Below are 40,524 nucleotides of genomic sequence, written 5' to 3'. Positions count from 1 at the left end.
ATTATTCATTATTCATTATTCATTATTCATTATTCATTATTCATTATTCATTATTGAACTCCTGTCTCCTGTCTCCTGACTCCTTGCTAAATTTATGAAGATACCTTCAGGGGTTCTATAAAATCCGGTAGTATAGGTATAATTCACGCCCCGTAGGGGTTTGGTGACCAAACCCAAACTCTACCAATGAGTTTTTGTCTCTTGAATGAACCTCCCAACTCCAAACCAAGCAGATTTGATATTACTTGTAAAAAATATAGAAATATATAAAAACTCTAAAAGTCTTATCCCTGTTGCCTAATATAAATATAATAAAGCCACCTCCAAAAACTGGAAGTGACTCAAACACAATACACACTTTTTACACAAACAAATTGGAGAGGGAACAATCTCGAGATTGTTCCCTACCTCAAAAAACTTAGTAATCGAAATCGCCACCACCCATACCAGCGCCAGCAGCAGCACCTTCCTTGGGTTCAGGTTTGTCAACAACAATACACTCAGTTGTTAAAACCATACCAGCAATAGAAGCAGCGTTTTGTAGAGCGGAACGAGTTACCTTAGCAGGGTCAACAATACCAGCTTCAAACATATCAACAAACTCATTGCTTGCTGCATTAAAACCAGTATTGAAATCCTTCTCTTTCACGCGCTCAGAAATTACAGCACCATTCTGACCAGCATTTTCGGCAATTCGCATTAATGGAGCTAATAAAGCACGACTAACAATCAAAGCACCAGTCAACTCTTCAGCTTGTAGGTTCTCATTTGCCCAAGTTTCTAGATCAGGAGCTAAATGAGCTAGAGTTGTACCACCACCAGGAACAATACCTTCCTCTACAGCAGCTTTAGTTGCGTTAATAGCATCTTCCAAGCGTAACTTGCGGTCTTTCATTTCAGTCTCAGTAGCAGCACCAACTTTAACAACTGCTACACCACCAGCTAACTTAGCCAAACGCTCTTGTAACTTTTCTTTGTCGTAGGAAGAGTCAGTTTCTTCCATTTGACGGCGAATTTGTTCGCAACGTGCTTTAACTTCTTTTTCGTTACCTTCAGCAACAATAGTAGTATTGTCTTTAGTGATAGTGATACGACGTGCTTTACCAAGCATATCTAGCTTGGTGCTTTCTAATTTCAAACCAGCATCTTCAGTAATAACTTGACCACCAGTTAATACCGCGATATCTTCTAACATAGCTTTACGGCGATCGCCAAAACCAGGAGCTTTCACAGCAGCAACATTCAATACACCCCGTAGACGATTAACTACTAAAGTTGCTAAAGCTTCTTTTTCAATGTCTTCAGCTAAAATTAATAAGGGTTTACCAGAACGAGCTACTTGTTCTAACACTGGTACTAAATCTTGTACTAGAGCAATTTTCTTATCAGTAATTAGAATTTGAGGTTCGTCTAGAACAGCTTCCATCCGCTCCATATCTGTTGCGAAGTAAGGAGAGATGTAGCCTTTGTCAAAACGCATACCTTCAGTGATTTCCAACTCAGTCTGCATTGACTTCCCTTCTTCCAGAGAAATCACACCTTCTTTACCCACTTTATCCATTGCTTGGGCAATCATTTGACCTACTTCTTCGTCATTACCAGCAGAAATAGCACCAACTTGAGCGATCGCCTTAGAATCTTCAATTTGACGAGCGTGAGCTGCAATTTTTTCTACTAGGAAACTTGCAGCTTTATCAACACCACGTTTAATAGCTATGGGGTTAGCACCAGCAGCAACGTTGCGTAGACCTTCTTTGACAATTGCATGAGCTAAAACAGTTGCAGTGGTTGTACCGTCACCTGCTGCGTCATTAGTTTTAGAAGCTGCTTGACGAATCAGGGAAACACCAGTATTTTCTACATGGTCTTCTAGTTCAATTTCTTTAGCAATAGTAACACCATCATTAACAATTTGAGGTGCGCCGAATTTTTTCTCTAAAACAACGTTGCGACCTTTGGGACCAAGAGTTACTGCTACAGACTCAGCGAGGATATCCATGCCTTTTTCTAAGGCGCGACGAGCATTTTCGTTGTAAATAATACGTTTAGCCATAGTTGTAATTTCTATTGATTAGTAATTGTGGATGTTTATTTTTTTGTGTTGAGAATTTAGTTGTTTTAGCACTTTAGCAAACATCAAATATGAAGAAAAAGTTTGCTAGTGCTATAGAACAACTTCTTTAAACCTCGCCCTTAAGGGTGAGATATTAGTTAACAATTGCGAGAATGTCTTTTTCTGCGAGTAGGACATATTCATCGCCACCAAGTTTTATATCAGTTCCAGCATATTTAGAGTAGAGAACTTTATCTCCTACTTTGACTTCCATTTCTGCGCGAGAACCATCATCGTTACGTTTACCAGGACCAGCTGAAACAACTTCTCCTACTTGAGGTTTTTCTTTTGCACTGTCAGGTAGAAGAATGCCACCTGCTGTTTTTTCTTCAGATTCGCTAACTTTGACAAATACACGTTCGCCCAAGGGTTTAACAGTAGAAACACTCAGTGTTACAGCTGCCATTACATTACCTCCAGATAAATTTTATTGTTGTTGAGAGCCGATACTATTTTGCTAACATTTGTTAACAATGCACAGTAGAACATTATCTACTGAGGGGGTATCTCCCAATGTCTACAAGAAAATCTTGTAAACGCTTTGTACGGACTAAGTATGCTTAGTCCCTTCTGTCGCCTTGGTTGTCGGCGGTCGCAGAAGTTAACACATTCCTTGACCAGTCGCTTCAGTAACTTATCAGGAATTCAGCCCCAAGCGTGGTCTGGCGCAAGCACTCCTACAAGTTAAAGTGAGAATTTAACTTCATTTGATTTTTTAGCACTCTCACCATCTGAGTGCTAATGTAGCTGAATAAGAGTTGCGATCGCAACTAACTAAACTGTACGGGTTCCCGAACTGAGGATTTGGGTCTTTACCAAAAGTCAAAATATAAAGGTCAAAAGTTCATAGTAGTACATTTTTTAGTTAGGACAATAAACTCGGGTTCAAAGGCCACAGAGAGACGTCCTAATATTAATGGGTAACCCTATACTATAGCGTTTCTCAAGTTACTGAGGTAAAGTTGTTTTTCTTCTTTTCTATTTTTCTACTCCCTGTTTCTCGAATTACTACTCCCTACTCCCTAAAACAAAAATCAATCTCAGAAGACAATAAACTAAAATTATGGGAGTAAAACTTTTAATATTTGGGAAATGTAAGTCATTTGCCATTCTCAGTCAGACATTTAACCCACCAGGGACTATATGTAGTAGAACCAGATTCAAGGTGTATCAATTGATGACAGATAATATATTTAACAACACTGAAAAAGCTAATGGGACTGACGTTCAGGTAGCCGAATCCCAAGGATATTTTCAACAGAGGAATATTGACCCAGATATTTGTCAAGAGTCCCTAGGCAGTTGTGTCCAATCTCTCGGACTGAGTAACATTCAGAGACATATTTTTATTTGTGCTGACCAAACTAAACCAAAATGTTGCTCAAAAGAGCTTGGTTTAGAAGCATGGAATTATCTCAAAAAACGTCTGAAAGAATTAAAACTTGATGAGCCTAGCCCTAGTATGCCAGATTGTATATTTCGCACTAAAGCTAACTGTTTACGAGTTTGTTGTCAAGGTCCAATTCTTGTTATTTATCCTGAAGGAGTATGGTACCACTCTGCAACTCCTCCTGTAATTGAAAGAATTATTCAAGAACACATCATCGGTTCTCAAGTTGTAGAAGAATACGTTTTTCTGACTCATCCTTTGCCAGAATCAAAGATTATTTCATAAGACATAACCCTTAAGGGTGGGGTTGAAAATTTAATCGATTCATAGGCCCATACTAGGCAATCATGGACAAATTACTTGCTGCTCGACTCAAAAGCTCAAAGTTCACAATCGGTAACTAACTGTTATCAATTCACCATAGATCCTAACTTAATTAACTTAATAAGTAAGTAAAATTAACCATAGTTTCTTATACTATTAGAAGGGAATACTCTTGAATTCTCATATATTATTATCAAAAGTAGTGGTAATTATTTTCCATCACTACAAAACTATTATCTAGCTATATCTACCTAAATTATAGGACTATTGATTCAGTATAAAATCTATAATCTATAACTATAATAGATAGGGGATCAACTCCCTTTGAGGATTAGATACAGTCCAAGCCTTCTGGGTAAGGATATATATCATTAATTTAAAGGAAAGTGTCAAAGCTGCCCTACTTCCTCAGTCTCGTAATGAAAGACGTGGGTTCACCCGTCTGTAAAGTTAATGTTTACAAGAATCAAATAAAGTGAGTTCTTCAATTATGAAGGAAATGAATACTACAGACCAAGGACGTTTAATGTTGGTTGATGATGACCCTAATTTAATATTGCTGGTCAAGGATTATTTAGAATTTCGTGGATACCAGGTAATAACAGCAGAAAATGGCCGAGAAGCTCTAGAACTGCTAGAAGAACAAGTTCCTGACCTGATTATATGTGATGTGATGATGCCAGAAATGGATGGATACACCCTGGTGCAACATATCAGAGAAAATTCAGCTACAGAATGGGTTCCAGTTCTATTTTTATCTGCCAAGGGTCAAAGTCAAGATCGAGTTAAGGGTCTAAATACTGGAGCTGATGTCTACATTGTCAAGCCATTTGAACCAGAAGAACTTGTAGCTCAAGTAGAATCTTCTCTTAAACAAGCTTCTCGCCTCATTAAACATCAAAATTCCGGTGTCAGCAGTGGGCCAACAATTAAGGTGCGCCGAAACGTAGAGTTAACTCCTACAGAGTTAAAAGTAGTCCAATTGGTAGCCAAGGGAATGGCTAATCGTGACATTGCACAAATTATGGAAGTTAGTCAAAGAACGATTGAGAGTCATGTGAGCAATATGCTTGGTAAAACGGGTCTGCATAATCGGACAGAGTTAGCTCGTTGGGCTATTGAAAGTAAGAAAGCTTAGATATAACTCTCCAATAATTGATCAGGGTGTAAGTTTTTATCTGTGTAATTTTTTTACTGAAGGGCTGTAATTTTATACTGCCCAAAATTTTCTATATTCATAATTTTGCATACATAGCTTTTATTAAGTCAATTATTTTTGATTTGGCTAAATTTTAGATATTAGATTAATCAAATATTAACTTATGGCCTTGATTAAAAATTAAGGTCTTGTATGGAAATGTAGCAGGATATCAATAAATTTAACAGGCATGAAAAAAATATATTTTGATAAAAAAAAGCCTGAAATATAGAAGACTGAACTGCTAAGTTCATTAAAATTATGGGTAGAGAAAAATATTATCGGTTTATAATATTAAGGGTAATTTTTGGCAGTTTAAATATGAAATATGCAAGGAATAATGTAAGTTTTTAGAGACTAAACAGACTTGCATTAATGATAAAAAGATTCCTAGAATAATGGATTTAGCCTGAATTATCTAAAATAAATATTAAATTAAGTTTCTATGAAAAATTCCATGAACCGTCTCTCTATATTTGTTGACGGGAACAATATGTTCTATGCTCAACAAAAAAATGGTTGGTTTTTTGACCCGAGAAGAGTATTAGAATATTTCAACAGACCAGAAGTAAAATTAATAAATGCTTTTTGGTATACAGGTTTAAAAGACCCACAAGATCAAAGAGGATTCCGAGATGCTTTAATTAGTTTGGGTTATACAGTACGCACTAAAATTTTGAAAGAATATTATGATGATGTTTCAGGTCGCTATTCTCAAAAAGCTAACTTAGATATTGAAATTGTTGTAGATATGTTTAATACGGTAGACCAATATGATGAAGTAGTTTTGTTTAGTGGAGATGGTGATTTTGAAAGAGCTATTGAGTTATTGCGCTCTAAAAATACTCATATTACAGTTGTATCAACAGAAGGAATGATTGCTAGGGAATTGCGAAATGTTACAGACCAATATGTAGACTTAAATAATATTCGTGACCAAATAGAAAAAGCAGAATATTAGAAAAAGGGAGTAGGGAGTAGGGAGTAGAGAGTAGGATAAAAACTGAATTTTCTTTATTGTTATTGTTCAATCTATCAATACTAATAGGGAGTAGGGAGTAGGGAGTAGGGAGTAGGATAAAAACTGAATTTTATTTATCGTTATTGTTCAATCTATCAATACTAATAAGGAGTAGGGAGTAGGATAAAAACTGAATTTTATTTATCGTTATTGTTTAATTGACGACGGGGTAAATATTTTTTCCTTTCCCTATCCTAATTGCCATCTTCCCTACTCCCTACTCCCATTAACCATCAATAATAGACATCTCCAAAAATGAAAAACAAAATCAATTCTTATATATAAATTATTAATTACTCCCCCCTGTTCCCAGTTAAGTGTTCCCTGTTCCCTCTTTTCTGGAGATGTCTAATATTCATATTTTTACTTCTTCCCTACTCCCTTAATTAAAGTTTTTGAGAAATTGTATTCCCTACTCCCTACTCCCTACTCCCTGAATTTAAGATATAAGAAAAGCTATAGGCTAATTCCTCTAAACTACAAGGAAAAAAACAATGACCACCAGTCAAGACCGAATTATTATTTTTGATACTACCCTCCGGGATGGAGAACAATCTCCTGGTGCAGCTCTCAATATAGATGAAAAATTGACCATCGCTCGACAACTATCTCGTTTGGGAGTAGATGTGATTGAAGCTGGTTTCCCCTATGCTAGTCCTGGAGATTTTGAGGCAGTACAAAAAATTGCTGAGATAGTGGGTGTAGAAGGAGGCCCAACTATCTGCGGTTTGGCAAGAACAACCCGTGCAGATATTGAGGCAGCAGGTAAAGCGCTCAAACCAGCAGCTAAAGCGCGTATTCATACTTTTATCGCTACCTCTGACATTCACTTAGCTTACAAACTTAAGAAAACTAGAGCAGAAGTATTAGAGATTGCTCCAGAAATGGTGGCTTATGCTAAAACTTTTGTGGATGATGTAGAATTTTCTCCGGAAGATGCAGGTCGCTCCGACCCAGAATTTCTGTATCAAGTATTGGAGTTGGCGATCGCTGCTGGAGCTACTACTGTTAATATTCCTGATACTGTAGGTTATACGACTCCTGCTGAATTTGGGGCACTCATCCGAGGTATTAAGGAAAATGTGCCGAACATTGACCAAGCGATTATTTCGGTTCACGGTCACAATGACTTGGGTTTGGCAGTTGCTAATTTCCTGGAAGCAGTGAAAAATGGCGCTCGTCAGTTAGAATGTACTATCAATGGTATTGGGGAACGTGCTGGTAATGCTGCTTTGGAAGAGTTGGTGATGGCGTTGCACGTTCGGCGACAATATTTCAACCCATTTTTGGGTCGCGCACCAGAGTCAGAAGCACCACTAACTAATATTAATACGCAGCACATTTACAAAACATCTCGTCTGGTTTCTAATTTGACAGGAATGTTTGTACAACCAAATAAAGCTATTGTTGGTGCTAATGCTTTTGCTCACGAGTCAGGTATTCACCAAGATGGGGTACTCAAAAATAAACTGACTTATGAAATTATGGATGCTCAGTCTATCGGGTTGACAGATAATCAGATAGTCTTGGGTAAACTTTCCGGTCGTCATGCTTTCCAAACTCGCTTGCAAGAGCTTGGGTTTGAACTTTCAGAGGAAGAAATTAATAAGGCGTTTCTTAAGTTCAAAGATTTGGCAGACAAAAAGAAAGAAATCACAGATTGGGATTTAGAATCTATTATTAATAGTGAGGTTCGACAACCACCCGAACTTTTCCGTTTGGAATTGGTGCAAGTCTCCTGTGGCGATCGCTCTCGTCCTACAGCTACAGTTAGTATCCGTACTCCCAATGGGGAAGAATTAACTGATGCTGCTATTGGTACTGGTCCTGTGGATGCTGTGTACAAGGCAATTAACCGAGTAGTGAATGTACCGAACGATTTAATTGAGTTTTCCGTGCAGTCGGTAACTGCTGGTATTGATGCTATTGGCGAAGTGACTATTCGCTTGCGATATGAAGGGCGTGTTTATTCTGGTCATGCTGCTAATACTGATATTATTGTGGCATCTGCTGAGGCTTATGTAAATGCTTTAAATCGGTTGTATGGAGTTTTGCAAAGTGGTGTAGAGAAAATACATCCGCAAAAGAGTCAACCTGAAGAAGTAGTAGCTGGTAGTTAATAGATAGTTTCTGTAGGGTGCTTTAGCAGAAAGTTATAATTAGGCTAGTAGTAGGGCTTTAGCCCGATATATTTCCTGGGCTTTAGCCCTACTACAAACTAATACTTTTTTTATTAACAATGAATACCATTGAAATTATTAGACATCTCCAGAAAAGAGGGAACAGGGAACAGGGAACAGGGAACAGGGAACAGGGAAGAATAATTGATGATTTATGGATAAGAATTGATTTTACTTTTTATTTCTGGAGATGTCTATTCACGAATCAAGTCCTAATAAATCTACAACTTATCGAGCAATTTGTGGAGAGAAACAAGCATTAGAAATTTCTCCTGTTCAGGTATTGGATGAGTTAGAACAACAATTAACAAATCTACAAACAAATACGTTAATTTTTATTCAGAGATTTGTGCCAGACATATTTTTTTCTCAGCCACAACATGAGAGACTTCAACAGTTAATGAATAGGTTTCACGAAAGTCAGGATAATCAACAATTATTATCTAGGGAAGAACAACAAGAATTAGAGGAATTACCAGAGGCAGAATTAGCAGCAGCAACGGCACGAGCAAGGAAAATATTGGCAAATTTGAAAAATCAGGAAATCTAATTTGAAATGCCTGCTAGAGATTCTATTCATAATCTAGTTAAACAAGCCATTATTAAAGATGGTTGGGAAATTACAGATGACCCCTATGTAATTTCTTATGGTGAAAGATTTTTGTTTATAGACTTAGCTGCTACGGGTCACGAGTTTAATAATGGAAACTTGATTGCTGCTAAACAAGGAAATTTCCAGCTTGCTGTTGAAATAAAGGAGTTTAGAGGTAATTCTCCAATAGTCGATTTAGAACAAGCTATTGGGCAGTACATTCTTTATCAATTGTTACTCAAAGAAGTTGACCCAGTTAGGGAAATTTATCTAGCTATTAGTAGCTTTACTTATAATAATATATTCAGTGAATCCATTGGTGAATTAGTAATTAATAATTTGCCTATGAAATTGTTGGTTGTAGATTTAGAAAAAGTCGAGGTTTTAGAATGGATACCCCAAAGACCTATAGAGAAATCGTCAAACAAGTAATTGGGAAATATGCTAAATTACGTCCTTCTCATGGAAATATTAGATTAGATACTGTTTTTGATGAACAGAGCGATCGCTATGCTCTGATGCAAGTGGGATGGAACAGAGGTAAGCGAGTTAGAGGAAATATTATTTATATTACTCTAGGAGAGGGAAAAGTCTATGTTGAATATGATGGTATAGAACAAGGCATTACTCAAGATTTAATTGACCAAGGCATTCCTCAGAATAATATAATCTTAGGACATTTATGGGAAATGAATGCTGAAAATTTCGGGGAAGTTGGGTCAAATTATTAGTAGCAGCAACGGAACGAGCTAAGGAGATATTGGCAAATTTGAAAAATCAGCAATTATAATTTTAATACTACAATAGTATAGTTATTCTGAAAAAAAATTATCACACAATTAATCAAGACTTCTGGGTCTAAAAAAAATAGCATATTTTCTACAAATTCTCTCTCTGCTGAAAAATTAGAACGACGAGCAATTCAAAGAAAAAAACGTGGAGAAAGCTGCTTTAAAATCTTTGAAAAAATCCGACCACACCTGATAAAAAATTATTACAATTGGTTCATTGCTATTGAACCCGAAAGTGGTTATTATTTGCTTGACAATGACTTGAAAAATTTGATGAAAAGAGTAACGGTATATTGCCCGACAAGTCAGTTAGTAACTTATCGGATTAATGAAACTGGAGCTTGTGGGAAAATCTAAATGATTTCTGGGATATTTGGAGAGGAAGGAGAACTAATATTTGAGATTGAACAATTGCTAAAAACGGTGAAATTATTCCTGTTGATGCTATTTTAGACACAGGATTGACTACAGGTTATTTAGCAATTCCCACTCAAGATATAGAAGCTTTAGGATGGGATAAAATTCGTTCAAATATAATGTTAAGTACAGCCAAAGGTATGGCATATTTTGATATTTATGAGGGTCGGATGATAATCAACGAACAAGAATTTACAATTCCAGTTCATGCAGGGGATAATTTACCAGAAATATTGATAGGTGTTCTTTGGTTAGATGCAGTACGAATAGTTATAGATAAAGGGGCGGGAATTTTAACTCTGGAAATTAAATAGTTAGGTGATTTGAGAGATTGCCACGGGGGGTTTAATGTTGAGCAGACAAAAATAATTGTTTTTGCTACCCCCCTCGCAATGACGTAATCAACCCAATTGTCATTGCGAGGCGGTAATCAAACAGTTAACCTTCTGGAAAAAGTATAACCTTAGCCGAAGCAATCTGATAATTTGAGAGATTGCCACGGGGGGTTTAATGTTGAGCAAACAAAAATAATTACAGCACTTTTGAGGATGGTGAGGTACATTAGTAACACAGGCTTCCAGCCTGTAACAAGCAGGATGCTTGTGTTACTAAAAAATTTGTACCTCACGCGCCTCCGAAATTGCTGTAATTTTCCCACCCCCCTCGCAATGACGTAATCAACCCAATTGTCATTGCGAGGCGGTAATCAAACAGTTAACCTTCTGGAAAAAGTATAACCTTAGCCGAAGCAATCTGATAATTTGAGAGATTGCCACGGGGGGTTTAATGTTGAGCAAACAAAAATAATTACAGCACTTTTGAGGATGGTGAGGTACATTAGTAACACAGGCTTCCAGCCTGTAACAAGCAGGATGCTTGTGTTACTAAAAAATTTGTACCTCACGCGCCTCCGAAATTGCTGTAATTTTCCCACCCCCCTCGCAATGACGTAATCAACCCAATTGTCATTGCGAGGCGGTAATCAAACAGTTAACCTTCTGGAAAAAGTATAACCTTAGCCGAAGCAATCTGATAATTTGAGAGATTGCCACGGGGAGTTTAATGTTGAGGAGACAAAAATAATTGCTTTTCCCTACCCTTGCAATGACAGTAGTGCTTAAACCAATAATCAATCTCATAAATAACTGATAACTGATAACTGAAATTGCATATCTTCCCTGAAACTGGAAATATAATAGATGAAAATTTCTAGTTGTGAGGTAAGGGTTAAGTTTATGGTTTCTCCTAAGAGATGGCTGTCTATTCTCAGTGTTAATAGTCTGATGTTATTTAATGTCAGTTTTCCTATATTAATGTTGCCCAATATTGTCAATGGGGCAGAAGTTATTGCTCAGACAGACCCTAATGCTGAGGCTGAAAGATTATTTAATCAGGGATTTGAACTATATAAGCAAGGTACAGCAGAATCTCTAAAGGGAGCGATCACTAAATTGGAAGAGGCACTATTTCTATATAGGAAAACGCGCAACCTGAGTGGGGAAGCAGTTACACTTCTTGTTGCTGGTCGTGTATACTCAGACTTAGGAGAAAAAGAACTTGCACTCAATTACTACCAGCAAGCTTTACCTATATATCGGGAAGTAGACGATCGCTTTGGGGAAGCAGCTACTCTCAATAATATTGGCGCTGTCTACAATGATTTAGGAAAAAAACAACTTGCACTCAATTACTACCAGCAAGCTTTACCTATACTTCGGCAAGTAGACGATCGCCGTGGGGAAGCAAACACTCTCAATAATATTGGCCTTGTCTATAATGACTTAGGAGAAAAACAAACAGCTCTCAATTACTACCAGCAAGCTTTACCTATAAGACGGCAAGTAGGCGATCGCTTTGGGGAAGCAATCACTCTCAATAATATCGGCGGTGTATACTCAGACTTAGGAGAAAAACAACTTGCACTCGATTACTACCAGGAAGCTTTACATCTATCTCAGCAAGTAGAAGATCAGGGTGGGGAAGCAGTCACTCTCAATAATATTGGCCTTGTCTACAGTGACTTAGGAGAAAAACAAACAGCACTCAATTACTACCAGGAAGCTTTACCTATACTTCGGCAAGTAGGCGATCGCTTTGGGGAAGCAATCACTCTCAATAATATCGGCGGTGTATACTCAGACTTAGGAGAAAAACAACTTGCACTCGATTACTACCAGGAAGCTTTACATCTATCTCAGCAAGTAGAAGATCAGGGTGGGGAGGCAAACACTCTCCATAATATTGGCGCTGTCTACAGAAATTTAGGAGAAAAACAACTTGCACTCAATTACTACCAGCAAGCTTTACCTATACTTCGGCAAGTAGGCGATCGCTTTGGGGAAGCAAGAACTCTCAATAATATTGGCAATGTCTACAATGATTTAGGAGAAGAACAACTTGCACTCAATTACTACCAGGAAGCTTTACATCTATCTCAGCAAGTAGAAGATAAGGGTGGGGAAACAACCACTCTCTATCACATCGCTCAAGTCCAACGAGACCAAGGCAACCTCACCGAAAGCCTCACTTTCATAGAAAAATCCATAAAAATAATCGAAGACCTCCGCACCAAAATAGTTGCTCAAGACCTGCGAACATCATACTTTGCCACAGTTCAAGATGAGTATCAATTTTACATCGACCTCCTAATGCAACTCCACAAACAAAACCCCAACGAAGATTATGAAAGCAGAGCATTAAACGCCAGCGAACGCAGTCGCGCCAGAAGTCTACTAGATATCCTAGCAGAATCAGGAGCTGACATCAAAACTGGAGTCAACCCCCAACTCCTCGCACAAGAAAAACAACTACTGCAACAACTCAACACATTAGACCAAGCACGACAACTCAACACCCCTGGATATAACCCCGACAAACTCAAACAACAAATTGAAACCCTAAGCAACCAACTCCAGCAACTAGAAGTAAAAATCAAACAAAACAGCCCCCGTTACGCCAACCTTAAATATCCAGAACCCCTCACCGCTTCGGAAATTCAACAACAAGTCATCGACAAAGACACCATACTTTTACAATATTCCCTCGGAAAAGACCGCAGTTATTTATGGTTAGTAACTTCCACAGAAATTAGCAGTTATGAACTACCCAAAAAATCAGAAATAGAAGAATTAGCCAGACAATTTAGAGAAGAAATAATCTCGATTTCCCCAGTGCCAGAAACCGGAAATAAATTAAGTGAAATATTATTATCGCCTGTAGCCAATAAATTAGGAAATAAACGATTAATTATTGTCGGGGATGGGATATTACAAGCAATTCCATTTGCAGCATTACCTTTGACCTCTCCCCCGACCCCTCTCCTACTCCGAGAGGGGGGAAATATAGTAGAAGGAGAAAAATCCTCCACCCTTGCAGGGGGGAATGAGGGGGGTCAAAATTATCAACCCCTAATTGTCAACCATGAAATTGTCACCTTACCTTCAGCTTCAAGTATTTCTATTCTTAGAGAACAAGTCAAAGATAGACCCCCTGCTCCGAAAAAAGTAGCTGTTATTGCCGACCCAGTATTTGCAGATAACGACCCCAGATTTCAAATAGCTTCTCAACCAAAAAAAGAAACAGAAACTAACAATTTAATCGCAATGGCATTAACTCGTTCTCTAGAAGATTTTCTCGGTTCATCATTCAATCGTCTAGAAGGAAGTCGTCAGGAAGCTGAAGCAATATTAGCATTAGTTCCTGACAATTTAGAAAGACTATCATTAGACTTTGATTCTAACCTAAAAACGGCAATAGATACCAACTTATCCCAATATCAAATCATACATTTTGCCACCCACGGGTTATTAAATGAAAGTCAGCCAGAATTATCAGGATTAGTGCTTTCTTTGTATGATGAAACTGGTAAGGAAACACCTGGTTTTTTACAATTAAATGATATATTTAACTTAGAAATGCCAGCAGAATTAGTAGTATTAAGTGCTTGTGAAACAGGAATTGGGGAAGAAATTAGAGGGGAAGGATTAGTGAGTTTAACCAGAGGGTTTATGTATGCAGGAGCTAAAAGAGTAGTAGTAAGTTTATGGAAAGTGGCAGATAATTCGACTGCTCAATTAATGGAAAATTATTATCAGAAAATATTAGAAACAGGTAAAAATCCAGTAGAGGCAATGAGAGAAACTCAGTTAGAAATGTTAAGTTCAGAGAATTGGAAAGCACCCTATTATTGGGCACCATTTGTTGTGCAGGGAGAGTGGAAATGAAGTCAGAAGTTTGAAGTCAGAAGTCAGAAGTTAGAATAAGCAAAGTAGATATTTGTAGGGTGCGTTTTGCTGCGCAACATGAAAAGGTGCTATTATTAGGAATACATTATCTCTAACAGAGTAGATTGCGCCGTAACGCACCTACTACTACTAAAATGGTGCGTTACGACGGATTGTTAAATCGTTTTTATATCTATGATTTTTTACCGTCTAACACACCCTACTGGCTAAAATGGTGCGTTACGACGGATTGTTAAATCGTTTTTATATCTATGATTTTTTACCGTCTAACACACCCTACTGGCGCTAGACTGAAACATATTTAATGGTGCGTTACGACGGATTGTTAAATACTTTTCACAGTCTAAATTTTAGCCGTCTAACGCACCCTACAATAATGAACTTGGATGTTGGGTTTCACTATCGTTCTACCCAACCTACATTTCTACATTTCACTTTGATGTTAGAATATTTATAGTAATTATTAAATAATTTAGCTAATACCAATGAAAGCAATAGAAATAAACGGAAAAATTGACGATAAGGGAAATCTAATTTTAGAAGATCCTCTAGAAATAAATACTCCTACAAATGTCCGAGTTATTATTCTTCTGCCAGAAGATTCTGAAGCTCAAGAAATAGAAACTAATCAAACTGACGAAGCTAATTTTGAAAAAGCTATGGCTATTTATAAAAAAGGAAGTGAAAAATATAAAAATGCCTTACGAGAGTTAGCATAATGAAAGAACCTATTTGGATAGACGAAATTATTACTAAAGCTATTCATGCAGACCAAATTATTCAACATGGAGGAAGTCAAGGAATTAGAGATGAAAATTTACTTTCTGCTAGTTTAGCTAGACCCCAGCATTTGTTTACTTATGGTCAACCAAATTTATTTGAACTTGCAGCAGCTTACGGTTATAGTTTAGCTAAAAATCATCCTTTTATTGATGGGAATAAAAGAACAGCTTTTATGGTTATGTATACTTTTTTAGGGCTAAATAATTATTTGCTAGAAGTACCAGAAGCAGAAGTTGTAAAAATGATGGAACAGCTAGCAAGTGGAGAAGAAAATCAAGAATCTCTAGGGAGGTGGTTAGCAGAAAATTCTGTAGAGATTTAAGCATTGAAATAATATTTAGCAATAACTGTAGGTTGGGTTGAGGGACGAAACCCAACAATAGACATCTCCGATAATCAAAAATCAAATCAATTATCGTACAGAAATAATCAATTTTTTCCCCCTACTCCCTACTCCCTACTCTCTCTTTTCCGGAGAGGTCTAATCATAAAGAAACCCAACCACAATAAAGCTTTGTTGGGTTTCACTTCGTTCTACCCAACCTACGTTTTTAGCTGAAATATAGCTTTAAGTGTTTGGAGACCAAACCCCTACGACAAAATGTTACCAACCTATTTAAGATTGCTATAGTAGTCCTATTTTATTTGTGTATAAAAACTTTACCACTTTTAGGGAACAGGGAACAGGAAACAGGGAACAGGCGGCAGTTTCAGTTTTTTTATCTACTTTTTGATTACCCGCAACCTATTTAGGATTGCTATATAATATTCATAAAGTCTAATAAAGAAGAAATTATTCAAAATGTCTCCTATCTCCCGCCGTAACTTTTTTCAATTTGCCAGTTCAATACTTGCTACCCTTGGCATAAGTCAATTGAAATTTATATCCCAAGCTGAAAATTATGGCAAAGTATTAGCTCAAAGTACACCACGCAAACTTGCTTTATTGGTAGGAATTAATCAATACAAAAAAGCCCCTTTAAGAGGTTGTGTAAATGATACAGAAATGCAACGTCATCTATTAATTCATCGTTTTGGTTTTAATCCGAAAGATATTTATATTCTGACCGATAAACAAGCAACTCGCCAAGGAATTTTAGAAGCATTTGAAGAACATTTAATTAAACAAGCAAAACCAGGAGATGTGGCAGTTTTTCATTATTCTGGGCATGGTTCCCGTGTTAGAGATTATAATCCTATTGTCAAGACTTCTTTGATAGATGGTAGTGGTTTAAGTGGTACATTAGTTCCGATAGATAGTTCTTTTCCTAATCCCGATGTTGGTGGTGTAGTTGATGATATTATGGGGCATACTTTGTTTCTACTTACATCAGCTTTAAAGACAGAAAATTTCACCGGAATTCTTGATAGTTGTTTTTCTGGAATGACAACTAGAGATTTTACTGTTCGTTCTCGTCAAGGTGGAAATAAAATAGAAATTACTCCTCAAGAAAAGGCTTATCAAGAAAAATGGTTATCTCGGCTGGATATGTCTAAAGATGAGTTTGTCAAAGGTTATCAAAGTGGTGTAGCAAAAGGAGTATTTTTTGCTTCTGCCAAACCTTTTCAAACTGCAAAAGATGTAAAAATTCTTGATTTTTATGCTGGAATTTTTAGCTATTTATTTACACAATATTTATGGCAAGAAACAGGTACGCCAAAACAGGCGATCGCTTATACTAATAAACAAATTCCATCTCGGTTAGAACAAAATCCATTTTATGAAGTTAAGACAGGTACTAAATTAGATAGTCAAGGTATATATTTGACCGAAAATTCCTATCCCGTTGCTAATGCAGTAGTTACAGAAGTAAAAGGTAATCAAGCTCAAATTTGGTTAGGAGGATTAGAAGCAAAAAAGATAAGTAAATTAACCAATGGTACTGTATTTAATGTTATTTTTCCCCAAGCAAAATCTAGAACTAAATTAATTTTTCAATCCCGCGATGGTTTAGAGGGAAATGCAAAAGTTAAAGGTGGTGTTAAGCCTGGCTTTTTATTAGAAATTTAAAAAAAGTTGATAAAATCAGTACAAAATTTAACGCAGGCGAACCCAGAAACTAGGTTTTTTTGTAGGTGTTTATTTTTCAAACTAAAGATTATAATTACGCTCGTAGTTGGGCTTTAGCCCTAGTACCATTTCTTTGTAACAATGCGCTTAATAATTCTGAATATGACCTTAATTTCACTGAGGATTGTAATTTTTTATTAAGTGCAACAAAGCCGAGAAAAGGTATAATATCAAGTCTCATTAATTAGCCGTAATAAAAACGTTCTTTTGTCTCGCGCGAGAATATTTTTGAAATTTTCCCCTACTCCCTACTCCCTACTCCCTAATCCCTAAATTTTTATTGTGGTTATTCAAAGAGACATGATATAAGATAAGTATTTCATGGGCTTGGGCTAAAGCCCAACTACAAACAAAAATTCTACTATAACTGATAAGTGACCTAGCGACCTGAATATAAACGCATTAGAGCAATATCTGTAATTGCAGCCACAAAAAACCAGGTCACAAATAAGGTGTTTATTATTCAAACTAAAGATTATAATTACGCTCGTAGTTGGGCTTTAGCCCTAGTACCATTTCTTTGTAACAATGCGCTTAATAATTCTGAATATGACCTTAATTTCACTGAGGATTGTAATTTTTTATTAAGTGCAACAAAGCCGAGAAAAAGTATAAGATAAGTATTTCATGGGCTTGGGCTAAAGCCCAACTACAAACAAAAATTCTACTATAACTGATAAGTGACCTAGCGACCTGAATATAAACGCATTAGAGCAATACCTGTAATTGCAGCCACAAAAAACCAGGTCACAAATAAACCGATCGCCTCACCAATAAATAGACCGATCGCCCCATAAACTAAGCCACCGACTAACCAACCTAGAGGCAAACCAATTGCCCAAGCAATAATATTTGTAATTATCCACAACTCCTCCCGATAGATTTGCTTCCTCAGTACAAACCATTGACCTAATCCTAAAATCGCCCCCACAATAGCACCATTAATAAATCCGTGAAATAACCTCAAAAATATTTGCTCCGTTCGTGGAGCTATCCAACCTAACGCCCCTAAACTACTCGCCCCTATAAATAACCAACTCACAATACTCACCACTACCCACCATTTGCTACGAAAAATCCGATTTTTCAGTATCAACCATTGTGCTAATCCAATAACACCTCCACCGATAGCTCCTGAGAAAGCACCAACATAAGGTCTCACACCTATTTCCACAAATATTAAGCTGAGGAAAAAGCCGACAATAGTGAAAAATACCCACTCCAAGCAAAAACCCCATGAAATTTTTTGGGGTTTGGTGCGGGAGGGATGATAATACAACTTGGTAAGTGACATCAAATAAATTTTCTAGCAACTTTAATATTAAGAGGACTTACGCACACCGAACCCAGAAATCCGGTTTTTCGTAGATGTCTGTTGTTAAAATATCAGATTTCTTTGCATAATATAGAACCCGGTTATATAATATATGTGGCTTTGTTGCATGAAAGTATATAGCTGCTGCACTTGCTCCGCATATGTACTTCATCAGGTGCGGAAACTGCTGTAACTATTGGACAATAGATGAATAAAACATCAATATAAGACAGAAAAAGGCTGAAACTTTTACCTGTCAAGCTTTTGAGAGTCTATCGGTAAACCCTAACTATTGGACAATAGATGAATAGAACATCAATAATCGCGAAAGAGAGCGATATAGCTGCCGCACTTACTCCGCGTTTCATGTGCGAACCAAAGCGGAATGGATGTTCTATCCCTACTTTTATGCAACAAAGCCAATATATGTTGATAATTCTATAATTACTTCAAGCCTTCAATCTCCCCATCTCTTCATTTCGGGCGAGATACAGAAGTAGGAAACATTTTCTTAAACTCAACACGCCGCTCTTGGGGTGAGTCTGGAGTCATATAACTCCATAAAGTTTCCCAATAGAAAAAAGATACTCCAGCAAAGTGGCGATCGCGCACTGCTTTTACCTGTTGTTGAATTTTTTCAATTTTCATTGGTGTTTTCATAGTCCCTGTGAGAATGCCAATACTGAAAGGAATTTTCTTTTTAGCATTTTTGACAGTGGGTTGCTCCAACTCTTCTACAAATGAAGATAAATCATTTCGATACACCTGCAAAATAAATTCATCTACTAAACCTCTCTCGATCCAAGTTTCCCAGTCTTGTAGATATAATTTGTAGGCAAAATCATAGGGATTAGAAGATACAGACACAATACAGTTGGGTTTGACAGCTTTAATAGATTTGTAAAGTCTTTCGATGAAGGCAGTAATTTGATTTGCCCGCCATTGCATCCATTCTGGGTCTGTAAAATCTTTTGGAGGCATTTTGCCCTGATGTTGTTCTCGATAGATGTGAACTGTAATCGGATCGTAGCCAAATTGTACTGGCATTCCAAAGCGATCATCTATTTGAATTCCATCAACATCGTATTTTTTGACAACTTCTAATATTAGGTCGAGAATAAAGTTTTGCACCTGGGGATGAATGGGGTTAAGCCAAACATTGTAGATGGAGAGCGACTGCTGCAATTGAGTTAATAAAGACTCTTCATCTGATTCTGGGAGTAAATCTTTTAATTCTAGTTCAAAGAAACCCTCAGAAAGATTTCTATTTTTGTCAAGACTCGTTGTCACCCAGTGAGGATGACGTTTGACTAACAGAGAGTTTATTGGGGCCATGAAACCATATTCAAACCAAGGGATAACTCGTAGACCTTGGCGATGAGATTGTTGAAATATTTCTCTGAGTACATCTTGACCAAGGCGAAATGCAGCAAGAGTTGGGTCTTGAGGTTGACCTGTGATTTTTTTGGCGATATCACTGGGGTAAAAGGTGTTACCTCGGTTCCAGGTTACTGGATAAACAGTGTTGAAATTGAGTTGAGAAAGTTGACGGAGGGCACGATTAATTCCCCACGGAGTGAATAATACGCTACTACTAACATTAGTTATCCAGACTCCCCGCACTTCTTTTTTTTCAGGTGTAGCTTTGGCGGTGACTGGAGTTGGCGAGATTACTATTGCGTATAACGAAATAGAAAGGAGAGCGATCGCTACTCCCGCTACTAGCCATATTTTTAATCGTTTCAATTTATGATTAATTTTATTAGTCATTATTTTGATAAATTTAGGACTTATATCCTGTCCGGATAATTAGCGATAAAAAAAATTTTGTTTGTAGTAGGGCTAAAGCCCTACTACAAGCTTTAATTATAACTATTCAACCGGACATGATATTACCCAGAAACCGGGTTTATAGACAAAGTGAGAACGAAAAACAATAGTCAGGGTCATAAACCCGGTTTCTTGTTTGGGTGAGTGTCCTGAGATTTTCCAACTTTCCGCCTAAACCACACAACCAAAACCACAATCATTGCAGGGAGGTTCCATGGAACGTCTCTACTAGGTGAGGAAATTTATAAATGCTCAAACTCAGTTAGCAATTACTTCTAACTTCTGACTTCAGCATTAGCGATCGCTCTTGCCAAAGCATCCATAGCTTCCGTAACTTCAGCAGCAGTAACTATGAGTGGAGGCACAAACCGCAAGACTTTTGGACCCGCAGGCACAATTAACAAACCCTCATTCATGGCAGCTTTGACTAGATCGATAGAGGTCAACTCTATATCTGCATTTAATTCTATACCATTAATCAAACCCCAACCGCGTACTTCGGTAAATAAATTAGGATATTTAGCTGCAATAGCATTTAATCCTACCCGTAACTGTTCCCCCCTCTGCTCTACATTTGCCAATAAATTTTCCTGTTCCAAAGTTTGACAAACCGCTAACGCCACTGCGCAAGCAAAAGGGTTTCCGCCAAATGTGCTAGCATGATTACCAGGTTCAAATACATCACAGTGAGATTTACATAACATTGCGCCGATGGGGATACCCCCTCCTAACCCCTTCGCAGAAGTGAAAATATCTGGTTCAATGCCGAGATTTTCATATCCCCACAGTTTACCACTGCGACCCATTCCTACTTGTACTTCATCTAATATTAAAAGAATACCTTTCTCATTACAAATTTCTCTAATTCTTTGAAAATAAGCTACATCACCAGGACGCACACCCCCTTCTCCCTGGAGTGCTTCTAACATAATAGCTGCAACTTGTCGTTTGTCTTTGTCTAATTCAGCGATCGCCTTTTCTATGGCAGCAATATCATTGTAGGGTACATAATAAAATCCTGGCATTAACGGACTAAAACCTTTGTGATATTTCGGTTGCCCAGTTGCGGTAATAGTTGCCAGAGTTCTGCCATGGAAACTAGCATGGGCGGTCAAAATTGTGGGATTTTCGATATTTAACTTCTCGTGGGCATATTTTCGGGCAAGTTTGATTGCTCCTTCGTTAGCTTCTGCTCCAGAATTACAGAAAAATGCTTTGTCAGCGCAAGAATGTTGTATCAACCACTGTGCCAATTCTCCCTGAACTGGAATATAGTATAGATTAGATACATGATGTAATCTTTGAATTTGCTCTGACACTGTTGCCATCATCACGGGGTGAGCGTGACCGAGAGTGCAAGTAGCAATTCCAGCAACAAAATCTAAATATTCTTTTCCTTCAGTATCCCAAACGCGACAACCTTCACCCCGTTCGAGGGCAATGGGAAAACGCCCGTAAGTATTCATTACATAAGCGTTGAAGTTGTCAGCACTAAATGTTGTATATGCACCAGGTGTTTCTAAAGACTGTTTAACTATTGTTTCTGGAGTCATAAGTTATATCCTCAAAATTAACGTCAATCTTAACTAAATATTACGAGAGAATATAGATTTTTTCCGCTTTTTTTAATTTATCATATTTTTCGCAAACGCAAAAGTAGTTTCATATTTTATCAATTATTATTCCGATCATTGGGGATTATTTAGATTATTTTAAAGTTTCTCTTTGTTATTAATAAATGAATTTAATAGTGGTGATGGCGATCGCTATTTTGTCGGTCTGGAAGAATTTATATTATTTTAGAAACAATCATCTCTGTTCCATATTAAAATTTCCAACTTTCCCAACAATTATGAGTAGATTAACCATTGAAAAAAATGTAAACATTCAGTTCTTAGCTAATGGCTGAATGCTTACAATTATTTTGGTAAATTCTATTTTTTTAACTGGCTATTGGCTTTTAGCATTCAGCTAGCCTCCTGCGGAGGAACTGCGTTAACAGCTTTTTGAGCGATAGTTTAAATCCCCTGCTTCTATAAGCAGGATAGTTTAGGAGGGGTAACATTCCCCTTCTAAACGTTTAGTGCTGACTGCTGAGTGCTGATTGCTGATTGCTTTTTTAAAGAGAAGTAATTCAGGACTTACGCAGGGGTACTATATATAGAGTGCAAAAACTATAGCGCTATAGTTTTTAACACTACATACATGGTTTCTGCGTAAGTCCTATAATTATTAATTATTAATTATTAATTATCCATTATTAACTTATCTCTTAATTTTTAATCCAGTCATAAGTTCTAGGTCTGTTCTAAACAACAGAGCATCTCGACTACGAATATCAACGATAGTTACATTTTGATTATTTCCCTTATCCCAATAAAGAATTGCTACTTGAACTCTAGCTTGTTTATCTATTGCACTAATTATTCCACCGATAGGAGAAAGAAGACCTTTAGCTACACTTTTTTCTACTTGGCTTTTAGCATACTGTCCTGTAGAAATTTCTGTAATGTCATTTTTCTTTAAAGTAAAGTTGGCATCTTGAAATTCTTCCTTCCTAAACTCTACATCTAGAGTTCCAGCATCTGTATCTATAGTAACTTCGCATGGCTTTAATTCTCCATTATTCTGATTTAAACAGTAAGCACCGTGAGTTCTTACCAAAGCAAGATTAACAGGAAAAACTAATGAAAAAGCAGATATAAAACTAATTAATTTATTTTTCATAATTCCAGCAAAATCATTAACAACTTCAGAAACATTTCGAGAATATTCAGAATGATTTTATCAAAATAATAAAGTAAGAATTTAACTTCTGAATTCTAAATTCTAAATTCTAAATTCTAAATTCTAAATTATGAATTAATTATTGAGGATTTTCCGTAGTCCGAATCTTTAAACCAGTCAAACTTTCCAAATCTTGTATTAAAGGTTCACTATCTTTTGTCTTAATATCAATCAAAGCGATATTTGTTTTGTTCTGAGTATCCACATATTCAATTGCCAATTGAGTCCGTTTTTCCTTACCAAATAAACCAACTAATGCTCCCAATGGACCCAAAAGTAAACTTGCTCCAATAGTTTCTTTAGTTCTTTTTTGAGCGTGTTCGCCACTTGAAATTTCAATAATTCTATTACCTCTCAACCTTAGATTATCATTTTGATATTTGTCAGACCTAAAATTCATTTCCAAGCTATTTTGTGTTGTTGATACCATAATTATACATCCTTGCATTTTACCACTAACTATATGTAGACATTTAGCGCCATATTCTCCTCCTAAAGCTAAGTTGTTAGTGAAAAGAACTGAAGCAACAGATATAAATAAAGCAAATTTTTTCATAAAACCAAAGTTCTCAAGAATCTAAACTTAATGACCAGGAGATTAAATCAATTTCTGGCCTATTATCAAAATAATTGGGTTTAAAACCCTACCTTTTAAGACGAAATGTTTTTGGAGGATTGCTCAAAATACCCGTTATATCATGTCCGGTTGAATAGTGATAATTAAAGCTTTTAGTAGGGCTTGAGCAATATCTATAGTTCGGGCTAAAGCCCTACTAGAAACAAAAACTTTTTTATCAATTATTATCCGGACATCATATTACAAAAACAACTTCTGACTTCGTTAAGTTAAATTTGTACTTAATTATATAGTAATCCTCAGGGTGATTGTGCGGAAAATATTTGGGAATTAGGAAACAGCAATTACTAAGAATTATAAACTAGGGATAATAATTTCAGATTGGTATTCTATGATTCCACTTACCGAAAAATTTTGGTAATTAGCCTCCCCTTGGATAGGGGATAATAAATAAAAATTTTCATGATTAGTCAATCCTATCCGTTTTCAAGGAGGGGTAATTAATAATTATTAATTATTAATTATTAATTATTGAACTATTCCCCCAGGGAGGATAGTTACCACATTCCTAGTCACCCCTCTAAAAAATCAAAGTTATTTATTTTGATTTAAGTCTACTTATTAGTATAAATAAAGTTAAATATTTTCTGAGATGATTTAATATTTAATTAAAATTTAATCAATAAAATTTGCCTACATCAATTAAAATGATTGAAGAAAACAGTATTTTTTTGATAAAGCAATATGAACAACTTACAGCCGTGGACTTCGCTCTTAGGCAGAATATTCCTCTCTGCCGTTTTTATCAAATCTGCTATTGGTAAAATTTTTGGTGGAGCAGGTACTCAACAATATATGGAATCTTCAGGAGTTCCTGGTTGGTTATTAATTCCAACGATTATTGTTCTTTTAATAGGTGGATTATCTGTTTTAGTAGGTTATAAAGCTCGTTATGGAGCACTTGCATTAGTAGGATTTTTAATTCCAGCTACTCTGATTTTCCATAATGTTTTTATAGACCCGACTCAAGAAATTGCGTTTATGAAAAATCTTGGATTAATAGGAGGACTTTTAATGGTAACTTCCTTTGGTCCGGGTAGAATTAGTTTTGATGATCAAAGTATTTATAGGGAATAGGGAGTAGGAAGTAGGGGATTCATTAATGAATAATGAATAATGAATAATGGATAATGAATAATGGATAATGGATAATGGATAATGGATAATCGATCATAAAAACTATCTCTAATTATCAATTATCCATTAATAAGAGGCAGTGGGGGAGTAGTAAAAAAAAAGAATAAAAAACACAAAAATCTACTGAGTTCATAAGGAAAATTAATTACCGAAAAATTAAGGTTTAAAGCTTCTCTTTTCAGGAATAAAAAAGTTACTATGAACCAATCCTCTTGTTAAAAATAAGAGGAAATTATTAATTATTAATTGTTAATTATTAATTATTGAAACATCCTATTAACCTCCTTTTACCTGTTCCCTCTCTGAACTAGGAAATTACTAAAAGCACAACTACTTAAAAAATATGAAAACACAATGGGAAAATTTTCTGCTAAACCTCGGTGAATGGCACGGTTCATTTACTAAAATTTCTGAGAATGGAGAAATACTTAAAGACACACCTAGTATTCTCATTTTAGAAAGTCTTGATGACCAGAATAAACAAGTACGTTTAACACTACGTCGCTTTAACTCTTTTGCCAAAACTCCTGAGTCAAAAGTTGATGAAATAGTAAGTGAATATCAAACTCTAGGCAGAAATCTTTTATTTTTTGAAAATGGTGCTTTTTCTAAAGGAAACTTTCAAATAGCGCCTTTTTCAATTAATGGTGCTGAATTTGGTTTTGTTAATAAAAATCGTCGTCTACGTTTAGTCGAATTATTTAACAAGGATGGCGATTTTGATAAATTAACTTTAATTCGAGAAAAAAGAGCTGGAACAGATGCTTCAGAAAATCCTCCTTTGACAGTAGATGCTTTATTAGGAAAATGGCAGGGAGAAGCTATTACTATGTATCCCGATCTGCGGGAACCAGATACTTATCCAACTCAAATGGAATTAAACATTGATAGTACAGGTAGATTAGTTCAGGAAATTACTTTTGGTGATACTAATCCGAAAAATCTTACTTCTACCGCTAGAATTGAAGGTTCAATTTTACACTTCGACCAAGGTTTACAACCTGTAAAAATAGTTTTACTTCCTGATGGTGCATCTGCTACTTTGCCTGTCAAAATTGAGTTGAGAAAACCTGTATTTTTTGAACTTGGTTGGTTAATTGAACCTCAACTTCGTCAACGAATTATTCGTAGTTATAATGACAAAGGAGAATGGGTAAGTTCGACCTTAGTGACTGAGGAGAAAATTAAATAAATTTAGGGAGTAGGGAATAGTAATTCGGGAAACGGAGAATAGAAAAGAAGAAAAAAACTCTACCTCAATAACTTGAGAAACCCTATAATTCAAAATATTACTTGGAGTAAGGAAACTATTCTTTATCTATAGGAATACCAAAAATGTCATTATCTATCAGAATTATTTTGATAATTACTACAACACTTTATCAAGCGATCGCCTGTTATCTGGAAAATTAAAAACTAACTCTAGGAAAGCTATTTGATGTCGGCAGTTATCATCTACATTTGTACACTATAAGAGAAGGTAATCCTACAATTATTTTAGACCACAGCTTTTTTTGCTTCAAGTTGATAAAGAAGGTTACTATTCCTATCAGTAGCCTTTTTCTAAACTTGCATAACTTCTTTTTCCTAAGAAATATACTACTTCAGACAACAAAGATAAAGTCTAGTGTAAGTCTGACCCAAAAATTTGAAGGCATTTAATCATGTTCAAATAATTTACAATCCATTCGGTGGTTTATGAAGTACAGTAGCACTAGCTTGTTAAACAGTTTTTAAAGTATGGAATTAAATTTTCATTCTTGTTGAGCCAATTTACTAGAGTCAGTGTACCACACTTACATGGAATAGAATGTATTTTCTCTAGAAATATCTCGTATTGGTATTTAACGAGTTTAAAAATTATTTTTCATAATTTAACTATGATAAAAAAAATTATTATCACAGTTAACTTAACCTACTATAAAAACTACATTTGATACATTTAATTTATCAGGTTAAGACATCTATGAAAGTTATAAAGATTATGAATACGATCGAAATAAGGAGAAATAAACATGAAGAAAAGTCACTTGATTACTACTTTAGCTTTAGGATGTGTGTTGGCTATTACAGGAATTGAACAAGATAGTCAAAGTCTTTCAGCTTCAGCTTCTTCGTTATTGCCTTACTGTTCAGCTTCTTCTAACCAAGGAGGTTACTGGTGGACTTGGACTCAATCTAGCATTGAAAAATCTTGCTATACTGCTTACTCTAAGCTAATTGGAATGAAACAAAAAATTGATTGGCATTATCGGGGACGTTACCGCTCTAATGGTTTAAATAAAGGAAAAATTTTGTGTAATCAAGGTAAGAGCAAAAAGAAAGTTATCGGCACTGGAAAAACCATTTTTGAGAATGGAATTAATATGGCTAATGAATTAGGATGGAAAGGATGTGTAATTATTGTCGAGAAATAACTAGATTACTAATATAGTGCGATCGCTCTTGTAGTGGACTTAAGACTAAAGAAACCTGGTTTCTAGGATAAATTGTTATTTTTAACAGTAGACATCTGCGAAAAAACCTGGTTTCTGGGTTTGGTAGGGAATATTCAATAATTAATAATTAATTACCTCAATTTTTCAGTAATTTGAATTCAGTAGTAACTTGAGAAACACTATAATTCAAAATATTACTTGGAGTAAGGAAACTATTCTTTATCTATAGGAATACCAAAAATGTCATTATCTATCAGAATTATTTTGATAATTACTACAACACTTTATCAAGCGATCGCCTGTTATCTGGAAAATCAAAAACCACCTCCAGGAAAGCTATTTGATGTTGGTGGTTATCATCTACATTTGTACACCCTAGGAGAAGCTAATCCCACAATTATTTTAGAGCATAGCTTAGGGGGAATAGAGGGGTATTTCCTCGTAGAAAAACTGGCAAAATTTGGGCGAGTATGTATTTATGACCGAGCTGGATGTGGATGGAGCGACCATAGTCCTTATCCTAGAACTAGCAGTCAAATTGTAGAAGAATTAGATACCCTACTTACTCAAGCCAAAATTCAGCCACCCTACATTTTAATAGGAAATTCCTTTGGTAGTTACAATGTCAGATTGTATACCCATCGCTTCCCTGAAAAAGTTATGGGAATGGTACTCATAGATGGACTCTATGAGAAAGAAATGCTGAAAATGCCTATCCAATTACAAGCTTTGAAACTATTCTTTATTTCTGGCTTTATTATGTCTACTTTTGGCTCAATATTAGGAATTATTCAGCTATTCAGAAAATGTGGCATATTTGAATTAATTAAACCTGAATTACGACAGTTTTCTCAAGAGTCTAGAAATTATGTAAAACGTTCTTTTTGTCGTTCTAAACACTGGATGACAATGTGTCGAGAAATGCTCAATCTCAATAATAGTGGAAATCAGGTTACTATTGCTAATCAATTTGGCTCGATGCCAATAGTTAGTATCAAAGCTAATTCTTTTTTCCAACCTTCTTGGTGGAGTTTTTTAATTCCTCTAAAAGCAGCTAACAACTTACGGGAGGAAATGCACAAAAATTTATCTAATCTATCAACAAATTTTGTTCAACTTCAAGCTAATAAAAGTGGTCATTTTGTGTGGATAGATGAACCAGATATAATTGTTGAGGCTGTCAAAATTCTATTAGATAAACTATATAAAAAATAAATAGAGTTAGTTAGAATATAAACTTATGAAATCTTAGACGGAAAAATGTTTTTCCCACTACTCCCTACTGCCTATTCCCTATTCCCTACTCCCTACTCATAGAGTTAGTTAGAATATAAACTTATGAAATCCTAGAGGGGAAAATGTTTTTCCAACTAATCCCTACTCCCTACTCAGTGCTATATTAAACTACATCCACGAGTTAACGCTAATTTTAAAAGTGCTTTATATTTTTTATCGCTAATACTATAAGCTCCAAATCTTTCCAAGTGGGGGTTATTCATCTGAGCATCAAAAAAAACAAACTGTCGCTCCCGGAGTCGCTCCACCAACTTTACCATCGCTACCTTCGACCCCTCCGGAATATTGTAAAACATTGACTCCCCAATAAAACCCCCACCAATCACAATTCCTAAAATTCCACCAGCAAGGTCATCTCCTTGCCAAGTCTCAAAACTATAAGCATACCCTGCTTCATTTAAAGCTTTGTAAATTTTCTTCAGTTCCCCAGATATCCAGGTTGTTTCTCGATCTGCACAACCCTCAACCACAGCTTCAAAATCTTGATTAATAGCAACAGTAAAACGATTTTGATTAATTGCACGACGCAATGACCGTGGATAGCGAAATCTTTCATCTAAAGGAATCAAAGCCCGCTTACGACTACCATACCACTCTAAACTATTCTCTCCATCATTTGCCATAAGGAAGTAGCCTTGAGCATATCCTTGTATGATTGACTCAATATCATATTCTATCATGGAATTACGATTAAAAATTTATAATACAAACTTTAGAATTATGGCTGAACCAATCCAAGCAATTACTTTACCAACAGCACAAAACCCTCAAGAAGAGGGCCAATGGTTAAAAACCTCCTTACATATATGGCTCAATCAAGAGTTTATTCCCGAAAAAGTGAACGAAGATATTGCCAACAGAGCTGCACAAATCTTTGTTCGCCATCGCATGGAAGGGGAGAATGATTTAGGCTCATTAGTAATTGCCATTATTACAGAAATGCAAGCCTTTGACTTTTCCCAGAGTTTTTATGGGGAATTTGCGATCGCCAATGCTGTTAGTGACTTATTATTAGATAGTCTCGGAATAGAACGTTGTTGTGGACAATAGTATTAATAATAGATAATGGATAATTGATAATTGATAATTAATCCCTAGAGGTTTAAAGCCTCTCCTTTGAATAATTGATAATTAGAGATAGTTTTCATTATCCATTATTCATTATCCATTATCCATTTCCTCTACCAGCTAGACTTCACAACCCCTGGCAACAAACCTTCATGGGCCATTTCTCGGATAACATTACGAGAAAGTCCAAAATCCCGATAATACCCTCTTGGACGTCCAGTTAACCAACAACGATTTCTGACACGGTTAGGAGCGCTGTTACGAGGTAGTCTCTGAAGTTTACGATGGAGTTCTATTTTCTCCTCTAAATCTTCTGCCTCCATGAATTGCTGTTTTAGTTCTTCACGTTTCTCAGCATATTTTTCTACTAATTTTTTGCGTTTTTTCTCACGCTCGATCATGCTCTTTTTAGCCATGATTAATTACTTTATTCCTCCAAAATAATTGGTATCTTTAATTTTAGGTGATTTGCCCAACCTCTAATAGTACCATAAAAGTTTTTGTTTTGTTTGTAGTAGGGCTTTAGCCCTAACTTATAAATGGGGCTAAAGCCCTACTACAAGCTTTAATTACTAACTTCATTAAGTTATTCTTTTGTAAAAATACATAAATCAGCTAATAAACATTTATCACAAGCAGGATTTTTGGCTTTACAGACTGCCCGACCATGATAAATTAATCGGATAGACCAATTTTCCCAATCAGGCTGAGGTATCAACCGCATTAAATCTCGCTCAATTTTTATTGGATCAGAATGTTCAGTTAAACCCAACCTTTGACTCAACCGTTTAACATGGGTATCTACCGTCACCCCGACAATAATTCCATAAGCATGAGCTAAAACAACATTAGCTGTTTTCCTTGCTACTCCTGGTAACTGCAAAAGTTGTTCCATCTGCTTTGGCACCTGAGAGTTAAACTTCTCAATAATCATTTTGCAAGCAGCTTTAATATTTTTAGCTTTATTGCGATAAAATCCAGTAGAACGCACTAAATTTTCTAGTTCTTCAATATCTGCATTTGCCAATGCTAAAGCATCCGGGAATTTTTTAAATAGAGCGGGCGTAACTTTATTGACTCGTTCATCAGTACATTGAGCAGAAAGAATAGTAGCTACAAGTAACTGAACAGGAGTTTCATAAGTCAGAGTACAAGTAGCATCAGGATAGAGACGCTTGAGACGAAGAAGTAATTCTAGCGATCGCTGTCGCTTCAGTGAAAATTTACGAGTTGTTACCATTTTGAGGAAGAAAGAAGAAGGAAGAAGTAGTAGTCTCTCAAAATTCAATTGTTTGCCAGTGGGAGCATCTTGCTCCCGTAGGTGAGTACCTTGTTCCTGTAAAGCAAAATTTTAGGGTGCGTTAGACAGCTTAAATTTACTCCATAAAAGGGATTTAGCAATCCGTCGTAACGCACAATTTTAGATGCGTCAGTCTAGTAGTGCCGTGTCAAGCCTTAAATGTTACTTTAGAAAAATGGTAGGATGATGATTTTTAAAAGCTTTTAGTTCAAAATCTATTCCACTACTTTAAGCTTGACGTGCCAGTAGTGCCGTGTCAAGACTAAAATTGTGGTTTAGGAGCAAGCAACGTAGAAGACCTCTCCCCCAACCCCTCTCCTGCTCCGAGAGGGGAGAAATCCCCCCTTCCCTTGCAGGGAAGGGGGTTGGGGGGTTAGGTTTTTTTAACCCACATTTTCAAGTTTGACACGACAGTAGAGTGCGTTATACTACTAAAATTTAAGCTGTGAAAAACATTTAATCATCTTTCGTAACGCACCATTTGACAAAATACTCAAAACCTTAGCAATCAAAATTTTTAACTTTTAATTTTTAACTTTTGACTTTTACTACTTATCTCTGGAATATTGAACGCACCCCATCCAAATTAGCAGTATCCCGAATAATGAGGAATACTCCTAAACCTAATAACAATACCAAACCAGTCTGCATGACATTTTCTTGCACGCGAAGTGGTAAGGGTTTACCTCTAACTCCCTCAATTGCCAAAAATGCTAACTGACCGCCATCTAAAGCAGGCAAAGGCAAAATATTAATCACTGCCAAATTAATACTAATTAATGCAGCAAACCTAAACAGTTCGACCACATTATCCTCAGCAATTTTTGCTCCCATGTCTACAATAGCAACAGGTCCTGCTAGTTTCCCTGCTGTCTGACCAAAATTACTAATAAGCTGCCAAAAACCCTGAAGTGTCAAGACAACAATTCTTTGAAATTCTTCAGCACCAATACTAAAAACTTCAACTATATTATTAGTGCGGTTTCTGACTATTTCTCCATTAGAAATTAGTTGCACTCCGATGCGACCTTTGCCATCATCTCCTAATTCTGGGGTTACTTCAAGAAATAATTTTTCTCCGTCACGCTGAATTTCCATCTCCAAAGTTTGATTAGCATTATTTTGAATGGTTTCTACCAAAGTGCTAATAGCTTCTTTGTTCGCACCTAATTGTTGGTTTCCAACTGATAAAATAATATCATTTGCCTGAATACCTGCTTGAGCAGCAGCAGAACTAACACTTGTAGCAACTTCTGGAACTTTCACCCCAGGAGCATAGTTAAAATCTGCTACACCAACAATACCCACTTGAGCAACTAAGAGAAAATAAGCAAATATGAGGTTAGCAATTACTCCAGCACTGAGTACGATCGCTCTGTCTAGAATGGGGCGGTTGCGTAAGAGGTCTGGATCGTCTTTAGGTATGGAGCTATCTGGGTCATCATCCGGAAAACCGACAAAACCTCCCAAGGGAAAACCTCGAAGTGCATATTCAGTTTGTGGCCCTTGGTATTTCCAGATTATCGGGCCAAAGCCGATGGAAAAACGGTTAACATGGATGTTTTGGAGTCGAGCAGCCATAAAGTGGCCTAACTCGTGAACTACAATCAGCATACCTAAAACTGCGATCGCTAAAAATACGGACATAAGTTATTCCTATTAAATTTCCTATTATAAACAGTTAATTTTTTATTATAAATGAATTTTTCTCAAGTTGAGGATAAGACTACTTTGATTGATTTTGTAGGTTAGTCAAATGAATTTCCTTGGTTTCAGAGTAGGCAGGTAAATTTAATACTTTTCAGATAAATCTCTAGCAATATCTTTAGGAATCATATCATCACTTAAGCCAAAGTTTTCTATTGATATTTTTTCAGATTTTGAAGTGGGTATCCGCAAATTAAAAGCTATAACTAATTGATTATTTTCAATATTGATATTAGTGACATTAACTACGCTATTTTCTGGTAACAAACTATCAAGTGGTACTTGGGGAGATGACCGACATCTGTATCCATCTGTTTCCAGCCATTCAGAAATATTTCTCCAATTTTCGATTCTGCGATCGCACCTATCGACTAAACTTTTGACGTATCTATATATGGTTGCACATAAGTCAGTTTCTACACCTTTGGGATTTTTGCCTAGCTTTTCAGCTATTTCTGCGGGACTGTACCCACAGAGTAAACCTCGGAGGTGTAGCTTTTCAGTAGGGGTAAGACGCTTTCCCTTAGCTGAAGCGAGGTCTGTATATAGGGTTTCTAAGTCCCAATTTTGGGCAGCTTCAGCAAATTGTTTGTCGATGGAGGCCATAGTTGAGAGAGTTTTTAAAGTTCCTGATGTAATTCTAATATAAGTTCTAAGTTTTATCAGTTTTATTCTGAGATTAGTTAAGTTATTTTGGGTATAAATAGACACTTTAAATCAAAGTGACTTGAGTAATCACTGATAATTATTAGTGGAGTAACTAATTAATGGCTTGGGATATTTTAATACAAGCTGCTGCTGGACTTCTTCTCGGAGCTGCTGCTGTTTATGCTTTTGGTGCAATTGTTGAAGCTCTCTCAAGAGCTTTTGCTAATGTGTGGGAACAGTTTGTTGGTGGGATTAAACAGATATGGGGATATGTAACAGAAGCTACCAAATATTATTTGGCTTTAGTAGCTCAATTCTTAGACAATAACTGGCCGGAGATTGAATCTTATCTAAGACAAGAATTTGGCTATCGTAGCGAGTGGTTGCTAGCAGTCTTCAGGGATGGGTTGGATGTAATAGTTGCATTTGTAGATCCAAAACGCTCAGATATGCAGCCAGTTATGATTTCTTTAAAACCTTTAGAAGACCAAGATGTTCAGTTGCCAACAGTGCAAAACAAACCGATAGTTGCTGTCTTAAGTAGTTAGTTAATAGGAGCTAAAATAAATGGGTTTTTTTACATGGTTTGGTAGTCTAATAGATCAGTTTTTAGACTGGTTAGGAGAAGTCTTTAAAAAATTTATTGAAGCTTTGGTTTATGGTCTGCAAAAAATCTGGGAAACGATAGTAGCTGCTGCTCTAATAACAGCTTTTGGATATGCAGCAACATTATACGTTATTTTTTATGCTGGTGCAGTTCTTGGGGAAACAATAATGGAAATTTGGGACCCCAGATATGCAAATAGCAAACCTTCAGAAGTTTTCAAACTAGGGCAAGCACCTCAAAGCTCTCCTTTGCCTACAAAACGTTCAGAAGCAAAAAAACTGAAACTAGAAAATTGGTATTAATTCCCAAAAGGAGTCAATAATTATGTCACGAATACCTGCTGAAAAAATCTATCTAGAAATTGGTTTTCGTTCTCCAGAAACCTATGGAAATTTAAAGACCATTGAGTTGTTAGGAATTCCTGGGGAAAGATTAAAGAATGGAGAATGTGTTATTAGTAATAAAACCAAAAATTTCTTTGATAAATTAATCGTTAAAGAAATATTTCGTCAAAGTCGTTTATTGCCTAATTGTAATTTTGAATACCTCAAAATATGGCTCTATGATACTGAAATAGGAAACAATGAAAGAGGGTATAGCGTTCCCACAATTGATAGAGGTGATTTAGAAATTCCTTCTAGTGTTCCAGGCTCTAAGTTAGAACGAATTTATGTTCTAAATAATGAGTTAACTGGTCAAGAATACCAAAGTTGGAGAAGAAATGCTGAAAATCTTTTCAATCCTTTATTTAGAAAATTTATTGCACCACCAGAATTACCATCACTTTTAACTGAAGAATCAGTAGCTAACAATCCTTTGATTCAGTTATTTAAGCCATTGGTAGAAGTAATAGACAAAACAAATGAAACTATAGACCAATATGCCAAAATGAAGCAAAGTCTATTTTTTAATGCTTTGATTATTCAGATAGATTGACTGTTGAAATAAAGAGGCAGTTAGTTGTAGTTGTTAATTTGAAGTAAAAATTTAGAGGTAGTTATAAATGCCACGAAGCGATCCGCCAAGAGATAGAGAATCACAGTTCCGCCAATATAGTCAGGATAATTCTATGCCAAAAAGAAATAGGAAAAATTTTCTTGATTCCTTCAGTGAATTTTTTGGTGGTAATAGAAGTTCTACAATGGAAATGTTGTATAGAAAATTGGAGCCAATCTGGGATACAAATATTGCTCCAGCTTTAATTGAAGCATTTGGCAAAGAAACAACTTTATATTTGATACTTTACTTGGAAGGTTATTCTCACGAACTAACTATGGAAGTGTGGGACCCAAAGCACGTTGAAAGTAAACCATCTAAGGTGTTTAAATTATCAGGAATAACTGGTAATGATATTAATAATTTTCCCAAAGATAGGTCAAAAGCTAGAATAATGTATTTGGAAAATTGGCATGACTAAGGGACTAGCAAAAAATAGACTACCAGCTAATCCAGAGATTGCTTCGGCTAGCTTAACTCTTCCCAATTAAGGTTGAGCCTAATATCACCGCCTCGCAATGACAGCCACCAGTCTTTTTATGCACTAATAATTCGTACTTTATTAAGTTGCAAATCCCTAATTTCCAAACAGTAATTCCAATATCCCAGGAATAAATAGAGTTAAATTAGGGTAATTTATTTTGATTCATACTGTTAGTTGCAATTTATAACTTAAAGGGAAAAATTTAATGCCAAGAGCTGATAAAATAGGAGCATTTCGACAAGCAACAGGAGAAAAAAACACCTCGACTAATAAAGGTATTAATGAGACTCCACGCTCTGAGAATGATACACAATCTAGTGATTCAGAACAACCAGAATCAAATATAGATTTTACCCCCTATCTAAGAGAACCAAAATATACTCTTGATGATGTTATTTTGCCTCAAACAACTAAAAATCAAATAGACTTAATTTTGGCAGAAATTGAGTATCAGGATTTAATTTACAATGAGTGGGGTATGGGTGAAAAACACAAGTTGGATAAAGCTCTTTCCATTAATTTTTCTGGTCCGCCAGGAACAGGAAAAACCTTGACTGCCGAAGCACTTGCTCATGCACTAAAACTTAATATTCTACTTGTTCCCTATCAGCAACTTGAATCTAAATATGTTGGTGAAACACCAAAGAATATTGCGAAAGCATTTGAATTTGCTACTAGCAATAATGCAGTTTTATTCTTTGATGAAGCAGATTCTTTTTTAGGTAAACGTTTAGAAAATGTGAATCAAGCAACGGATACTGCAGTTAATTTAACTCGTAGTGTGATGTTGATGCAGCTTTCTTCTTATGAAGGAATTGTTGTTTTTGCAACTAACTTAATTCGTAACTACGATCCAGCTTTTATTAGCAGAATACGATGGAAAACTCAATTTGATTTACCTGATGAAGAGGCGAGGGCAAAAATTTGGCAAGCTCAAATTCCTAGTAAACTTCCATTAGAGAAAAACTCAGATAAAGACTTAGTAGATTTTTCTGAACTTGCGAAACAGTTTGATGAAATATCTGGTAGAGACATCAAAAATGCTGTTTTTAAAGCTGTAGTTGCTGCTGCTAGGGAAAACAAATCTAAAGAAGAAAAATGTGTTACTCAATCTCTCTTTGTTCAAGCAATTACTGAGATTATTGAAGCTAATAAAGCAGCATCAAAACAGGAGATAAAATTAACGCCTGTTGATGGTACGGTAGAATTACCTCCTCCACAAATAAATGGAGAAAATGATAGTTAAACCATGAAGCTTTAGGGAGATTTACAAGCGATTGCTCTTCCACCTAATTAAACAAATGAAGAGCGATCGCTATTCTAATGAAAAATAGGTTGTGTAAACTTAATTTTCATCTGACTAAAACAAGTTTTTTAGATAGCGATAACCATGCACAACCCGGAGAATTTCTAAAGTATTATCAGTAACCTGATATATGATGATATATTTATCTAAAGGTACGCCTCGCAACCAGTGTCCAATCTATTCATAACTGCGTCCCATCATGGGAAAATTGATTAAGTCTTGACATTTTTTTTGAAAAGCTGTGATGAAACTTTCGCCTCTAGCAATATTGAAATCGGCAAAATAATCTATAATTTCGTTTAAATCTTTACTAGCAGAGGGAGCAATAATATAACGATTCATATAATACTTATCATAATAATATTGTAGGTTGGGTTAAGCGACAGCGCAACCCAACAACAACCTAATTTTTATGCTCCCTTTCTTTAGAAAAACTACATCAGCCCGTTTTTTATTAAAGGTGAAATACGGTATATATGATGTTGGGTTTCGGATGCAGTCGATAGGGATATCGCTATCCCTCACCTCTGCTACAAAACCGTGCATGAGAGTTTCCAGCTCACACGGCTCCTGACAGCAAGGATTTCTAGGTTGAGGTATCTCCTACTTTCTGTGGGCACTTATACTACGGGAGCTAAGTTTTGCCTTATTAATTTCGGTAACCTGCCAACCTTACTGCCTCCCCACGTCTGCACATCCTGGAAGTTAATCTAGGCTTGCTTCTTGGGGAATCCTACTCCCGAATGGACATTGATTAAACTTTCCCTACTCATTGGTCGATTGATGAGAGTCCAAAAGGGGTTATACCATTTCTCAAAAATCTTGCTATACCTGATTGGGTGGGAAAGTGTGGGGAGTGTGGGAGGTGAGGAGAGAGGTAAAAGTAGGAATAATCTACACTAACCGACTAATAATTGTCAAAAACAGACTTTGAATCTTGGTAAATATTTGACTATTGAATTATAGCTCAAGTATAGCATTACTTTTGGTAATTGGTATTACTTCGTTCCCTAGTATCATTTCCTGTTGCACTTAGGCTCCTAGTCTCGTCCGGCCTGTAACTAGATGCGGTAATGCCGAGGAACTACATTACCAGTTGTGATAGGCATCCCGTTTTGGGCAAGGTGTACCAGGTTTAATTTCACCTATCTTGGGTGACGAACGGTATTACTAGATTCACTCTGCGTTAGCCTTATGCAACTTCCTTGGCTGCGATAACCAAATTAAACCTTCTAGTTTTACAGCTTTAAGCCCATGCACCGAGAGTCCAAGTTGTTAACCTTGGAAACCTGAGCTTGAGAGTCACTCTGCATCCGAGAGGGCAGGAATTCAACCTGCATGACTACGCTTAGTTATCCCTAGTTTTTGGGACTGGCCTAACTTACATAGGAGCTTGTTAAGCCAAACGAATCGCACTTCCTCAACCCAACCTACAAAGCTATGTCATCAATTACTGCATCCGATCGATAGTCCGATACTGGATCGCTTCACCAACATAACCAGGTTTCAACTCCTCATCCCCAGCTAAATCAGCAATAGTTCGCGCTACTTTCAATATCCGATCGCTCGCCCTCGCTGACAACCCTAATTTTCTTATCGCCCCCTCCAATAAATTCCGACTGCTCTCATCCAACTTACACCATTGGCGAAAATGACGACTCTGCATCTGCGCATTACAACTTAAACCAGTCTCATCCTGAAACCGATGCCGAGCACGATCGCGTGCTGCCCTCACCCTTTCCCTCACATCTACCGAACTTTCCCCAGTTTCCTGCCTAGTAATTTCTTCCGGTTTTAACCGACTAACCATTACCTGTAAATCAATTCTATCCATCAAAGGTCCGGAAAGTTTCCCCCAATATTGCTCCCGTTGCCGTGGGGAACAGGTGCATTGTTGAATGGGGTCGCCATAATAACCGCACGGACAAGGGTTTGTACTCGCTACCAAAGTAAACTGAGCCGGAAATTCTACCGAGAGTCGGGTGCGGGATATTGTCACCACCCCATCTTCCAAGGGTTGACGCAAATATTCCAAAACATTGCGATTAAATTCTGTTAACTCATCTAAAAATAATACTCCTCTGTGAGATAAAGAAATTTCCCCCGGTCGCGGAAAACTGCCTCCACCCACCAAAGAAGGTCCTGATGCCGAATGATGGGGAGCGCGAAACGGGCGATCGCTCACCAAACTCCCCCGGTCTTTCAACAACCCCGCCACCGAATAAATTTGAGTTACTTCCAACGCTTCCTCAAAATTCAAGGGAGGCAAAATTCCTGGTAAACGTCGCGCCAACATTGTTTTCCCACTGCCAGGAGGTCCGACAAAAATTAAATTATGCCCCCCAGCAGCAGCTATTTCCAGAGCGCGACGAGCATGATTTTGTCCTTTAACTTCTTTTAAATCTAAACCTGTAAATTCTTGTTTTGCCAAAATCTCAGCAGTGTTAATTTCTACAGGAGAAAAGTCTGCGGGATTATTCAAAAAATCAGTGACATTAAATATATTATCAAATCCATAAACTGATAACCCTTTCACCACCGCCGCTTCCTTGGCATTGGCAGCAGGCACAACTAAACCAGTAATTCCCATTTTTTGGGCAGCAGCAGCAATGGGTAAAACTCCGGCAACTGGTCGCAAACTACCATCAAGAGAAACTTCTCCCAAAAATAGATGGTCTCCCAGTAAGTCGGCCTTCACTTGTTCCGAGGCCGCCAAAATTCCTATACTAATAGGTAAGTCAAAACTTGGACCCTCTTTGCGTAAATCTCCAGGGGTGAGATTAATCAAAATTTTCCGCATGGGGAAGGCATAACCACAATTTTTCAGAGTCGCTTTGACCCTTTCCTTTGACTCTTGAACCGCTGCATCTGGCAATCCCACAACGACAATTTTTGGGAGGCCCCCAGATACATCGACTTCTACACCAACTTTTACGGCCTCAATACCAATTATTGATGCACTCCAGACTCTAGCTAACATATTCTTATATTCTTAGATTTGTATAGTTAGTTCTTGATAAATAGATAAATGAGCGAACAAGAAACTATTTTCAGTAAAATTATCCAGCGCGAGATTCCCGCGGATATTGTTTATGAGGATGATATGGCCTTGGCTTTCAGAGATATCAATCCTCAAGCCCCCATTCATATCCTGGTGATTCCGAAAAAGCCTATTCCCAAGTTAGCCGATGCTGTACCTGAAGACCATGCTTTAATGGGACATTTGTTGCTGACTGCACAGCGCATTGCAGAAGAAGAAGGGCTACAAAATGGCTATCGTGTGGTGATTAATAATGGCGCAGAAGCTGGCCAAACCGTATTTCATCTACATCTTCATATTCTTGGAGGTCGTCAAATGCAGTGGCCTCCAGGCTAATTCAAGATTATTGAACCAGGTTGTTATACCAATCAAAATTTGTAGGCTGGGTTAGACGGCTAAAATTTAGACTGCGGGTAGCATTTAACAATCGGTCGTAACGCACCATTGAATATGTGTCGGTCCAGTAGTGGTGTGACAGCCCAGGAAATGTAAGTCCTTGTATAATGAGGTGTTCGCTCCGCTTATCCGCAGGATAAACCCAACAAAGCTTTATTATTGTTGGGTTTTCTACGTCAACCCAACCTACGCTTATTGTACCATTTGAGAAAAACATAAGTCTAACTTATTAAAAAATTCCAACATACTTTTCTTAAAACCCTTTACAAAACTAAATTAGATGATTAATATAGTAATCAAGGTAGCAAAAGCGCTACCGAGAACCTTGAAAAATACATAGCAATTATTATCACATGACTACAACCTTACAACAGCGTGAAACCGCTAACGTATGGGAAAAGTTCTGTA

At 36.7% G+C, this 40,524-nt stretch carries 37 protein-coding genes; 23 read left to right on the top strand and 14 right to left on the bottom strand.

Annotation, left to right across the window (positions count from 1 at the left end; translation table 11 throughout):
- Window positions 1-418: 418 nt before the first annotated feature.
- Both groL and groES read right to left on the bottom strand, forming a co-directional pair.
- A complete protein-coding gene (groL, locus tag ACP6PM_RS22745; protein WP_426588643.1) occupies window positions 419-2,053 on the bottom strand; it encodes a chaperonin GroEL in 1,635 nt (544 codons plus the stop codon).
- A gap of 154 nt (window positions 2,054-2,207) precedes the next feature.
- Complete coding sequence (gene groES / locus ACP6PM_RS22740) at window positions 2,208-2,519, bottom strand: co-chaperone GroES (RefSeq protein ID WP_094672717.1); 312 nt, start codon at window positions 2,517-2,519, stop codon at window positions 2,208-2,210.
- Between the two features lie 861 nt (window positions 2,520-3,380).
- Between groES and ACP6PM_RS22735 the strand changes: the two genes are divergently transcribed.
- The 12 genes from ACP6PM_RS22735 to ACP6PM_RS22680 all read left to right on the top strand — a co-directional run bounded on the left by ACP6PM_RS22735 (window position 3,381) and on the right by ACP6PM_RS22680 (window position 17,064).
- Entirely contained in the window at window positions 3,381-3,788 is a 408-nt protein-coding gene (locus ACP6PM_RS22735; RefSeq protein ID WP_426588645.1) for a (2Fe-2S) ferredoxin domain-containing protein, read from the top strand.
- A gap of 529 nt (window positions 3,789-4,317) precedes the next feature.
- Window positions 4,318-4,965, top strand: a complete 648-nt coding sequence (locus ACP6PM_RS22730; RefSeq protein ID WP_426588641.1) for a response regulator transcription factor — start codon at window positions 4,318-4,320, stop codon at window positions 4,963-4,965.
- 505 nt (window positions 4,966-5,470) lie between these two features.
- Entirely contained in the window at window positions 5,471-5,986 is a 516-nt protein-coding gene (locus ACP6PM_RS22725; protein WP_293108391.1) for a LabA-like NYN domain-containing protein, read from the top strand.
- A gap of 554 nt (window positions 5,987-6,540) precedes the next feature.
- On the top strand, window positions 6,541-8,166 hold the full coding sequence (locus ACP6PM_RS22720; RefSeq protein WP_426588639.1) for a 2-isopropylmalate synthase: 1,626 nt from the start codon (window positions 6,541-6,543) through the stop codon (window positions 8,164-8,166).
- Between the two features lie 250 nt (window positions 8,167-8,416).
- Window positions 8,417-8,776 (top strand): hypothetical protein, encoded by a 360-nt coding sequence (locus ACP6PM_RS22715; RefSeq protein WP_426588637.1) that lies wholly within the window; start codon window positions 8,417-8,419, stop codon window positions 8,774-8,776.
- 6 nt (window positions 8,777-8,782) lie between these two features.
- The gene (locus tag ACP6PM_RS22710) at window positions 8,783-9,250 is read left to right on the top strand and encodes a XisH family protein (protein ID WP_426588635.1); all 468 of its coding nucleotides are present in this window, start codon (window positions 8,783-8,785) and stop codon (window positions 9,248-9,250) included.
- On the top strand, window positions 9,208-9,549 hold the full coding sequence (locus ACP6PM_RS22705) for a XisI protein (RefSeq protein ID WP_426588634.1): 342 nt from the start codon (window positions 9,208-9,210) through the stop codon (window positions 9,547-9,549). The genes ACP6PM_RS22710 and ACP6PM_RS22705 overlap by 43 nt, the downstream gene beginning before the upstream one ends.
- A 521-nt stretch (window positions 9,550-10,070) precedes the next feature.
- The gene (locus ACP6PM_RS22700) at window positions 10,071-10,340 is read left to right on the top strand and encodes a hypothetical protein (RefSeq protein WP_426588632.1); all 270 of its coding nucleotides are present in this window, start codon (window positions 10,071-10,073) and stop codon (window positions 10,338-10,340) included.
- 885 nt (window positions 10,341-11,225) lie between these two features.
- Window positions 11,226-14,249, top strand: a complete 3,024-nt coding sequence (locus tag ACP6PM_RS22695) for a CHAT domain-containing protein (RefSeq protein ID WP_426588630.1) — start codon at window positions 11,226-11,228, stop codon at window positions 14,247-14,249.
- 506 nt (window positions 14,250-14,755) lie between these two features.
- Entirely contained in the window at window positions 14,756-14,989 is a 234-nt protein-coding gene (locus tag ACP6PM_RS22690) for a hypothetical protein (RefSeq protein WP_426588628.1), read from the top strand.
- Window positions 14,989-15,375, top strand: coding sequence for a type II toxin-antitoxin system death-on-curing family toxin (locus ACP6PM_RS22685; protein WP_426588626.1), 387 nt, complete (start codon window positions 14,989-14,991; stop codon window positions 15,373-15,375). Before ACP6PM_RS22690 ends, ACP6PM_RS22685 begins: the two co-directional genes overlap by 1 nt.
- A 480-nt stretch (window positions 15,376-15,855) precedes the next feature.
- Window positions 15,856-17,064 (top strand): caspase family protein, encoded by a 1,209-nt coding sequence (locus ACP6PM_RS22680; protein WP_426588624.1) that lies wholly within the window; start codon window positions 15,856-15,858, stop codon window positions 17,062-17,064.
- Between the two features lie 745 nt (window positions 17,065-17,809).
- On the opposite strand, the gene ACP6PM_RS22675 is transcribed toward ACP6PM_RS22680, so the two are convergent.
- From ACP6PM_RS22675 to ACP6PM_RS22655, 5 genes are all read right to left on the bottom strand, one after another.
- Entirely contained in the window at window positions 17,810-18,418 is a 609-nt protein-coding gene (locus ACP6PM_RS22675; RefSeq protein WP_426588622.1) for a hypothetical protein, read from the bottom strand.
- A gap of 495 nt (window positions 18,419-18,913) precedes the next feature.
- Window positions 18,914-20,209, bottom strand: a complete 1,296-nt coding sequence (locus ACP6PM_RS22670; RefSeq protein ID WP_426588620.1) for a glycoside hydrolase family 10-like protein — start codon at window positions 20,207-20,209, stop codon at window positions 18,914-18,916.
- Window positions 20,210-20,544: 335 nt separating this feature from the next.
- The gene (locus ACP6PM_RS22665) at window positions 20,545-21,822 is read right to left on the bottom strand and encodes an aspartate aminotransferase family protein (protein ID WP_426588618.1); all 1,278 of its coding nucleotides are present in this window, start codon (window positions 21,820-21,822) and stop codon (window positions 20,545-20,547) included.
- Window positions 21,823-22,534: 712 nt separating this feature from the next.
- On the bottom strand, window positions 22,535-22,996 hold the full coding sequence (locus tag ACP6PM_RS22660) for a hypothetical protein (RefSeq protein WP_426588616.1): 462 nt from the start codon (window positions 22,994-22,996) through the stop codon (window positions 22,535-22,537).
- Window positions 22,997-23,135: 139 nt separating this feature from the next.
- Window positions 23,136-23,612: a hypothetical protein gene (locus ACP6PM_RS22655; protein ID WP_426588615.1), complete on the bottom strand. Its 477-nt coding sequence runs from the start codon at window positions 23,610-23,612 to the stop codon at window positions 23,136-23,138.
- A gap of 765 nt (window positions 23,613-24,377) precedes the next feature.
- On the opposite strand from ACP6PM_RS22655, the gene ACP6PM_RS22650 reads away from it, so the two are divergent.
- The 4 genes from ACP6PM_RS22650 to ACP6PM_RS22635 all read left to right on the top strand — a co-directional run bounded on the left by ACP6PM_RS22650 (window position 24,378) and on the right by ACP6PM_RS22635 (window position 28,483).
- Complete coding sequence (locus ACP6PM_RS22650; RefSeq protein ID WP_426588613.1) at window positions 24,378-24,770, top strand: DoxX family protein; 393 nt, start codon at window positions 24,378-24,380, stop codon at window positions 24,768-24,770.
- A 403-nt stretch (window positions 24,771-25,173) separates the two neighbouring features.
- Window positions 25,174-26,022 carry a DUF3598 family protein gene (locus tag ACP6PM_RS22645; protein ID WP_426588611.1) on the top strand — a complete coding sequence of 283 codons (849 nt, stop codon included), beginning with the start codon at window positions 25,174-25,176 and terminating at the stop codon, window positions 26,020-26,022.
- Between the two features lie 823 nt (window positions 26,023-26,845).
- Window positions 26,846-27,247, top strand: a complete 402-nt coding sequence (locus ACP6PM_RS22640; protein ID WP_426588609.1) for a hypothetical protein — start codon at window positions 26,846-26,848, stop codon at window positions 27,245-27,247.
- Between the two features lie 261 nt (window positions 27,248-27,508).
- Window positions 27,509-28,483: an alpha/beta fold hydrolase gene (locus ACP6PM_RS22635; RefSeq protein WP_426588607.1), complete on the top strand. Its 975-nt coding sequence runs from the start codon at window positions 27,509-27,511 to the stop codon at window positions 28,481-28,483.
- 179 nt (window positions 28,484-28,662) lie between these two features.
- Here ACP6PM_RS22635 and aat read toward each other — a convergent pair whose 3' ends face one another.
- On the bottom strand, window positions 28,663-29,244 hold the full coding sequence (gene aat / locus ACP6PM_RS22630) for a leucyl/phenylalanyl-tRNA--protein transferase (RefSeq protein ID WP_426588605.1): 582 nt from the start codon (window positions 29,242-29,244) through the stop codon (window positions 28,663-28,665).
- A 40-nt stretch (window positions 29,245-29,284) separates the two neighbouring features.
- Here aat and ACP6PM_RS22625 point away from each other — a divergent pair, with 40 nt between their 5' ends.
- The gene (locus tag ACP6PM_RS22625) at window positions 29,285-29,614 is read left to right on the top strand and encodes a hypothetical protein (RefSeq protein ID WP_426588603.1); all 330 of its coding nucleotides are present in this window, start codon (window positions 29,285-29,287) and stop codon (window positions 29,612-29,614) included.
- A 131-nt stretch (window positions 29,615-29,745) separates the two neighbouring features.
- Here ACP6PM_RS22625 and rpsN read toward each other — a convergent pair whose 3' ends face one another.
- The 4 genes from rpsN to ACP6PM_RS22605 all read right to left on the bottom strand — a co-directional run bounded on the left by rpsN (window position 29,746) and on the right by ACP6PM_RS22605 (window position 33,350).
- Window positions 29,746-30,048 carry a 30S ribosomal protein S14 gene (rpsN, locus tag ACP6PM_RS22620; protein ID WP_094671973.1) on the bottom strand — a complete coding sequence of 101 codons (303 nt, stop codon included), beginning with the start codon at window positions 30,046-30,048 and terminating at the stop codon, window positions 29,746-29,748.
- Between the two features lie 170 nt (window positions 30,049-30,218).
- Window positions 30,219-30,872: an endonuclease III gene (gene nth, locus ACP6PM_RS22615; RefSeq protein ID WP_426588602.1), complete on the bottom strand. Its 654-nt coding sequence runs from the start codon at window positions 30,870-30,872 to the stop codon at window positions 30,219-30,221.
- Between the two features lie 612 nt (window positions 30,873-31,484).
- On the bottom strand, window positions 31,485-32,579 hold the full coding sequence (gene rseP, locus ACP6PM_RS22610; RefSeq protein WP_426588600.1) for an RIP metalloprotease RseP: 1,095 nt from the start codon (window positions 32,577-32,579) through the stop codon (window positions 31,485-31,487).
- Window positions 32,580-32,723: 144 nt separating this feature from the next.
- Window positions 32,724-33,350, bottom strand: a complete 627-nt coding sequence (locus ACP6PM_RS22605; protein WP_426588598.1) for a helix-turn-helix transcriptional regulator — start codon at window positions 33,348-33,350, stop codon at window positions 32,724-32,726.
- Between the two features lie 56 nt (window positions 33,351-33,406).
- On the opposite strand from ACP6PM_RS22605, the gene ACP6PM_RS22600 reads away from it, so the two are divergent.
- From ACP6PM_RS22600 to ACP6PM_RS22580, 5 genes are all read left to right on the top strand, one after another.
- Complete coding sequence (locus ACP6PM_RS22600; RefSeq protein WP_426588596.1) at window positions 33,407-33,835, top strand: hypothetical protein; 429 nt, start codon at window positions 33,407-33,409, stop codon at window positions 33,833-33,835.
- A 19-nt stretch (window positions 33,836-33,854) separates the two neighbouring features.
- Window positions 33,855-34,196 (top strand): hypothetical protein, encoded by a 342-nt coding sequence (locus tag ACP6PM_RS22595; RefSeq protein WP_426588594.1) that lies wholly within the window; start codon window positions 33,855-33,857, stop codon window positions 34,194-34,196.
- 22 nt (window positions 34,197-34,218) lie between these two features.
- On the top strand, window positions 34,219-34,830 hold the full coding sequence (locus ACP6PM_RS22590) for a hypothetical protein (RefSeq protein ID WP_426588592.1): 612 nt from the start codon (window positions 34,219-34,221) through the stop codon (window positions 34,828-34,830).
- Between the two features lie 67 nt (window positions 34,831-34,897).
- Complete coding sequence (locus tag ACP6PM_RS22585; protein ID WP_426588590.1) at window positions 34,898-35,311, top strand: hypothetical protein; 414 nt, start codon at window positions 34,898-34,900, stop codon at window positions 35,309-35,311.
- 268 nt (window positions 35,312-35,579) lie between these two features.
- Window positions 35,580-36,620: an ATP-binding protein gene (locus ACP6PM_RS22580; RefSeq protein ID WP_426588588.1), complete on the top strand. Its 1,041-nt coding sequence runs from the start codon at window positions 35,580-35,582 to the stop codon at window positions 36,618-36,620.
- A 237-nt stretch (window positions 36,621-36,857) separates the two neighbouring features.
- Here the strand turns inward: ACP6PM_RS22580 and ACP6PM_RS22575 are convergent, their stop codons facing one another.
- Together ACP6PM_RS22575 and ACP6PM_RS22570 are read right to left on the bottom strand one after the other, a co-directional pair.
- Window positions 36,858-37,022 (bottom strand): type II toxin-antitoxin system RelE/ParE family toxin, encoded by a 165-nt coding sequence (locus ACP6PM_RS22575; protein ID WP_426588586.1) that lies wholly within the window; start codon window positions 37,020-37,022, stop codon window positions 36,858-36,860.
- Window positions 37,023-38,130: 1,108 nt separating this feature from the next.
- Window positions 38,131-39,660, bottom strand: coding sequence for a YifB family Mg chelatase-like AAA ATPase (locus ACP6PM_RS22570; protein WP_426588584.1), 1,530 nt, complete (start codon window positions 39,658-39,660; stop codon window positions 38,131-38,133).
- Between the two features lie 48 nt (window positions 39,661-39,708).
- Here ACP6PM_RS22570 and ACP6PM_RS22565 point away from each other — a divergent pair, with 48 nt between their 5' ends.
- Window positions 39,709-40,056: a histidine triad nucleotide-binding protein gene (locus ACP6PM_RS22565; protein ID WP_426588582.1), complete on the top strand. Its 348-nt coding sequence runs from the start codon at window positions 39,709-39,711 to the stop codon at window positions 40,054-40,056.
- Window positions 40,057-40,524 lie beyond the last annotated feature (468 nt).

The organism is Dapis brunnea BLCC-M229, assembly GCF_050015995.1.
Taxonomy (GTDB): domain Bacteria; phylum Cyanobacteriota; class Cyanobacteriia; order Cyanobacteriales; family Microcoleaceae; genus Trichodesmium.
This window is presented reverse-complemented; position numbering and strand designations above follow the sequence as displayed.

Excerpts from the sequence above, each read along its gene's own strand:
- ACP6PM_RS22665 (WP_426588618.1), bottom strand. The coding sequence starts at position 21,822 with ATGACTCCAGAAACAATAGTTAAACAGTCTTTAGAAACACCTGGTGCA.
- ACP6PM_RS22690 (WP_426588628.1), top strand. The coding sequence starts at position 14,756 with ATGAAAGCAATAGAAATAAACGGAAAAATTGACGATAAGGGAAATCTA.
- groES (WP_094672717.1), bottom strand. The coding sequence starts at position 2,519 with ATGGCAGCTGTAACACTGAGTGTTTCTACTGTTAAACCCTTGGGCGAA.
- ACP6PM_RS22575 (WP_426588586.1), bottom strand. The coding sequence starts at position 37,022 with ATGAATCGTTATATTATTGCTCCCTCTGCTAGTAAAGATTTAAACGAA.
- ACP6PM_RS22600 (WP_426588596.1), top strand. The coding sequence starts at position 33,407 with ATGGCTTGGGATATTTTAATACAAGCTGCTGCTGGACTTCTTCTCGGA.
- ACP6PM_RS22705 (WP_426588634.1), top strand. The coding sequence starts at position 9,208 with ATGGATACCCCAAAGACCTATAGAGAAATCGTCAAACAAGTAATTGGG.
- ACP6PM_RS22635 (WP_426588607.1), top strand. The coding sequence starts at position 27,509 with ATGTCATTATCTATCAGAATTATTTTGATAATTACTACAACACTTTAT.
- ACP6PM_RS22715 (WP_426588637.1), top strand. The coding sequence starts at position 8,417 with ATGTCTATTCACGAATCAAGTCCTAATAAATCTACAACTTATCGAGCA.
- ACP6PM_RS22680 (WP_426588624.1), top strand. The coding sequence starts at position 15,856 with ATGTCTCCTATCTCCCGCCGTAACTTTTTTCAATTTGCCAGTTCAATA.
- ACP6PM_RS22720 (WP_426588639.1), top strand. The coding sequence starts at position 6,541 with ATGACCACCAGTCAAGACCGAATTATTATTTTTGATACTACCCTCCGG.
- nth (WP_426588602.1), bottom strand. The coding sequence starts at position 30,872 with ATGGTAACAACTCGTAAATTTTCACTGAAGCGACAGCGATCGCTAGAA.
- aat (WP_426588605.1), bottom strand. The coding sequence starts at position 29,244 with ATGATAGAATATGATATTGAGTCAATCATACAAGGATATGCTCAAGGC.
- ACP6PM_RS22640 (WP_426588609.1), top strand. The coding sequence starts at position 26,846 with ATGAAGAAAAGTCACTTGATTACTACTTTAGCTTTAGGATGTGTGTTG.
- ACP6PM_RS22655 (WP_426588615.1), bottom strand. The coding sequence starts at position 23,612 with ATGAAAAAATTTGCTTTATTTATATCTGTTGCTTCAGTTCTTTTCACT.
- ACP6PM_RS22595 (WP_426588594.1), top strand. The coding sequence starts at position 33,855 with ATGGGTTTTTTTACATGGTTTGGTAGTCTAATAGATCAGTTTTTAGAC.
- ACP6PM_RS22725 (WP_293108391.1), top strand. The coding sequence starts at position 5,471 with ATGAAAAATTCCATGAACCGTCTCTCTATATTTGTTGACGGGAACAAT.
- ACP6PM_RS22585 (WP_426588590.1), top strand. The coding sequence starts at position 34,898 with ATGCCACGAAGCGATCCGCCAAGAGATAGAGAATCACAGTTCCGCCAA.
- groL (WP_426588643.1), bottom strand. The coding sequence starts at position 2,053 with ATGGCTAAACGTATTATTTACAACGAAAATGCTCGTCGCGCCTTAGAA.
- ACP6PM_RS22650 (WP_426588613.1), top strand. The coding sequence starts at position 24,378 with ATGAACAACTTACAGCCGTGGACTTCGCTCTTAGGCAGAATATTCCTC.
- ACP6PM_RS22710 (WP_426588635.1), top strand. The coding sequence starts at position 8,783 with ATGCCTGCTAGAGATTCTATTCATAATCTAGTTAAACAAGCCATTATT.
- rpsN (WP_094671973.1), bottom strand. The coding sequence starts at position 30,048 with ATGGCTAAAAAGAGCATGATCGAGCGTGAGAAAAAACGCAAAAAATTA.
- rseP (WP_426588600.1), bottom strand. The coding sequence starts at position 32,579 with ATGTCCGTATTTTTAGCGATCGCAGTTTTAGGTATGCTGATTGTAGTT.
- ACP6PM_RS22660 (WP_426588616.1), bottom strand. The coding sequence starts at position 22,996 with ATGAAAAATAAATTAATTAGTTTTATATCTGCTTTTTCATTAGTTTTT.
- ACP6PM_RS22590 (WP_426588592.1), top strand. The coding sequence starts at position 34,219 with ATGTCACGAATACCTGCTGAAAAAATCTATCTAGAAATTGGTTTTCGT.
- ACP6PM_RS22625 (WP_426588603.1), top strand. The coding sequence starts at position 29,285 with ATGGCTGAACCAATCCAAGCAATTACTTTACCAACAGCACAAAACCCT.
- ACP6PM_RS22675 (WP_426588622.1), bottom strand. The coding sequence starts at position 18,418 with ATGTCACTTACCAAGTTGTATTATCATCCCTCCCGCACCAAACCCCAA.
- ACP6PM_RS22685 (WP_426588626.1), top strand. The coding sequence starts at position 14,989 with ATGAAAGAACCTATTTGGATAGACGAAATTATTACTAAAGCTATTCAT.
- ACP6PM_RS22570 (WP_426588584.1), bottom strand. The coding sequence starts at position 39,660 with ATGTTAGCTAGAGTCTGGAGTGCATCAATAATTGGTATTGAGGCCGTA.
- ACP6PM_RS22730 (WP_426588641.1), top strand. The coding sequence starts at position 4,318 with ATGAAGGAAATGAATACTACAGACCAAGGACGTTTAATGTTGGTTGAT.
- ACP6PM_RS22580 (WP_426588588.1), top strand. The coding sequence starts at position 35,580 with ATGCCAAGAGCTGATAAAATAGGAGCATTTCGACAAGCAACAGGAGAA.
- ACP6PM_RS22565 (WP_426588582.1), top strand. The coding sequence starts at position 39,709 with ATGAGCGAACAAGAAACTATTTTCAGTAAAATTATCCAGCGCGAGATT.
- ACP6PM_RS22670 (WP_426588620.1), bottom strand. The coding sequence starts at position 20,209 with ATGACTAATAAAATTAATCATAAATTGAAACGATTAAAAATATGGCTA.
- ACP6PM_RS22645 (WP_426588611.1), top strand. The coding sequence starts at position 25,174 with ATGAAAACACAATGGGAAAATTTTCTGCTAAACCTCGGTGAATGGCAC.
- ACP6PM_RS22695 (WP_426588630.1), top strand. The coding sequence starts at position 11,226 with ATGAAAATTTCTAGTTGTGAGGTAAGGGTTAAGTTTATGGTTTCTCCT.